The sequence below is a fragment of the Kiloniella majae genome, from assembly GCF_002118315.1.
In the GTDB taxonomy this organism is placed as follows: Bacteria; Pseudomonadota; Alphaproteobacteria; order Kiloniellales; family Kiloniellaceae; genus Kiloniella; species Kiloniella majae.
Genome location: NZ_MTSZ01000003.1, coordinates 461,374 through 519,044 on the forward strand (window position 1 = coordinate 461,374; position 57,671 = coordinate 519,044).

The 57,671-nt window shown below is 45.5% G+C and carries 52 protein-coding genes and 1 other RNA gene (2 of these 53 only partly in view); 32 read left to right on the top strand and 21 right to left on the bottom strand.

Features of this window, described 5'->3' with window-relative positions; all coding sequences use genetic code 11:
• Both BKB51_RS11735 and BKB51_RS11740 read right to left on the bottom strand, forming a co-directional pair.
• Positions 1-653: the 5' portion of an MFS transporter gene (locus BKB51_RS11735; protein WP_085901265.1), read on the bottom strand. Its footprint begins 541 nt before the window's first position; the window shows 653 of its 1,194 coding nt (coding positions 1-653); it begins with the start codon at positions 651-653; the stop codon falls past the left edge of the window.
• A complete protein-coding gene (locus BKB51_RS11740; protein WP_085901266.1) occupies positions 646-978 on the bottom strand; it encodes a Rap1a/Tai family immunity protein in 333 nt (110 codons plus the stop codon). The genes BKB51_RS11735 and BKB51_RS11740 overlap by 8 nt, the downstream gene beginning before the upstream one ends.
• A 232-nt stretch (positions 979-1,210) precedes the next feature.
• Between BKB51_RS11740 and BKB51_RS11745 the strand changes: the two genes are divergently transcribed.
• Entirely contained in the window at positions 1,211-4,726 is a 3,516-nt protein-coding gene (locus tag BKB51_RS11745) for an AsmA family protein (protein ID WP_085901267.1), read from the top strand.
• Positions 4,727-4,809: 83 nt separating this feature from the next.
• Here the strand turns inward: BKB51_RS11745 and BKB51_RS11750 are convergent, their stop codons facing one another.
• From BKB51_RS11750 to BKB51_RS11765, 4 genes are all read right to left on the bottom strand, one after another.
• Positions 4,810-5,085, bottom strand: a complete 276-nt coding sequence (locus BKB51_RS11750; RefSeq protein ID WP_085901268.1) for a ribbon-helix-helix domain-containing protein — start codon at positions 5,083-5,085, stop codon at positions 4,810-4,812.
• A 71-nt stretch (positions 5,086-5,156) separates the two neighbouring features.
• On the bottom strand, positions 5,157-6,563 hold the full coding sequence (fumC, locus tag BKB51_RS11755) for a class II fumarate hydratase (protein WP_085901269.1): 1,407 nt from the start codon (positions 6,561-6,563) through the stop codon (positions 5,157-5,159).
• A 210-nt stretch (positions 6,564-6,773) separates the two neighbouring features.
• Positions 6,774-7,136 (bottom strand): TfoX/Sxy family protein, encoded by a 363-nt coding sequence (locus tag BKB51_RS11760; RefSeq protein WP_085901270.1) that lies wholly within the window; start codon positions 7,134-7,136, stop codon positions 6,774-6,776.
• Positions 7,133-7,783, bottom strand: coding sequence for an alpha/beta family hydrolase (locus BKB51_RS11765; RefSeq protein WP_085901271.1), 651 nt, complete (start codon positions 7,781-7,783; stop codon positions 7,133-7,135). Before BKB51_RS11765 ends, BKB51_RS11760 begins: the two co-directional genes overlap by 4 nt.
• 63 nt (positions 7,784-7,846) lie before the next feature.
• Here BKB51_RS11765 and BKB51_RS11770 point away from each other — a divergent pair, with 63 nt between their 5' ends.
• On the top strand, positions 7,847-8,050 hold the full coding sequence (locus BKB51_RS11770; protein ID WP_085901272.1) for a hypothetical protein: 204 nt from the start codon (positions 7,847-7,849) through the stop codon (positions 8,048-8,050).
• A 186-nt stretch (positions 8,051-8,236) separates the two neighbouring features.
• Entirely contained in the window at positions 8,237-11,029 is a 2,793-nt protein-coding gene (locus tag BKB51_RS11775; RefSeq protein WP_085901273.1) for a bifunctional aconitate hydratase 2/2-methylisocitrate dehydratase, read from the top strand.
• A gap of 258 nt (positions 11,030-11,287) precedes the next feature.
• Here BKB51_RS11775 and BKB51_RS11780 read toward each other — a convergent pair whose 3' ends face one another.
• From BKB51_RS11780 to BKB51_RS11790, 3 genes are all read right to left on the bottom strand, one after another.
• Complete coding sequence (locus BKB51_RS11780) at positions 11,288-11,845, bottom strand: SspB family protein (RefSeq protein ID WP_085901274.1); 558 nt, start codon at positions 11,843-11,845, stop codon at positions 11,288-11,290.
• A gap of 105 nt (positions 11,846-11,950) precedes the next feature.
• Positions 11,951-12,313, bottom strand: a transfer-messenger RNA (tmRNA) gene (gene ssrA, locus BKB51_RS11785).
• A 71-nt stretch (positions 12,314-12,384) separates the two neighbouring features.
• Positions 12,385-13,101 carry a DUF3592 domain-containing protein gene (locus BKB51_RS11790; protein WP_085901275.1) on the bottom strand — a complete coding sequence of 239 codons (717 nt, stop codon included), beginning with the start codon at positions 13,099-13,101 and terminating at the stop codon, positions 12,385-12,387.
• A gap of 188 nt (positions 13,102-13,289) precedes the next feature.
• On the opposite strand from BKB51_RS11790, the gene BKB51_RS11795 reads away from it, so the two are divergent.
• The 3 genes from BKB51_RS11795 to BKB51_RS11805 all read left to right on the top strand — a co-directional run bounded on the left by BKB51_RS11795 (position 13,290) and on the right by BKB51_RS11805 (position 15,898).
• Positions 13,290-14,084 carry a thymidylate synthase gene (locus BKB51_RS11795; protein WP_085901276.1) on the top strand — a complete coding sequence of 265 codons (795 nt, stop codon included), beginning with the start codon at positions 13,290-13,292 and terminating at the stop codon, positions 14,082-14,084.
• A 68-nt stretch (positions 14,085-14,152) separates the two neighbouring features.
• The gene (locus tag BKB51_RS11800; protein WP_085901277.1) at positions 14,153-15,283 is read left to right on the top strand and encodes an alanine racemase; all 1,131 of its coding nucleotides are present in this window, start codon (positions 14,153-14,155) and stop codon (positions 15,281-15,283) included.
• Between the two features lie 42 nt (positions 15,284-15,325).
• A complete protein-coding gene (locus BKB51_RS11805; RefSeq protein WP_085901278.1) occupies positions 15,326-15,898 on the top strand; it encodes a rhomboid family intramembrane serine protease in 573 nt (190 codons plus the stop codon).
• Positions 15,899-15,943: 45 nt separating this feature from the next.
• Here BKB51_RS11805 and BKB51_RS11810 read toward each other — a convergent pair whose 3' ends face one another.
• The 5 genes from BKB51_RS11810 to BKB51_RS11830 form a co-directional block, all read right to left on the bottom strand.
• Positions 15,944-16,945, bottom strand: a complete 1,002-nt coding sequence (locus BKB51_RS11810) for a 4-hydroxyproline epimerase (protein WP_085901279.1) — start codon at positions 16,943-16,945, stop codon at positions 15,944-15,946.
• 84 nt (positions 16,946-17,029) lie between these two features.
• A complete protein-coding gene (locus BKB51_RS11815; protein ID WP_085901280.1) occupies positions 17,030-18,286 on the bottom strand; it encodes an NAD(P)/FAD-dependent oxidoreductase in 1,257 nt (418 codons plus the stop codon).
• Between the two features lie 36 nt (positions 18,287-18,322).
• Entirely contained in the window at positions 18,323-19,753 is a 1,431-nt protein-coding gene (locus tag BKB51_RS11820) for an aldehyde dehydrogenase family protein (RefSeq protein WP_085901281.1), read from the bottom strand.
• A gap of 317 nt (positions 19,754-20,070) precedes the next feature.
• Positions 20,071-21,078 (bottom strand): proline racemase family protein, encoded by a 1,008-nt coding sequence (locus BKB51_RS11825; protein ID WP_198946713.1) that lies wholly within the window; start codon positions 21,076-21,078, stop codon positions 20,071-20,073.
• 143 nt (positions 21,079-21,221) lie between these two features.
• The gene (locus BKB51_RS11830) at positions 21,222-21,905 is read right to left on the bottom strand and encodes a GntR family transcriptional regulator (RefSeq protein WP_085901282.1); all 684 of its coding nucleotides are present in this window, start codon (positions 21,903-21,905) and stop codon (positions 21,222-21,224) included.
• A 202-nt stretch (positions 21,906-22,107) separates the two neighbouring features.
• Between BKB51_RS11830 and BKB51_RS11835 the strand changes: the two genes are divergently transcribed.
• On the top strand, positions 22,108-22,611 hold the full coding sequence (locus BKB51_RS11835; RefSeq protein WP_085901283.1) for a dihydrofolate reductase: 504 nt from the start codon (positions 22,108-22,110) through the stop codon (positions 22,609-22,611).
• Positions 22,612-22,620: 9 nt separating this feature from the next.
• On the opposite strand, the gene BKB51_RS11840 is transcribed toward BKB51_RS11835, so the two are convergent.
• The gene (locus tag BKB51_RS11840; RefSeq protein ID WP_125911830.1) at positions 22,621-23,439 is read right to left on the bottom strand and encodes a DUF1194 domain-containing protein; all 819 of its coding nucleotides are present in this window, start codon (positions 23,437-23,439) and stop codon (positions 22,621-22,623) included.
• 139 nt (positions 23,440-23,578) lie between these two features.
• Complete coding sequence (gene apbC, locus BKB51_RS11845; protein WP_085901285.1) at positions 23,579-24,703, bottom strand: iron-sulfur cluster carrier protein ApbC; 1,125 nt, start codon at positions 24,701-24,703, stop codon at positions 23,579-23,581.
• A 277-nt stretch (positions 24,704-24,980) separates the two neighbouring features.
• Between apbC and hflK the strand changes: the two genes are divergently transcribed.
• From hflK to BKB51_RS11865, 4 genes are all read left to right on the top strand, one after another.
• Entirely contained in the window at positions 24,981-26,060 is a 1,080-nt protein-coding gene (gene hflK / locus BKB51_RS11850; RefSeq protein ID WP_085901286.1) for an FtsH protease activity modulator HflK, read from the top strand.
• 17 nt (positions 26,061-26,077) lie between these two features.
• On the top strand, positions 26,078-26,959 hold the full coding sequence (gene hflC, locus BKB51_RS11855) for a protease modulator HflC (RefSeq protein ID WP_085901287.1): 882 nt from the start codon (positions 26,078-26,080) through the stop codon (positions 26,957-26,959).
• A 102-nt stretch (positions 26,960-27,061) separates the two neighbouring features.
• On the top strand, positions 27,062-27,250 hold the full coding sequence (locus tag BKB51_RS11860) for a DUF2065 domain-containing protein (protein WP_085901288.1): 189 nt from the start codon (positions 27,062-27,064) through the stop codon (positions 27,248-27,250).
• Positions 27,251-27,430: 180 nt separating this feature from the next.
• Positions 27,431-28,969, top strand: coding sequence for a DegQ family serine endoprotease (locus tag BKB51_RS11865; RefSeq protein WP_085901289.1), 1,539 nt, complete (start codon positions 27,431-27,433; stop codon positions 28,967-28,969).
• Between the two features lie 71 nt (positions 28,970-29,040).
• On the opposite strand, the gene serB is transcribed toward BKB51_RS11865, so the two are convergent.
• Positions 29,041-29,934 carry a phosphoserine phosphatase SerB gene (gene serB, locus BKB51_RS11870; RefSeq protein ID WP_085901290.1) on the bottom strand — a complete coding sequence of 298 codons (894 nt, stop codon included), beginning with the start codon at positions 29,932-29,934 and terminating at the stop codon, positions 29,041-29,043.
• Between the two features lie 108 nt (positions 29,935-30,042).
• Here serB and miaA point away from each other — a divergent pair, with 108 nt between their 5' ends.
• From miaA to rodA, 9 genes are all read left to right on the top strand, one after another.
• Positions 30,043-30,993, top strand: a complete 951-nt coding sequence (miaA, locus tag BKB51_RS11875) for a tRNA (adenosine(37)-N6)-dimethylallyltransferase MiaA (protein ID WP_218044010.1) — start codon at positions 30,043-30,045, stop codon at positions 30,991-30,993.
• A gap of 134 nt (positions 30,994-31,127) precedes the next feature.
• Positions 31,128-32,891 (top strand): acetolactate synthase 3 large subunit, encoded by a 1,764-nt coding sequence (locus tag BKB51_RS11880; protein ID WP_085901292.1) that lies wholly within the window; start codon positions 31,128-31,130, stop codon positions 32,889-32,891.
• Positions 32,892-32,986: 95 nt separating this feature from the next.
• Positions 32,987-33,493 carry an acetolactate synthase small subunit gene (gene ilvN / locus BKB51_RS11885; protein ID WP_218044028.1) on the top strand — a complete coding sequence of 169 codons (507 nt, stop codon included), beginning with the start codon at positions 32,987-32,989 and terminating at the stop codon, positions 33,491-33,493.
• A 68-nt stretch (positions 33,494-33,561) separates the two neighbouring features.
• Positions 33,562-34,581: a ketol-acid reductoisomerase gene (ilvC, locus tag BKB51_RS11890; RefSeq protein WP_085901294.1), complete on the top strand. Its 1,020-nt coding sequence runs from the start codon at positions 33,562-33,564 to the stop codon at positions 34,579-34,581.
• 350 nt (positions 34,582-34,931) lie between these two features.
• A complete protein-coding gene (locus BKB51_RS11895; RefSeq protein WP_046509031.1) occupies positions 34,932-35,969 on the top strand; it encodes a rod shape-determining protein in 1,038 nt (345 codons plus the stop codon).
• 131 nt (positions 35,970-36,100) lie between these two features.
• On the top strand, positions 36,101-36,982 hold the full coding sequence (gene mreC, locus BKB51_RS11900; RefSeq protein ID WP_085901295.1) for a rod shape-determining protein MreC: 882 nt from the start codon (positions 36,101-36,103) through the stop codon (positions 36,980-36,982).
• Positions 36,979-37,491 carry a rod shape-determining protein MreD gene (gene mreD / locus BKB51_RS11905; protein ID WP_085901296.1) on the top strand — a complete coding sequence of 171 codons (513 nt, stop codon included), beginning with the start codon at positions 36,979-36,981 and terminating at the stop codon, positions 37,489-37,491. The genes mreC and mreD overlap by 4 nt, the downstream gene beginning before the upstream one ends.
• Before the next feature lie 10 nt (positions 37,492-37,501).
• A complete protein-coding gene (gene mrdA / locus BKB51_RS11910) occupies positions 37,502-39,400 on the top strand; it encodes a penicillin-binding protein 2 (RefSeq protein ID WP_085901297.1) in 1,899 nt (632 codons plus the stop codon).
• A 2-nt stretch (positions 39,401-39,402) separates the two neighbouring features.
• Entirely contained in the window at positions 39,403-40,560 is a 1,158-nt protein-coding gene (gene rodA, locus BKB51_RS11915; RefSeq protein ID WP_085901298.1) for a rod shape-determining protein RodA, read from the top strand.
• Between the two features lie 65 nt (positions 40,561-40,625).
• On the opposite strand, the gene BKB51_RS11920 is transcribed toward rodA, so the two are convergent.
• A complete protein-coding gene (locus BKB51_RS11920; RefSeq protein WP_085901299.1) occupies positions 40,626-41,912 on the bottom strand; it encodes a nucleotide sugar dehydrogenase in 1,287 nt (428 codons plus the stop codon).
• 206 nt (positions 41,913-42,118) lie between these two features.
• Between BKB51_RS11920 and BKB51_RS11925 the strand changes: the two genes are divergently transcribed.
• Together BKB51_RS11925 and BKB51_RS11930 are read left to right on the top strand one after the other, a co-directional pair.
• A complete protein-coding gene (locus BKB51_RS11925) occupies positions 42,119-42,571 on the top strand; it encodes a PAS domain-containing protein (protein ID WP_085901300.1) in 453 nt (150 codons plus the stop codon).
• A 14-nt stretch (positions 42,572-42,585) separates the two neighbouring features.
• Positions 42,586-43,008 carry a hypothetical protein gene (locus BKB51_RS11930; protein ID WP_085901301.1) on the top strand — a complete coding sequence of 141 codons (423 nt, stop codon included), beginning with the start codon at positions 42,586-42,588 and terminating at the stop codon, positions 43,006-43,008.
• 50 nt (positions 43,009-43,058) lie between these two features.
• On the opposite strand, the gene BKB51_RS11935 is transcribed toward BKB51_RS11930, so the two are convergent.
• Positions 43,059-43,616 (bottom strand): nitroreductase family protein, encoded by a 558-nt coding sequence (locus BKB51_RS11935; RefSeq protein WP_085901302.1) that lies wholly within the window; start codon positions 43,614-43,616, stop codon positions 43,059-43,061.
• A 196-nt stretch (positions 43,617-43,812) separates the two neighbouring features.
• On the opposite strand from BKB51_RS11935, the gene BKB51_RS11940 reads away from it, so the two are divergent.
• A complete protein-coding gene (locus BKB51_RS11940) occupies positions 43,813-44,019 on the top strand; it encodes a (2Fe-2S)-binding protein (RefSeq protein WP_047762170.1) in 207 nt (68 codons plus the stop codon).
• A gap of 330 nt (positions 44,020-44,349) precedes the next feature.
• A complete protein-coding gene (pepN, locus tag BKB51_RS11945; protein WP_085901303.1) occupies positions 44,350-47,004 on the top strand; it encodes an aminopeptidase N in 2,655 nt (884 codons plus the stop codon).
• A gap of 51 nt (positions 47,005-47,055) precedes the next feature.
• On the opposite strand, the gene bluB is transcribed toward pepN, so the two are convergent.
• Complete coding sequence (bluB, locus tag BKB51_RS11950) at positions 47,056-47,694, bottom strand: 5,6-dimethylbenzimidazole synthase (protein WP_085901304.1); 639 nt, start codon at positions 47,692-47,694, stop codon at positions 47,056-47,058.
• Positions 47,695-47,885: 191 nt separating this feature from the next.
• Between bluB and cobU the strand changes: the two genes are divergently transcribed.
• The 4 genes from cobU to cobO all read left to right on the top strand — a co-directional run bounded on the left by cobU (position 47,886) and on the right by cobO (position 54,045).
• A complete protein-coding gene (gene cobU, locus BKB51_RS11955) occupies positions 47,886-48,434 on the top strand; it encodes a bifunctional adenosylcobinamide kinase/adenosylcobinamide-phosphate guanylyltransferase (protein ID WP_085901305.1) in 549 nt (182 codons plus the stop codon).
• A gap of 25 nt (positions 48,435-48,459) precedes the next feature.
• Entirely contained in the window at positions 48,460-49,494 is a 1,035-nt protein-coding gene (gene cobW / locus BKB51_RS11960; RefSeq protein WP_085901306.1) for a cobalamin biosynthesis protein CobW, read from the top strand.
• Positions 49,495-49,609: 115 nt separating this feature from the next.
• Positions 49,610-53,347, top strand: a complete 3,738-nt coding sequence (cobN, locus tag BKB51_RS11965; protein ID WP_085901307.1) for a cobaltochelatase subunit CobN — start codon at positions 49,610-49,612, stop codon at positions 53,345-53,347.
• Between the two features lie 53 nt (positions 53,348-53,400).
• The gene (cobO, locus tag BKB51_RS11970; RefSeq protein WP_085901308.1) at positions 53,401-54,045 is read left to right on the top strand and encodes a cob(I)yrinic acid a,c-diamide adenosyltransferase; all 645 of its coding nucleotides are present in this window, start codon (positions 53,401-53,403) and stop codon (positions 54,043-54,045) included.
• A 53-nt stretch (positions 54,046-54,098) separates the two neighbouring features.
• On the opposite strand, the gene BKB51_RS11975 is transcribed toward cobO, so the two are convergent.
• Positions 54,099-55,001, bottom strand: coding sequence for a decaprenyl-phosphate phosphoribosyltransferase (locus BKB51_RS11975; RefSeq protein ID WP_198946714.1), 903 nt, complete (start codon positions 54,999-55,001; stop codon positions 54,099-54,101).
• Positions 55,002-55,027: 26 nt separating this feature from the next.
• Here BKB51_RS11975 and BKB51_RS11980 point away from each other — a divergent pair, with 26 nt between their 5' ends.
• The 4 genes from BKB51_RS11980 to BKB51_RS11995 form a co-directional block, all read left to right on the top strand.
• Positions 55,028-55,435 carry a GtrA family protein gene (locus BKB51_RS11980; RefSeq protein ID WP_085901309.1) on the top strand — a complete coding sequence of 136 codons (408 nt, stop codon included), beginning with the start codon at positions 55,028-55,030 and terminating at the stop codon, positions 55,433-55,435.
• Positions 55,429-56,745, top strand: coding sequence for an FAD-binding oxidoreductase (locus BKB51_RS11985; protein WP_085901310.1), 1,317 nt, complete (start codon positions 55,429-55,431; stop codon positions 56,743-56,745). Before BKB51_RS11980 ends, BKB51_RS11985 begins: the two co-directional genes overlap by 7 nt.
• Before the next feature lie 15 nt (positions 56,746-56,760).
• A complete protein-coding gene (locus tag BKB51_RS11990) occupies positions 56,761-57,498 on the top strand; it encodes an SDR family oxidoreductase (RefSeq protein WP_085901311.1) in 738 nt (245 codons plus the stop codon).
• Between the two features lie 109 nt (positions 57,499-57,607).
• On the top strand, positions 57,608-57,671 hold the 5' end (the start) of the coding sequence (locus BKB51_RS11995; RefSeq protein WP_085901312.1) for a flavin reductase family protein. 557 nt of this gene lie beyond the right edge of the window; the window shows 64 of its 621 coding nt (coding positions 1-64); it begins with the start codon at positions 57,608-57,610; the stop codon falls past the right edge of the window.

Genomic DNA, 57,671 nt, shown 5'->3' on the forward strand with positions numbered 1-57,671 from the left:
GCACAGTAAGCGGGAGCAATGAGTATAAAGGAGAAATAATTAAAGCTGCTTGGGGATTCTAAATCCATCTCCGGATCTTGTACGAACAATAACGGCATTGTTGCGACAAAACAAATACAGGCACCGGTTATAAAGGGCAGCCAGCTGTCTGTACCGGTTAGAATGAGAAGTAAAGGGCCGGAAGCAAAACCAAGACCTAGTGAAATATTGAACAGGGCAAGTATGCGACCCCGGTGTGATGAAATGGCAAGGTGATTGATCCAACTTTCACTGGCAATAAATATTCCGGCAACAGCCATTCCCATAACAAATCGGATGAGAACCCAAGCGATTGATGCAGGGAAGAGAAACAGGCAAACAAACATCAGTGTTTCGGCGAGCATGCAAATGATGACAAATTTTCTCATGCCAAGAAGCTTGATACAGGCCGGGACAAAAGGAGAGAAAAGAACAATCGCGATCCCCAGCATTGAGCCAATAAGACCAATAAAAGAGCCGCTGCTTCCGTCACGATCCAGGGATATCGTCATCAACGGAAGGGTAAATCCCATACTGATTCCAGCGATCGATACACAGGATATAACTGCGATCAAATCTTTGAGATTACTGGGGCGTATCGAAGGGTTCTGGCTTTCCTCTGAGATTTCACTCACACGGATATTTTTCTCTTAATGTTAAAACGATGCTTTCAAATGCGGGTTGGGTAGCTGTTTTTGTTGAAAGAGAGTGCCTGATGACATCAATGAATTGGCCCCGTTCAATATTTGAAGGGAAACAAAATGCCTCTGCGATCAATCCTTGTTCTCGCATTTCCAGCAAGCTTTCGACTGTGCCGGTAATATAGCCGTTACACAGACCGCCATACCATCGATCTTCGGAGCTGCATAATTGAGCAAGCTCTTTGTTGGAGAGTTGGTTCGTTGCAAAGCTAAGGCTGGGTGTGATTAGAAAGAAACAAATAAATAGAGTTTTAAGCAAAATGTCGTATCCGGTCTTAAATATGTTGAAAGAGGAGTTTATCATGGAATTGCACGCAATGGTTTATTTTTAACGTTAATACCAAGAGTTTATTGAATTTGATAAATTTAAAATAGGGGTATCTTTCGCAAATGATTGATTAAATACAAGCTTATGAGTAGGTTAATTCTTAACAATTATAGAGTGTGATTTTTTTCACACTAAACCATAAAACATCATAAAAGGTTGGATCGTGCGTAAATTTACGATTTCAATATCTATAATACTACTGCTTGTTATTGCTGGTGTGCTCTTCGGGCCGGGTTTTGTTGATTGGAACAAATATAAAAGCGATATAACGGAACAAGTTTACGCCTATACAGGCCGAACTTTGGATATTGAAGGTGATCTTAATCTTCGGATATTACCGGTCCCAAGTTTTTCTGCGTCGGATGTTCGTTTTGCGAATGATCCCAGATCCAGTAATAAAGCGATGGCGACGCTTGATGAGTTAGGGATCAAAATTGCAGTATTCCCTCTCTTGAGTGGGCGCTTGCGAGTTGACGAAGTTATTCTCAGAAAACCAACAATTTATGTTGAAAGGTTTTCTGATGGCTCGGGAAACTGGATGTTCTCACCAGAGGAGAAAAGCAAAAAGCAAGGTGCGAGCACCGCTGCTGGAACAGATGGTAGTTCAGGGACCCAAGAGAGTGATCATAACCAAACGGATAGTAGTTTTTTCTCTGGCGTAATTCTGGACCATTTCCGGATTGTTGATGGCACAATCCATTATGATGATGCCGAGGGGAATACCCATGAAACGTTTGAAGGCATTAATGTAGAGATCGCTGCAAAAAGCCTTAACGGCCCCTTTTCCTTGGGCGGTGATCTGCTCTTGCGGGGGCAGCGCACAGAAATTGAATGGGATCTAGGACAGTTTGCTGAAGAGGGGGCAACAGCGATTAATGCAGGTATTCGCCTGCCAGATTCTCAAGCAAAACTAAAGTTTAATGGCTCAGTCTCTCGCCATGTAAACAGTACTTCCTATCGCGGTAAATTTGAAGGCGACGGTGGTGACCTGGGATCTCTTGTTTCAGAGTTGCTTGAAGTTGACATGCAAACAAGCGCGGATAGTGATTTTGAATTATCTGCTGAGCTTGAAGGCAATTTGAATAGGCTTGCTGTAAGCGACATTATTGTGCGTGTTGGGTCGCAAAAAGTCACAGGTGGTGTAGATGTCGATTTTAAGGATGGTGTGGCTATCTCAATGAACTTGGCTAGCCCAAGAGTTAACCTCGACGATATTCTTGCTGTTCAAGACACTGTGCTGACGAATCAAAATGCGAAACAAAAAAAGAATAATTCCGGCCAAAATACCGCGACAATCGCAGATAAAAAAACAGGCACTGTGTCTAAACAGCAGTTAGGCTCATCGTGGCCAACCTTTTCTCCAGAGCTTTCTCTTCAGGCGCAATTAAGTGTTGATGATGTTATTTATAATCAACAGATTGTACGCGGTTTGGTTTTACAATCCCGTCTTCAAAATGGCTTGTTTGAGTTACAAAATTTAAGTGCCCAGCTTCCAAGCGGGAGTCAAATTGCTCTTGCCGCCAATTACCAAAATCAAACGGTAAATGGACAGTTGAATGCACGAACAGAGGATCTGCGTGGACTTCTGACGTGGCTTGAGATTGGTGTTCCTGATGTACCTAATGATAGATTACGGCGGCTGGATAGTAAGGTGCGCTTTAGTTTGACGCCGGATCAGGTTGTTTTAAACCCGGTTTCCGTGACTTTGGATGTTACACATTTGGACGGGGCGGCAACGATTGCTCTTCGGGATCGTCCCGGTATTGGCGCACGTGTTGTGATTGATCGGATTGATCTGGATGCCTATAAAATTGGGAAAATCTCGAACTCTTCTGCTGGAATAAGTGAAGGCACCATAACCTCTGAAAATTCTGCTGTAGTCGAAGATACTGATGGTAAGCAGCAAAAACAGGTGCTTGATTCAGATAATAAGCCAGATTCAGATAATAAGACTGGATCGATATTAACGCGCGCCGATGCAAACTTGGATATTACCCTTGGTGAAGCTGTGTATCAGGGGGTTCCTCTTCGCGGCGTGAAGCTGGATGCCACGCTTCAACAAGGCAACTTGCAAATCAGAAATGCTTCTTTGGATGACATTGAAGGATCTTCCCTAGCTTTGTCTGGCACGATAAAAGATTTTGAGGCTGTGACACCTACTTTTGATACGACAGTTATTGCCAAGGTCGTGGATCTACCAAAGCTTCTGACGCTAGCGGGGCAAGATAAAATTGATGGATTGTCTCAATTCGGATCTGTCGAAGTCAGCGGTAATATCAAGGGAACGAAAGAGAAGCTGTCTCTGGATCTTCTCGGGGCGGCAATGGGGGGCTCTTATCAGGCTAAAGGAGTGCTTCAACCGGGCGCAACGTCTTTATATCAAGGTTTGATGGCTATTGATCATCCTGATGCAGCTCAGTTGGTTAAGCGTATTAATCCAGAAACTTCGACAAATCCAAAATGGGGGCGCGTTTCTGTTAAGTCGATGGTAAAGATCGGGTCCGCATCGATAGAGCTTTTTGAACTTGATGGAACCATAGCTAACACACCTATTCAAGGGAGTGTTGTCGCAAGCCTTTCAGATCTAAAGCCGAAGGTGACGGCTAACCTGATGACTGGCAAGCTGGATCTAAATAGTCTTCTTCCTCAGTCTGCCCCCGGTGGTGCTTCTGGCGGAGCGAGTGGAGGGGGAAGTTCTGTTTCTGCGGGATTAAACAGACGCTGGTCTCAGGAAAATTTTGATCTCTCTGCTTTGTCCTCACTGAATGCAGAAATCTCGCTTATATCAGATGCTCTTCGGAATGATGCTATGAACATTGAAAATGTGCAGGCAAAAGCGACATTACAGGATGCTGTTTTGACCTTGTCTCAGTTCTCGGGTGTTGCCTATGGGGGAGGCGTAACAGCCGTTGGTACTGTTGATGGTCGGGATCAACTTCGTATTGATATGGACATAGATGCTCAGAATATCGATAGCGGAGCGTTACTTCGGGACGTGGCTGATTTCAAAAGAGTGTCCGGTCCGATTTCGGTACAGGGGAAGATAACAACGGCAGGTGGATCGGAAGCCGATCTTGTTCAGGGGCTAAATGGTAATGGCCAAATTTCTGGGGTCTTAACCGCAAAGGTTAAAACGAAAGAAGTTGTTGGCGGTGCTTTGCTTGGTGTTCTTGGTTCCAAACTAAAAGGAATTCAGGGCGTAGGTGATGCAACAACGACATTGCTGCAATCCTTCGCGGGGCATCCGGCCCAGTTAAAAGGAACCTATACTATTCATAACGGAGTACTGGTGACCAATGATCTTCGGGTTGATGGTAATCGAACATCGGTCTTTACCGCAGCAACAGTAGATTTTCCTGCTTGGTTGATTGAAAGTCAAAGTGACTTGTTTAAAGAGGGGGGAGACCCAACCAAACCTTACTTAACTGTTCATTTGAAAGGAGATTTGGATAAGCCTAATCCAAGAGTCAAAGGACAGTTCCTTCAATCAAACAAGTCCAACACGATCAATCAGCTTCTAGGTGGCGAAGTTCCAAGTTCAGATGTGTCTGAACCGCAATCAGAGGTAACGGGTGAACCTGCAGAACAAACAAGTGAGCCTGTTGTTGAAGATAAAAAATCCAAGAAGAAAAAAGCTAAAGAACTCTTGAAAGGCCTATTTAAAGAACTTGGTGGCTAAGTCTTAGTCTTCTTTTGAAGTGATTACTGGGTAAAGTAATAGAACATAAAAAAAATAGAGCGCTTCTCTGTTGGAAAGGCGCTCTATTTTTCTGGGGTCGGTTCAGAAGCCGTATCTTTGTTACTGTCTTCAAGCCGTTCTTTCAGATGATTGAGGACAAGAATTCGAAGCGCGCTTGAAAGGTTACTTGTTCTGGCTTCGTCGACTTGTTCAACAAACTGGTTGAGCGATAAGCCTTCGCGTTTTGCGAGCAGTTTTATTTCCTGCCAAAAGCCTTCTTCCAGACTAAAGCTGGTTCGGTGCCCGGATATGGTTACGGAACGTTTTTTGATTTCTTCTGATTTGAAGTCCAGAACCATGTCGTTCTCTTAATGCAACAAAAGAAGAATAAGGCGGGCAGATATGGATCTACCACCCGCCTTAAATCTACTTATGCTTTACGGGGGCCGACCATGTTTTCGGGGCGGACCTTTTCATCAAACTCTTCTGCTGTCAGCAGATCAAGAGCCACAGCGGCTTCTTTTAGTGTGCTGTTTTCCACATAGGCTTTTTTGGCAACTTTGGCTGCATTGTCATAACCAATATGGGGGTTTAGGGCCGTGACCAGCATCAGAGACTGTTGCATCAGTGTCGTGATGCGCTCTTCGTTTGCTTCAATACCATCAACACAGTTTTCACGGAATGAATCACAGGCATCACCAATTAGCTTGGCAGATTGCAGTAGGTTGTAAATCATCACAGGCTTGAAGACGTTCAGTTCAAAGTGTCCGTTAGATCCGGATACCGTTATTGTCGTGTGATTACCCATAACCTGTGCGCAAACCATTGTCATGGCTTCTGCCTGTGTTGGGTTTACTTTACCTGGCATGATCGATGAGCCGGGCTCATTTGCCGGCAACAGAAGTTCGCCCAATCCACAACGAGGACCTGATCCAAGCATGCGGATATCGTTGGCAATTTTCATCAATGAAGCTGCGAGGACATTCAATGCGCCTGATGCCTCAATAATGGCGTCGTGAGCAGCAAGTGCTTCAAACTTGTTTGGCGCAGTTGTGAAGGGCAGTTTTGTAATGTCTGAAACCTGCGCCGCAAACTTTTCAGCAAAGCCTTCGACAGAGTTCAAGCCAGTACCAACCGCTGTACCACCCTGAGCAAGTTCAGCAAGACGAGGAAGTGTATTTTTGATTCGGGCAATGCCATATTCGATTTGCTTGGCATAGCCGGAAAATTCCTGACCGAGGGTTAAGGGCGTTGCATCCATCAAGTGGGTGCGTCCAATTTTGATGATTTTTTCGTAAGTCTTTGCTTTGGCATCAAGAGAGGCATGCAGCCGTTCCAGTGAGGGAATAGTTTCTTCACTTAGCTGCCTGACACCCGCGATAGACATCGCAGAAGGGAAGGTGTCGTTTGATGATTGCCCCATGTTGCAATGATCGTTCGGGTGCACAGGGGACTTTCCGCCACGCTCACCAGTCAGCAGTTCATTTGCACGACCTGCGATGACTTCATTGGTGTTCATGTTGCTCTGTGTACCAGAGCCTGTTTGCCATACGACCAATGGGAAATGATCCGTTAACTTGCCGTCGATCACTTCTTGCGCAGCCTGACAGATTATTTCTCCCAGCTTTTTATCTAGCACACCCAGTTCAATATTTGTGCGGGCTGCAGCAAGTTTTTGCGTGCCGAGTGCCTTAATCAAAGCTGGTGGCATTTTTTCACCACCGATTTTGAAGTTTTGTAGTGAACGTTGAGTCTGTGCCCCCCAATAACGGTCTGCAGCGACTTCAATTTCGCCCATGGAATCTGTTTCAATACGGATCTTGCCTTGATCGGACATGCTGGTGGCTCCCTACTTTCTCTGGCAGCTGGTATGATAATTAGAGCGGTAACAGATTTACCTGTCATCAACTCAATTGTAATGTTGCGCCGCAGTATACACAGAATGCGTCATTGAAAAACAGGCTATCTACACTATTTATTCTCATACGCTGTTATTCGTTTATTCCGGTTGGTTTATTGTGGGCAAAGTATGCTGTCGCTGACTAGGTTATAGTTTTCTTTTTTTAGGTTTCTTCTTTGCGTGGGCACGTTTCGATGCTGCGATTGCGAGTTCTGCCCAGTGAATGAACTCTTCCGGATCTTCCTGAGCTATTTCAGGAACAAGCCAGTATGACATTTTTATTGGTTTGTTTTTGCCTTCATAAGTAAAGGGTTCGCTGCCGGCTTTGATGAAAAGGTTTTCGCTCTTTTTGTCTGCTTTTAAATAGATATTACCAAAGGCCTCAAGAGCAAACATGATGTCTTCAAAATAAAGACCATGCCCACCAAACATTGGTTTAACCCTGATTTCCCCCAATGGAAGGCAGAGGTTTATTGTTTCTTTGACACAGCTAGGTAAAGTTTTGCTCATGAGTTTGTCTCGTTGATAAATTCGTTTATAGAACCAATAGCCTCTGACCAATTCTGCTCATCTGTTCGGCCTGATTTTTTACGCGGAGTTAGGTTATGATTCCCATTTTCTGACCAGTAGATTCTTATTTTATCCGATAAATCATAATGCTCAACCTCATCTGGTTTTCCAAATGGATCACGTGTGCCCTGGATGATGAGGCAGGGTGTTTGGGTATTTTCAAGATGTGCGGTTCTGGTGTTTTCTGGTTTGTCAGGGGGGTGAAAAGGATAGCCGAGGCAGATGGTGCCAGTAACGCTCATTTCATCGGCAATCATACTCGCCATGCGCCCTCCAAGAGATTTCCCCATAATATAGAGCGGACGTTGAGGGTGTTGATCTATTACCTGTTGCCAGAATTCCAAGAGTTTCGGCGCTCTGTCCGGAGGGCGTTTTTTTCCGGTAGCTCTGCGTTCTGCCATAAAGGGAAATTCAAATCTGATAATGTAGTGACCGGAGCGCCCCAGTTTTTCAGCAAAGTAGTTCATAAAATCGGTGTCCATAGGAGCGCCGGAACCATGAGCAAAAAGAATGGTGGTTCTATCCGTATCAGAGACCTCTTCTTGGTCGTTTTCTGGGCCGTTATGTAGAAAATGGATGCTTGTCATGATGCTTTCGTGTATATTTAGAACAGGTTATGACTTTTTATGCACAGATCTACGGTATAGAGCATGAGTGATATTCGCCAGAAAGATTTATCTGACAAGTCTGTTCAAGACATGAATTCTGAAGAGAAGAAAGAAATGCGTCGGCGGTTTGAGGAGTTTGCCAGTCAGGTCGGTCAGAATAATGACTCTATTCTTGCAACACCTGAAAAGCCGAAGAAAGTGGTGAAGTGGGACCCCAAAACCATGGGGCGTGCTGAGAAAAAATAAGCCACATAAAGGTATTGTATCGTTACGATAGAGGCTGGGGTATGCTCACCACACTAACGTAGAACTTATTGCAACGCGGCCTCAATTTGCTATACCACGACATACAAAGAGCATCTCGGGATCACGTTAGTCCCTTCTAAAATCCGATGCTCAATAATTTATCTAACGTCATACGTCGGGATAACCATGAGCCTGTATACAGCCTACCTAAAAGAGATTGAAACGCGCAAAGAACAGGGATTAAACCCTAAACCTATAGAAGATGATGCGCTGACAAGAGAAGTCATTTCTCAAATCAAAGATACTAAGAATCAACATAGAGAAGAGTCTCTGAAGTATTTCATCTATAACACCTTGCCTGGTACAACCAGTGCAGCTGGTGAAAAGGCGAAGTTTCTAAAAGAGATCATTCTTGGTGAAGCGGTTGTTGAAGAAATCTCTATGTCCTTTGCTTTTGAGTTACTTTCACATATGAAGGGTGGCCCTTCGATTGAGGTTCTTCTTGATCTTGCTCTTGGTGATGATCAAGCGATTGGAAAACAAGCGGCTGATGTACTGAAAACTCAATTTTTCCTCTATGACGCTGATATGGCGCGCTTGAAAACAGCCTTTGAGGCTGGAAATTCAGTGGCCCGCGATGTACTCGAAAGCTATGCCAAGGCAGAGTTCTTTACCAAGCTTCCTGATGTAGAAGAAGAAATCAAAGTTGTTACCTACATCGCAGCCGAAGGCGATATTTCCACTGACCTATTGTCGCCGGGAAATCAGGCGCATTCTCGCTCTGATCGTGAACTACATGGCAAGTGCTTTATCTCCAAAGAAGCACAGGACGAAATTCAGGAACTGCAAAGACAGCATCCAGATAAGCGCGTGATGCTGATCGCTGAAAAAGGCACCATGGGTGTTGGGTCTTCTCGGATGTCCGGGGTGAATAACGTGGCCTTGTGGACTGGTAAACAGGCAAGTCCTTATGTTCCATTTGTTAATTTTGCACCGATTGTTGCGGGGACGAATGGTATTTCACCGATCTTTCTGACTACAGTTGGCGTAACCGGTGGTATAGGCATTGACCTCAAGAACTGGGTGAAAAAGCTGGACTCTGAAGGCCAAGCAATTCTGAATAACGATGGTAATCCAATCCTGGAACAGAAATATTCTGTAGAAACAGGTACTGTTCTCACCATTAACACTAAAGATAAAAAGCTTTTCAATAATGCTGGTGATGAAGAGCTTGCGGATGTGGCGTCTTCTTTTAGCCCGCAAAAAGTTGAGTTCATGAAGGCGGGTGGTTCTTATGCCATCGTGTTTGGTAAAAAGCTTCAAACCTTTGCCGCAGAAACTCTTGGAATTGAGTTGAAGTCTGCCTTTGCTCCTTCAAGAGAAATTCAACATGAAGGTCAGGGACTGACGGCTGTTGAAAAAATCTTCAATGCAAATGCTGTTGGTGTCCGTCCAGGTGCCATTTTGCATGCAGGTTCAGACGTTCGTGTGAAGGTTAATATTGTCGGTTCTCAGGACACGACAGGGTTGATGACGTCGCAAGAGCTTGAAGCCATGGCTGCCACAGTTCTATCCCCGACAATTGATGGGGCCTATCAGTCAGGTTGTCATACTGCGTCTGTGTGGGATTTTAAAGCACAGGAAAACACGCCTAAACTGATGGCTTTCATGCACAAGTTTGGTCTCATCACCGCACGTGACCCTAAAGATGTCTATCATTCGATGACAGATGTGATCCACAAAGTCTTGAATGACATTACAGTGGATGACTGGGCAATTATTATTGGTGGTGATTCGCATACACGTATGTCCAAGGGGGTTGCCTTTGGCGCTGACTCAGGCACTGTTGCGTTGGCTTTAGCGACAGGTGAGGCAACCATGCCGATCCCAGAGTCTGTTAAAGTAACATTCAAAGGAACCATGGCTGATCACATGGACTTCCGTGATGTGGTCCACGCGACGCAGGCGCAGATGCTCAAGCAGTTCGGCGATAACGTCTTCCAAGGGCGCATTATCGAGGTGCATATTGGAACCTTGCTGGCTGATCAGGCCTTCACCTTCACAGACTGGACGGCTGAGATGAAAGCCAAGGCATCCATCTGTATCTCTGAAGACGAGACCTTGGTTGAATCACTTGAGATTGCGAAATCACGCATTCAAATCATGATCAACAAGGGCATGGAGAACGATAACAAAATGCTCCATGGCCTTATCGCTATTGCTGAAAAGCGTATTGCCGAGATTAAGTCAGGTGAGAAGCCTGCTCTTACACCGGATGATAATGCCAAGTATTTTGCCGAAGTCGTTGTTGATCTGGACGAAATAAACGAACCGATGATCGCTGATCCTGATGTAAATAATGCGGATGTTTCCAAGCGTTACACTCACGATACAATCAGGCCGATTTCTTATTATCAGGCAGAGAAGAAGGTAGATCTTGGTTTTGTTGGTTCCTGTATGGTCCACAAAGGTGATGTGAAAATTGTGGCTCAGATGCTCCGTAATCTCGAAAAGGAAAACGGTAGCGTTGAGTTTAAGGCACCTCTGGTTGTTGCAGCCCCAACCTATAACATCATTGATGAGTTGAAGGAAGAAGGCGACTGGACTGTCTTACAGAAGTATTCTGGTTTTGAATTTAACGATGCGGCTCCGAAAGTTGAGGCTCGTACAGAATACGAGAACATTCTTTATCTTGAGAGACCGGGATGTAGTCTTTGCATGGGTAACCAGGAAAAGGCAGCCAAAGGGGATACGGTTCTCGCCACTTCTACACGCCTGTTCGAAGGGCGGGTGGTTGAAGATTCCAAAGATAAAAAAGGAGAGTCTCTACTGGCTTCTACACCAGTTGTTGTACTTTCTGCGATCCTTGGGCGAACACCAACAATGGAAGAGTATAGAGCTTCGGTAAAAGGTATTGATCTGACCAAATTTGCCCCGCCATTGCAAAAGCCGGGTAATACAAAGTCAGCCCATTTCTGATATCATTTGATACAATTTCTCTAATGTCTTGTGCGGGGGCAGTCTTTTATGGCTGTCCCCGTAATTGATTCCAATATTTGATTTGTGGATTATTATTGGTTGCAAGGGGGATGTTTCAAGGAATTGGCCATGCTTTTTGGCAAGTCGGAACTTGTTATTTTATGCGTTGAAGCATGCAAAGAATTGTCCCGCTCAATTATAAACAGGCAGAGTTTTGATGTTGAATTTTGACGCGCTTGGGTATTGGGTGAAGAAGAATTACTTCTTTCTAAAGGTGTCCAAGGTGACGATGTTATCGCCGGATTCACGTTGTTTCTCTTTGATTTTCTGCTCTTCCGGGCTGGCATCAGCATTGGCAGCTGTGTCGCTGTTTTCAAAGGCATCTTCTTCAAAGTCTTCCAGAAGATCTTCTAGTTCTTCTTCCAAGTCTTCGCTATCACCATTTGTGATATCAAATTGCAGGCCGAACCGAACGGATGGATCGGCAAAGGCAACGATAGCTGAATAGGGAATACTCATGCGTTCTGGAACATCAGAGAAACTGAGCGTTACGCTGAAGCCATCTTTCCCAACTTCAAGATCCCAGAATTGGTATTGAAGGATGATGGTCATCTCACCGGGGTAACGCGCTTTCAGATGATCAGGGATGCTGACATCTTCCTGGGCCGTTTTAAAGGTGATGTAGAAATGATGATCGCCGGGCAGACCGTGTTCTGCTGCGTATTCGAGAGATTCCCGAACTACGTTCAAGAGAGCTTTTTCGACCATATGGTCGTAGCGAAGTTCGCTTTCTGAAATCTCGTTGTTTCCCGACATACTTCTATATTACCCGGCCGCTGCTTATCTGAACGTTTTATCGCCCTGATTAATTCTATACCTCTATCTGCTACTCTAACACAAAGCCAGAGTCCAGACATGAAAAGTGGGGGCTTCTGTTGCCAGGTGCCCCCGAACCCCGCCTAGGCTTGTGAAAGCCTAGGGCTTAAAAGCGGTTGCTCAGACTGCAATTAAGCAGCGAGAGCTACCCCACGAGAATTGTCATTTGCAATTACTCAAAACGGCCCGATAACGGCGGAACCATGCCGGGCACCGAACAAATCTTTACCACGCGTGTCGATCCTATTTCGCCCCCATAATTCACATTCATAAGAATGTAAGGAATGGTGGAGGCGCCGGGTACCGCCCCCGGGTCCACAACGCTTATTCCATAAGCCCGTTTAGCACCATAGACGGCCGAAGCCGACACCTTGAATATAGTAACTATCTGTACGACTTCACAAGGGCTGATGTCTAAAAAGAGTATTTTTCTTACTCAAATGGGCTGACTGGTTCCTATTCATAGGAAAAACAGAGAGTTATTCCACTGTTTTGGGCAGGAAGGAAAGATCAACGAAATATTTTTCCGGATCTGACTGATCAACTAAAACAGTAACCGTATCTCGTTGTATATGATCGGTTGGATTAAACCAGATATTGTCACTTTTGAAGAGGTGTAGCGTGCCACTTACCGGGTCTTGCCATTGCGCGGTAATCTGGAAAGGATATCTGCCGTTAACTCTTACGCTCGTGTTTTCTGTAATAGAATCTATTCTAGCGGTAACGTGAGATCCGTGGCGTAACAGATAGTTCTTCAGCTTTTCCTTTTTGTAAAAATAGACTGATAAGCCAATTCCGAAGGCCGAGAAAATAAAGCCTATTACGCCTAATATCAGCGGGCCAAGCCAAAGTGAGAGCGTGCCATCAATCTTGGCATCTTGCGGGTTTTCTGGATTATAAAGAACGGATACCTTCTCTCCTCTGTTGTAAGCTGGTGGGTTTGATCCGGTACTTGATTGAAAAGTTACTTCTTCACCTGTTGCTGTCTGGAAGATAACTTCAGGACGGTATACATAAGAATTGCTTGTTGATGAGCTTGAAGAAGACCGTGACTGTATCAAGTCAATGACTGTTCCCTGTGCGGAATGGGCATTGTCGACAAAATTATGAGTTGTGTAGGACCAGATACCCATAACAGACAGGGTAATCAGGCCCACACTCATGAAAATATATTTGAGTATTTTGATTGTTTTCATTCGGAATGCTTCTTCATTGACGTGCCGGAGTGGCGTTTTTGTAACCTAGGTGGCATTGCTAAATTATGAGAGATTGGCTTTTTTTGCAAAAGGACATCTTCTGAACTGATGACTAAATCCTGACACGTGATATGATCACGCAAACAAATCTCGGATTCTTCTCACCCTAACTTTTTGAAGGAAAATTAATGCGTCAGTATCTCGATCTCATGAAGGATGTCCTGGAAAATGGAACAGATAAAGGAGATCGTACAGGCACAGGCACTAGAAGTGTTTTCGGGCGACAGATCCGCTTTGATCTGTCTCAAGGGTTCCCTTTGATGACGACAAAAAAACTTCACCTTAAGTCGGTCGTTCACGAGTTGCTTTGGTTCTTGTCCGGGGATACGAATATTAAATACCTTAAGGAAAACGGGGTGCGGATTTGGGATGAATGGGCTGATGAAAATGGCGATCTTGGTCCTGTCTATGGGCATCAGTGGCGTTCATGGCCCACCCCTGATGGCACAACAGTAGATCAGATCACGAGTTTGATGGCGCAAATCAAGAGAAACCCTGATTCCCGACGGCATATTGTTTCTGCCTGGAATGTGGCCGAGGTGGACAATATGGCCTTGCCGCCGTGCCATAGTCTGTTTCAGTTCTATGTTGCCGAAGGTCGGTTATCTTGCCAACTTTATCAAAGATCTGCGGATATTTTTCTGGGCGTTCCCTTTAATATCGCGTCCTATGCGCTTCTGACCTATATGATTGCACAGCAAGCGGATCTGGAACCGGGTGATTTTGTCCATACCTTTGGAGATGCCCATATCTATTCCAATCATTTTGAGCAGGTGAAAACTCAATTACAACGTGAACCGCTCAAATTGCCGAGCCTGAGAATCAAAAGAAAACCCGACAGTATCTTTGATTATACCTTTGATGATTTTGATATTCTGGATTACGAAGCGCATCCACATATCGCGGGCAAAGTATCCGTTTAAATCGATATAGGTGTACAGATCGGTTCGTTTTATCATTAAGTAACAGACTTCTTTACGGGAAGAACACCATGCCTTTCGATACTCTGAATACGCCGACGCTTTTGCTCGACAAAGATGTGTTTGAAGAAAACTGCCGAGTAATGCAAGAGCGCGCCCAAGAGGCAGGTGTAAGGCTACGCCCGCATATGAAAACGGCAAAAGCATTAGAAGCTTATCACTGCGCAACAAAAGATGGTTTTGATGGCATTACTGTTTCTACCTTGGCAGAAGCTGATTTCTTTGCCAGTGGAGGTGTAACAGACATCCTTTACGCTGTGGGGATTGTCCCATCAAAGTTGTCACAAGCGCAGAGGATACAAGACAAAGGCGTTAAGCTGACGTTGATCTCCGATAATCCTGATGCCATTTCCCTTTTGGATGATGAGGCCAAAAAGCTCGGGACAACTTTTCCGATCTTGATTGAGATCGATAGCGGAGGGCGGCGCGGGGGCGTACTTACTGATTCTCAAGAACTTTTGGATTTGGCAAAAGCCATTACATATTCCCGGTGCTTGAGTTTGGAAGGGGTTATGACACATGCAGGCCATTCTTATCACTTCTCTACACCAGAAGAGATTGCTGAAGTAGCTGAGCAGGAGAGACGTGCTGTCGTCAGTGCTTCAGAACGCCTGTTGGATGCAGGATTTCCTTGCCCTGTTGTCAGCGCGGGGTCAACACCGACAGCGGTTTTTGCCAAAAGCTACGAAGGACTGACAGAAATCAGGCCGGGCGTTTATATGTTTGGCGATGTTGATCAGATGTTCATTGGGGCCTGCAAGCAAAACGAGATTGCAGCCACGGTTCTGACCTCTGTCATTGGGCACAATAAAACAGCAAACCGGCTTTTGATTGACGCTGGTGGCTTGGCTTTATCGAAAGATATCAGCGCCAGCGAATTCTCGTCTCATACAGGTTACGGGCTCGTTTGTGGGGTGGATGGCGACGTGATTGAAGAGCTGTATGTCGAATCTGTTCATCAGGAACACGGCCTTATTGCATCGGTATCCGGTGATCTGCCTTATGAGAAATTTCCTGTTGGAAGCCGTCTTCGGATCTTACCTATTCATACTTGTATGACCTGTGCAGGGTTTTCTCATTATGAAGTGCATAGCGCCGAAGGAGAGCTTTTGGGGAAATGGGAACGGATTAATCGTTGGTAATGTGCAGATGGTTTTTATGAAACTGGGCCTCATGAAACTGGGATGAGTTTTCTGAATCGTTTTCGGGATGTCTTTATTTTTGTAGGTAGTCTCTGGGCTGTTTTTGCCTTGAACTGGGTATTGTCTGGTGCCCTTTACCAATATGGTCTTGTGCCTCGGCACATGGAAACACTACCGGGTATTCTCGTCTCACCTTTTTTACATGGGGATTATGTTCACCTGATATCAAATTCAGTTCCGCTTTTGATTTTGGGCTGTTTGGTATCGCTCGAAAGGTCCGGCGAAAGACGAGGCCAGTTTCGTTCTGTTTGTCTGGCACTTATTCTTTTCTCTGGCGGGTTGGTGTGGTGCTTTGGCCGTACTGCTCTTCACATCGGGGCAAGTGGCGTAGTCTATGGATTGCTCGGGTATTTGTTGGGATCGGCCTGGTGGCGTCGCGATTTCCGATCAATCATCATCGCGGTATTTGTTCTCGCGCTATACAGTGGATTGATCTCTGGACTTTTTATCCCGATGAGAGGTGTCTCATTCGAAGCACATCTGTTTGGCTTCTTGTCGGGCGGGTTGATTGCCTACATTTCCTGTAGAACAAAAAAAACACCCAGATATTCTTGATAAGATATATCCGTGTGGCTTCTTCGTTGCTCGTTAGAAAGAGTATTACGTCAGTAAAAAGCCCTTTGCGTAGGGATCGCGATCATCAATGAAGATGTTGTTTAGACCGTGGATACGGGCCCAACCCTCTATGGATGGGATAATGGCGTCGTAATCACCGACTGTAGCACGATCTTCAACGCGGCCTTTGAACAGGCTGCCGATGATACTCTCATGTACAAAGTCGCTACCGATGTCGAGTTTTCCCCGGGCAGCTAACTGTGCCATCCGGGCAGAGGTCCCTGTACCACAAGGAGAACGATCGATGCCCTTGTCGCCATAAAAAACAGCATTCCGGGCGTGGGCGTCTGGGTGCACGGGTGTTCCCGTCCATTGTAGATGTGAGCAGCCGCGAATACGGTCATCTTCGGGGTGAACAAAAGCGTATTTTTCATTGATCAAATTACGGATCATGGGGCTTAGGCGCTGGATATCGCCCGGCGTGATATCGTTTAGATCCTGGTAGTTTTCCTGTTGTTCTATGATTGCGTAGAAATTACCGCCATAGGCAACGTCAAACGTCAGGTTGCCAAAGTCAGGCACATCAACGTTAAGGTTGGTTGAATGAAGGAAAGAGGCAACGTTGCGAATACGCACGGAATCAACGTAATCACCGTTCTTTTTGTACTCTGCAATCACCAGACCTGCAGGGGTGTCGAGGCGTAAAACACCTTCTTCTTTTGGCGTAACCAAACCGCGCTCAATCATGACCGTCACAGTACCGATTGTACCATGCCCACACATTGGCAAGCAGCCACTGGTTTCAATGAAAAGAATACCGATGTCACAATCTTCACGGGTTGGGGGATAAAGAATACTGCCGGACATGATGTCGTGTCCGCGTGGCTCAAACATTAATCCTGTTCTGATCCAGTCATATTCGGCAAGAAAATGTGCGCGCCGCTCTAGCATGGAATCTCCTTGAAGAAGAGGGCCGCCGCCTGCAACAACCCTGACCGGGTTTCCGCAAGTATGTGCATCAACACAGAAAAAAGTATGGTTTGCCACGTATGTTTATCCTTATGGAAGCTTTCTGCCCAACCGGGGCTTTATTGTTTGAGGCTTTGTTATCGTTGGTAAAATTGTGATGATTTAATTAAAACGGTTAATACTAAAGGGATTGAGATCAAAACTTGCTGACCGACCAGACACCATATCAGCAACCGTTCGCCCTGTGACGGCGCCCCCTGTGATACCAAGATGCCCGTGGCCAAAGGCGTAATGGACATTTGTATGTTGGCTTGATTGACTGATGACGGGAACACTGTCGGGTGTTGACGGGCGACGTCCCATCCACTTCGTTCCACCAGCACCGTTCAGATTGGGCATATAGTTTTGGGCAAGGGTCAGAAGTGCGTCACACCGTTTGTAATTGGGCTCGGCTTCTATCCCCGCAAATTCGACAGCCCCACCGATCCGGAGGCCAATATTCATAGGTGTTGCGACAAACTTGTCCTCTGCAAAAAGGACCATGTTGTTTAGGTCAATTCCGGGGGTCGGCAGTGTTGTGTTATAGCCTCGTTCGGTATCCAGCGGAAAGCTGTCGCCAAGTTTTTTAGCCAGACGTGCCGACCAGGCACCGGCACAAATCACCAGCTGATCAAACGCGATATTTTGCCCGCTCTTGGTTATTGCTGATGAGGGGCGATTGTCCTGATGTTCAATGTGTTCTATTTCATCGGTGATATAAGTACCGCCATTACGGGTAAACTGTTCCGCAAGACCTTTGATTAAATCTGCCGGATTGGCAAAGTGTCCCCAGTGTGGGGTGTAGACGCCACATTTCGCCAGTTCTCCCAACTGAGGTTCGCGTTCCAGAATTTCTGATCGGGAAAGGTTGTGTGCCTCAATACCGTTTCTGCGTGTCAGATCCCAGTAATAGGAGTCTTTTTCTCTTCCCTTTTCGCTTTTGTAAACGGTCAGTGATCCTTCTGTTTTCAAAAGCGATTGTAATCCAGCTTCGCCAAGAAGGGGAGCGTAGTCATCAAAAGCGGTCTTCAGATAGGCGCTCATAGCCGAAGCTGTTTTTTCTACCTGTTGATGGCTACTGGATTTTAGGAATAGATACAGCCAAGGGAGGAACTTTGGTAGATAGGTCAGGCGAAGGGATAAAGGCCCCAAAGGGTCCAGTAACCAGCCGGGCACATCTTTCCAAAGCCCGGGAAGAGCAAAGGGAACGATTTCTGTTGCGGCAATTGCACCTGCATTGCCACAAGAAGCACCATCACCGAGCGGGTCGCGTTCAACAATCGTAACAGAATGGCCGTCTTTTAAAAGATAGCTTGCACTGCAAAGACCAATGATACCCGATCCAACAACGAGTATGTTTTTTTTTGTTCCCGCGCTCATCCATAATCTCCAAAGGCTGAGTCGTTTTTCGTTACCCTATGGCAGCGTATAGGCAGTTTTTACTGTTGTGAAGAACTCAGCTGCATAACTACCCTGTTCTCTGCTGCCATAGCTTGATCCTTTGGTGCCTCCAAATGGAACGTGGTAATCAACGCCTGCTGTGGGAAGGTTCACCATGGCCATCCCTGCTTTGGCATTTCGTTTGAAGTGTGATGCGTATTTCAGGGATGTTGTGCAGATACCGGATGACAAACCGAACTCTGTGTCATTGGCAACAGCAAGAGCTTGATCATAATCAGCAACGCGAATAACAGAGGCAACAGGTCCGAAGACTTCTTCACGATTGATGCGCATTGAATTACCCGTTTCTGTGAAGAGAGCAGGGGACAGATAGAAACCTTTGGTCGCACGTTCCAGAAGCTCACCGCCATAGGCTAGCTTTGCGCCTTCGTCCTGACCAATACGGATGTAATCCAGATCCTGTTTTAGCTGGCTTTCATCAACAACCGGGCCGATATGAACACCATCAGACAGCGCATTGTCGATTTTGAGTTGTTCAAGTCTGGCGATTACTTTAGCGACGAATTCGTCGTGAACACCTTCTGTTACGATCAGACGGGAAGATGCTGTACAACGTTGACCCGTTGAGAAATATGCGCCTTGAACAGCTGTTTCGACCGCAATATCAAGATCGGCGTCATCAAGAACAACCAGAGGGTTCTTACCACCCATTTCGAGCTGGAATTTGGCCATGCGTCCGGCACAGGTAGCGGCAACATGACGGCCAGTTGCAACTGATCCGGTGAAGCTGACGCCATTAATTTTCGGGTTGGTCAGAATTTCTTCGCCAACAACTGACCCGCGTCCCATGACAAGGTTGAAGACACCTTCGGGTAGGCCAGAGCGTGAGATGATGTCAGCCAGTGCCCAACCGCAACCAGGAACAAGGTCGGCAGGTTTGAAAACGATGGCGTTACCATAACAAATAGCAGGGGCAATCTTCCATGCAGGAATAGCAATCGGGAAGTTCCATGGGGTAATAATACCAACAACACCCAAAGCTTCTCTGACAACTTCGACTTCTACGCCGGGACGAACTGAAGCAAGTTTGTCGCCTTTGAGGCGTAGTGCTTCGCCCGCAAAAAACTTGAAGATTTGGCCTGCACGTGCAGTCTCGCCGATACCCTCAGCAAGGGTTTTTCCTTCTTCGCGTGAAAGAAGTTCACCTAGTTCTGCTTTTCTTGTCAGAAGTTCTGTGCCGATTGTATCCAGTACATCAAAGCGTTGTTGTGGTGTTGACTGTGACCAGCTTTTTGCTGCGACATCTGCGACATCAATTGCTTCGCGGGTTTGCGCTGCGTCAGCTTGGGTGTAAACGCCAACAATTTCAGATGTGTTTGATGGATTGATGTTATCACGGGCTGCTGAACCCTCAACAAACTGTCCGTTAATGTAATTCTGTTTCAAGACTTATACTCCCTTGGTGTTGGGGATGATGAACATCATCTATCTGTTTGATCGGTTATTTTCGATTTAGTCGACTGGCGATCATTCTAAATCAATAACCCGTTTTTTTCGGGCTTGGGTATTGGTTTTAAAATCCGTAGAACTGCCTTTACGTTGACTTGCCATTATGGTGGCAAGAGGTCTTGGATTTCGTGAGTTTTTTGTCTTACCTGATTAAGCGTTGAGGTTATTATATGTATTCATTGGATATTGTATACAATATTTTAGCATTAAGAAGAGATTCTAATTATTTCTTGTTTCTATCATATTGATTTTTATTATTTTAATAGAAATCCACGGCCAATTTTATCGTCTTCTTCTACCGTGAAGGTCGATTCACCTGTATAGTTTGCTTTTCCTTTAACGCGAACGCGAACCGCCTGATGAGGTCCGTAGCTGAGAAGCTCTTCTGCTGTTGCATCGAACAGGCTTTTGGTAACACTTTCAAATTGGCGGGTTTGTCCAATTTCGATTTGATTTTTGGTAATTTGCACTGCTATACGCGCGGTTACACCTGAACCCGTCGGGCTTCGATCAACCTGTCGATCTGCAAAGACACAGATATTGGCGGTTGGTGTTGTTGTGAAAGCATCTTCCCCGTCGGTTAAAATTGTACCATAGAGGAATGCGAGATCGTCAGATTCCGGGTGTGCTAATTCGACAGATGCTCTTACAACGGAACTGATTGCATCAGCAGCATCAACGAGATCTCTTGTCGGGGTGTTATGTATATCTAATCCCAGTTGTTGTGCAGAGACCAATGCATAAAAAGCACCCCCATATCCGATATCGAATGTGACAGTGTTGTATCCCGGAACATCAATACTCTGATCTGTAAGGAAGGCGAAAGCTGGAACGGAGCGAAAAGAAACTGCATCGCTTTTGCCTTTTTTTACATCGACATCAGCAACGACAAGACCACAGGGGCATTCAATCTTGACTGTCGTGGTTGGTTCCATGGCTTCAACAATGCCTTGATCTATGGCATATCGCCCAAGAGCAATAACAGCATGCCCACACATGGTGCTGTAACCTTCGTTATGCAAAAAGAGCACACCAAGATCGGCTTCCGGGTGAGATGGTTCGACCAAAAGAGCGCCATACATATCATAGTGTCCGCGTGGCTCGAACATAAGAAGGTGTCTCAGGTGGTCAAGGTGATCTCTGACGTAGCGACGCTTTTCTAGAATGCTTGCCCCTTTTATCTCAGGGTATCCATCTGTAATAATTCGCAGTGGTTCCCCACCCGTGTGCATCTCTACAGTTTTAATTTTAACGTCAGTCATCGCATTCGGCCTGAAAATGATGTTTGCATACTTTATACAATAAAAATATTCCAAGAAAAAAGCAGCAATTTTTGGAGCCGCTTTTTTCTTCGAATTAATTCAATGTAAAACTAGATGGCTGCTTTGTTACAAACCGGTAAGGGTTAACCAGCAGATTGCTCATCGAGAAATTCAATCAGATTCTCACAGCCTGCTTCAATATGGCGATCCAGTAGATCAGCAGCAGACTTAACATCACCGGCTTTACAGAATTTCAAGAGGTCCCAGTGGTCATCACGTGCTTTGGCGCGTGCGCCCGCACTGTGGAGCTGTATCCGAAGGTAGCGATCAATATTATTGTGCAGATTTTGCACAATCGCCAAGGTTTTCGGACGTTCTGCTGCGATATAAAGGATATGATGAAATTCTGCGTTTAGCTCTCCCCATAAGGATACTTCGCCATTTTCAAGCGCCACATCATAACGATTGAGGATATTTTCAGCGTCCTGAATAAGTTCTGGTGGCATTCTGGGAATTGCGCGAGAGATCAAATCGCCTTCCAGCAAACGTCTAATGTCAAAAAGTTCGCGAATTTCTTCGCGGGATAAAGCCGAGACGACGGCACCCTTGTGAGCATAGAAGGTAACAAGGCCTTCTGCTTCCAGTTGTCTCAAGGCTTCACGAACGGGAATTCTGCTGACGTTAAAGCGTGACGCAATGGCATCCTGCCTTAGTTGGGCGCCTTCTTTTTGCTGTCCTGAAAGTATTTCTTCTCTGAGAGCTTCCGCCACCGCTTCGGTGATCGTTTGGCGTTTAAAACCGCCTGATTTATTATTGATGTCGGCCATTCGGTTTTGGGCTTCCGTTTTTATAATTGCTTAATTATGATGCCTTCATTGCCAATGACGGCTGGGCTGCATAATAGGATATTTTATCCGCCTTTGACCAGCAGCTTTCATAGATAATCTGAAATCAAGGTTAATTGACGCGATCCTCTGGCCATGGTTTTAATATTTTCCTCTACTGAATACGATTGAAAAGAGTGAGTTGATGACGACTGTTTCCCTGATTGTAGCCCATGGAAAAAACCGAGCAATCGGGAAAGACAACGTTATGCCATGGCACATTCCTGGTGATTTGAAGTTTTTCAAAGCGCAAACAATGGGCAAGCCAGTTATCATGGGGCGTAAAACCTTTCAATCAATAGGTCGCCCCTTGCCTGGTCGCCTTAACATTGTGATTACCCGTGACGAAAATTTTAAAGCAGAAGGCGTGAGGTTGAGCTCAAGTTTGGAAGATGCTCTGAAATTGGCCCGTGAGGAGGTTCAGCGTTTAGGTGGTGATGAATTAATGATTATCGGGGGGGCGCAAATTTATACGCAATCCATTGATCTTGCCGATCGTCTCTATATCACAGAAGTTGATCTTGAGCCTGAAGCGGATGCTTTTTTTCCAGAAACAAAAGTAGAGCAATGGTCTGAAGTTTCCCGCGAAGCACATGCGCCAGACGGCAGTACACCCGGGTATGCATTTGTTATCTCTAATCGGGTGTAATCATGTAGGTTAGTATGCTTTGTTTCTTTTGTCGGAATTTTGAGACTTGTTGGATGCGATCTCTGACGTGCCTTTGATTTCGCGTTTGAGCTTTTCTTTTAAAATTTCGCTGAAAGCTTCAAAGCCGAGAACTTCAATCAGGAAAGCATTTTCGCCGCCAATAACATTCTTAAGGTAATAGGCCCCGAGCCATGCCGATGGTGCCCCAAGGCCATTTGGGTTTGGTCGGAAAGATAAAACGGGCAATCCATTGATTGTAATACCCTGATTAATAGCATCATTTCTGGCTAGCTGGACATGCCGCCCGTCGCTGTTTGGGCCGTCACCGGAAATATCAATGACGGATCGTGGGGCAATGAAATCATTGTGGTTAATCTCAAAGCTGGCGATATCGATCATTTTACTGATGGATGTTGACGGGGCCGAGCTTATCGGACGGCTTGTAAGCTTTTCCGAGAAGATCTCTGCACTTTTTTTGCTGTCGAGAATAGACCATTCAACGACTTTGATTTGATGTTGCTCTCCGGCCCATTCGATATAGGTCACGGCAATGCGCCCCAAAGGCCCCGAGCGAATACTGTCGATCACATCTGGGTCTTTCAATGCTTCAATATAACCCCTGCGTTGAAGGTTTGCTTCGTATTCATCAACACTGTGGGAAACATCAACGGCCAAGACTAATTCGAGATCGACGGGTTCCAGCTCTGTTGCGTAGGTGGTTTTGATGCAGAGATAGCAGTCCAAAAACAATCCCAGCATCAATCCCGGAAATAATCGGGGAGTGATAGCAAGAATGCGTTTGGAAAACTTTACGATTTCCCTCGTCACGGAAGCACCAAGATCATTTATCTATTTTGAGAGCCTCTCATAAAAAGGAAAATTCTCAAAATGATGGAAAAAAGCCCCGCGAAAATCTCACAGGGCTTTTTTGTCTAAGGTTAAGTTTATTTCTAGCTAAGAGGTTGCATCATTCCATCGATATAGCAGGTGCTTTTCGCTCTGCGTTGGACAGACTTGCCCAGACTTTAGTCGCGATTTCTGCGTAACGCTTGGCATGTTCGCCATCTGGTGAGGAAATCACGATAGGTTCCCCTTCATCAGATGTCATTCTTATATCTATGTGCAGTGGCATTTCACCAAGGAAAGGTGTTTCCATTTTTTCTGCTTCGGCACGGGCGCCATGCTCCCCAAAGATGTGGGCTTCGTGACCACACTCTGGACAGATGTAAACGCTCATGTTTTCGATAATACCCAGAACAGGGACATCAACCTTGCGGAACATGTTTAGACCTTTACGTGCATCGAGCAAGGCAATGTCCTGTGGCGTAGAAACAATGACAGCCCCGTTTAAGGGAACCTGTTGTGCCATGGTCAACTGCGCGTCGCCTGTGCCGGGCGGCATATCTACGATCAGGAGGTCCAGTTCGCCCCAAACAACATCACGTAACATTTGGGTTAGAGCACTTTGAACCATAGGGCCACGCCAGATCATGGGGGTGTCTTCTGCTACCAGAAAGCCGACGGACATGCACTTGATGCCGTGTCTTTCCATTGGTAACAGGGTTTTACCGTCTGGTGAGGACGGTTTCCCGGTGATCCCCATCATACGGGGTTGGGATGGACCATAGATATCTGCATCCATCAGGCCGATTTTTAAACCTTGCTTGGCAAGTGATAATGCAAGGTTGATAGCCGTTGTTGACTTGCCGACACCACCCTTGCCACTGGCAACAGCAATAATATGCTTGATACCTTTTAGCTCGATCTTGTTGCCTGGCCCAGGAGAAGGAGGGGGTGATTTTGGCTGTTGAGAAGGTGCTTGGGGTTTCGTTTCGCCCGGAGCATTGTCGGCAGTAAGAATCGCACTGACCGATAAAACGCCATCAAGCGCATGAACGGCTTTTTCGGCTATTTTACGCAAAGATTCCATTTCTGCAGCTTGCGCAGGATCAATTTCGATCGAAAACCCGACATTGCCTTCTTTTATGATAAGGCCAGAAATCATGCCAAGGCTGACAATATCCTTTTTACTCTGAGGTTCTACAATCGTTCTCAAAGTATCGAGAATTTGTTGTTCTGTAACCTTACTCATCCCTGAATTTCCCCTGAATTTCCCTTGAATTCGCACTTGAATTTTCCGCAACTTGTACAATATGTGCAGGTACTCTTTGTTGGTCTCTTGCACGTTGATTAAAGTGTTATGCCTTGATTATATGGTAGGGTCCACGACAAAGATAAGGGGGAATTGACGCACCCTCTGCTGAAAATATTTAGTTTTCTGTTGCACTGGGCTTGAAAAACAGGTGCATTTAGTGACAGATTCAAGCAAATTCGTTTGCATTCTTAATTGATTAACACAGGGAAAATAGATGCCTTGGGAAAATAAAGGTTCTGGCGGCGGCGGCCCGTGGGGCGGTGGCAATAGCGGCGGTGGCGGTGGAGGACAGCGACCACCTGATATCGAAGACATGATTCGCAAGAGTCAGGACCGGGTTAAAGAAATGATCCCAGGTGGTGGTGGATTCAGCGGTAAAGGCTTTGTCTTTATTCTCGCTGTTGTCCTGCTCCTATGGCTTGCATCCGGTTTCTATCGTGTCCAGCCTAACCAACAGGGGGTTGTTCTCCAGTTCGGTAAATGGGTGAATACAACAGAAGCGGGTTTGAATTGGCATTATCCATATCCAATTCAAACAGTCCTCACACCCGAAGTAACAACAATTCATCAGATCGATATTGGGTTCCGCGGAAACAATACAGGTAGTCGTTCGCAAAGCAGAGCTGTTGCTGAAGAGAGTCTGATGCTGACCGGGGATCAGAATATCATTGATATTCACCTGACCCTTCAGTGGAAAATTTCAGACCCTGGACAGTTCCTGTTTAATATTCGTGAACCAGAAGCAACGGTTAAGATTGCTGCTGAATCAGCGCTACGTGAAGTTATCGGGCGTACAGATATTCAACCTGCTCTGACCGAAGCGCGTGATGATATTCAAACGCAGACCCGGATTCTTCTTCAGTCGATCCTTGATGGGTATGAAGCTGGTATCCTGATTACTGAAGTTCAGCTTCAGAACGTTCAGCCTCCAGCGGCTGTGATTGATGCCTTTGATGACGTACAGCGTTCTTTACAGGATAAAGATCGCGCACGTAATGAAGCCGAGAAATATCGTAATGATATTATCCCGCGTGCACGTGGTGAAGCGCAAAGACAAATTCAGGAAGCTGAAGCCTATAAAGAACGTCTTGTGAATGAGGCGACTGGTGAAGCGGATCGTTTCCTTTCTGTTTACCGCGAATACAAACAAAATCCAGAAGTGACCAAGCGACGTATGTATCTTGAAACGATGCAGAAAGTTCTCAAAGAAACCGATAAGGTTATTTTGGGATCAGATCAGGATGGTGTTGTGCCATACCTGCCGCTTGATCAGCTTCGTAAAAATAGCCAATAAGATCGGGAGTTAGTATTATGAATAATAAAATTACTCTCATTGTTGGAGTTGTCGTTGTTGCTGTTGCGTTCCTTACCAGCAGCATGCTTTTCACTGTGGACCAACGCGAACAGGTGATGGTTCTACAGTTTGGTAACCCGATTAAAACGGTTTCTGAGCCTGGCCTAGAATGGAAATTACCATGGCAGGATGTTCAGAGATACGAGAAGCGTGTTCTGAACCTTGATCCGCCAGAAGAGCGTATGATCCTTTCCGATCAGAAGCCTTTGTTGGTTGACGCATTTGCGCGGTATAAAATCGATGACCCGCTACAGTTCTTTAAAACAGTACGGTCAGAAGATGTTGCTCGTACACGGTTGGGAACAATTGTTAATGCCGGTCTGCGTGGTGAACTTGGTAAAGCAACATTGAGTTCAGTGTTATCACCAGAGCGTGATGTATTCATGGCGCGTGTTTTGAAACATGTGAATGAGCAAGCTAGACGTTTTGGTATCGATGTGCTGGATCTTCGTATTCGTCGCGCTGATCTGCCGGTTGAAACCAGTCAAGCTGTGTTCGCCCGTATGAAAACCGAACGTGAAAGAGAAGCGGCAGAGTTCCGTGCGCAAGGTTTTGAGTTGGCGCAGCGGATTAAATCAAGTGCTGATCGTGAGGTGACGGTTCTAACGGCGGAAGCCAAAAAAGAATCTGAAATTCTTCGTGGTCAGGGTGATGCGGCTCTTACAAAGATCTTGAACGATGCCTATGGACAAGATCCAGAGTTCTTCAAATTCTATCGTTCGATGCAGGCCTACGAAGAGGCGTTAGCCACCAAAGGGACCTATATGGTGATTTCACCAGACAGTGATTTCTTTGAATTCTTCTCTGGCGTGAATGCACCAGATAAATCAGCTGAATAAGTTGATTTAATGATTATGAAAGCGGCGGTATCTTTCGGGATATCGCCGCTTTTTTGTGGTAGATAACTTAACAAGTTTTGATGAATAAACAGTGATGTAGAGATGACTGAATTTTTAACGGCTTTAGCGATGGTTCTTGTCATTGAAGGGATTTTTCTATCGCTTTTTCCGCATCGACTACGGCAATTGCTAGAGCTTTTGAACGAGATGTCACCGAGTGCATTGCGTGCAGGCGGGCTTAGTTGTGCGGTTGTTGGCGTTTTTTTGATCTGGATTATCAGATCTGTCTAAAAAGTGTTTCGATGGAGTTGGAGATCAAAGAGGTAATAAAGGGCGAAATGTCACGTGGAAGTCACAATTACGCCCATTTCCTACGACATCGTCAAAGGCAACATAGCTTGAATCTAACTGGTTTAAGCATAAGTATTCGTTACTCGCTAAATGCGACAAGAATAGTTGGAGAAATCTCGAATGATAAAAAGAGCGGATAATACAGGTAACCGTGCTGTGGCGGTGGCGAAGTCCGTAACCGCCAATCAAAATTCACAAAGTTCCCAGAATATACAAAAATGGCTTGTTGGCGTGACCGTTGCTATTGCGATGCTTTCTATGGCTGCGGCGGCGAAGGCCCGTTCAGCGCCGGATAGCTTTGCAGATCTGGCTGAAGAGTTATTGCCGTCGGTTGTGAATATTATTACGACGCAAACCATTGAGCCAAGTGAACAGACCGAGGGGGAGCAGCAGATCCCTCAGGGTGAAAACTTTGAAGAATTTTTCCGGGACTTCTTTGAACGAAGAGGTGGGCGTGGCCCACAGCAACCGCGCCGTGGCGGTGCACAGGGGTCCGGATTTATCATCGATTCAGACGGCCTGATTGTCACGAACCATCATGTGATTGATGGTGCAGATGAAGTGGCTGTTCGTTTGCAGGACGGAACTGTTCTTGATGCTGAGATTATTGGGACAGACCAAAAAACAGATTTGGCTTTGTTAAAGGTCGATACAAAAATTGACCTTCCAGAAACCAAATGGGGTGATTCGAACAAATCCCGGATTGGTGACTGGGTTCTTGCTATTGGTAACCCTTTTGGTCTTGGTGGATCAGTGTCTGCGGGCATCATTTCTGCTCACTCACGTGATATCCGGTCTGGTCCTTATGATAACTTTATCCAGACTGATGCTGCGATCAACCGGGGTAACTCTGGCGGGCCGCTCTTTAATATGGATGGCGAAGTTATTGGTGTTAACTCTGCAATCTATTCCCCGTCAGGTGGTTCAGTTGGTATCGGCTTTTCCATACCTTCGACTATGGCGAAAAATATCATTGAACAACTTGAATCACACGGTGAAGTCAGACGTGGTTGGCTTGGTGTGCACATTCAGACTGTAACAGAAGAACTGGCCGAAGGTCTGCGTCTGGACGAAGCAAGTGGGGCACTGGTTGCCTCTGTTGCCGAAGGTGGTCCAGCTGAGAAAGCTGGTATCAAACAGGGCGATGTTATTCTTGAGTTTAATGGTCGCAAAGTTCCTGAAATGCGCAAGCTTCCTCTGATGGTCGCGGAAACACCGATTGGCCGTGAAGTTGACGTTGTGGTTTGGCGTAAAGGAAAACGTAAAACGGTTCAGGTTGATCTTGGCCAGCTAGATGATGATGTCGTTGCGGCTGTTGCGCCTTCTCAGTCCAAGAAGAAAAACGAGCGCAAAACTAGCAAGGTAGATGACCTTGGTCTTTATCTTGGTAAACTTGATGGAGAAACCAGGCAGCGCTTTAAATTGAACGACAGTGTAAATGGTGTGGTGATCACTGATGTCGTTCCTAATAGTAGCGCAGCCGAGAAGAGCTTGCGCCCAGGTGATGTTATTGTCGAAGTGGATCAGGAAGAAGTATCTGATCCAGGACAGGTGGCATCACTTGTGGGAAAAGCCAAAGACGCCGGCTTCAGGGTTGTTACTCTGTTGGTGTTTAAACAGGGTGAATATTCCTGGGTTGCAATCAAACTTGATTCGTAACCAGAATACTTTTCTCTTGTGAAAAGGGCGTCCCTTTTATTGGGGACGCCCTTTTTAATTGGGGGGGGCGTTTAAGCGAAGTCTTCTTTGCTATAGCCTTGATAATAGAGCAGGGCGAGGTGATCGGTGTGCTTGACCTGATACTCTACAGTGTCCTGTACAATAGGTTTTGCGTGATAGCCAACACCCATGCCAACGGCTGACAACATGGCGAGATCATTGGCACCGTCGCCGACAGCGCAAACATCTTTCAGGGTGAACCCCAGTTTCCGAATAAGATCTTCGGTTGCTTCCAGTTTGGCTTCTCTTCCGAGAATAGGCTCTGTCACTGTGCCGTTCAGTTTACCGTTTTCAATGTTAAGCGTGTTAGCCCGGTCTTCATTGAATTGGCAAAGATCTCTAATTTGAGCTGTGAAAAAGGTAAACCCGCCAGAGACCAGTGCCGTATAGGCACCGTGTTTCCGCATGGTTTTGACAAGAGTGTCTGCGCCCGGGTTTAATTCCATCAAATCAGATATTTCGGTGAGCTCGCTTTCAGGAATATCTTTTAAGAGAGCAACTCGTTCTCTGAGAGATTCTTCAAAATTTAACTCTCCATGCATGGATCGTTCGGTAATTTTGGCTATCTGGTCACCGATTCCATGACGAACGGCTAGCTCATCAATCATTTCCTGACCGATGATGGTCGATTCCATGTCTGCGACAAGCAGCTTCTTGCGGCGATTTGCTGTTTCCTGAACGGCAAAATCAAAAGGACTGCCCAGTACTTCCTGTGCTATCAGGTCCTTGGCTTCTTTAATCCCCAGGTCCGAAAAGAAAATATCGCAAGCTTCCCCGTCTGAGAGCCAATCCTGTTCTTCTAATGATGCGCCATGTTCTGTCAGGCATGTGGAAATTGACTGAACAGTTGCATGATCAAGCAGTGAACTGTTCGGGCGGGCAACAAGGGTGGCAACAAAACGCATTGGGACATGACCTCGGGTCTGATTGTTAGTTCTGATTTGTTTTTGTGGCTCTTCAGATCAGGTTATAGTAGGAACCAGATAGACCTTGTTAAAGCAGAGAAGTCAGACGTGATCAACGATAAGCCTAAAGTAATTGTCATAACGGGACCGACCGCCAGTGGGAAATCAGCTCTTGGTGTCGATGCGGCGCTGGCGCTGGATGGTGAAATCATCAATGCGGACTCTATGCAAATATACAAAGAGCTTGATGTCATCACTGCGCGTCCGGACAAAGCATCTTTAGAAAAAGTTCCCCACCATTTATATGGCACAATCCCCGGTTCTAACAGGTGTTCTGTCGAGCAATGGCGAACTCTGGCTATTGAGGAAATTGATCGTGTCCACGGGCGTGGCAAGATGCCAATTCTTGTTGGTGGGACAGGAATGTATATTCGGGCGCTGGAAAAAGGGATTGCAGAGGTTCCTGATATTCCAGAGGCTATTCGCGAAAAAGGGCGAGCTCTTTTGGCGCAAATCGGTGGAGAGGCTTTTAAAGCGGAACTTTCACTGCTTGACCCTGAAATGGGAGAGAAACTGAACCCGGGTGATAGTCAGAGATTGGCGCGGGCCTGGGAGGTAGTTTCTTATACCGGGAAGTCGCTTTTGCATTGGCAAAGGGAAGCTGAAGGGAAGGTACCGGATTATGATTTTATCCGCTTTGCCTTGGTGCCGCCCCGGGAAGATCTTTACGATAACTGTAACAAACGATTTGAGATTATGCTGGATCAGGGCGGGTTAAAAGAAGTGGAAGACTTGCTCGCTTTATCTCTTGATCCTTCGCTGCCGATTATGAAGGCTTTGGGCGTGCCGGAACTTGCCGAATATATCCAGGGAAAGGCGAGTCTGGAGAGTGCAATTTCGCGTGCGCAGCAAAATACCCGCCGCTATGCAAAAAGGCAGATGACATGGATCAGAACACAATATAATGACGCTAAAATCGTAAATGAGAAATATTCGGAAAGATTATTGGGTGATTTTTTTAATTTTATTCGCCAAAGCGGCTTGACCCCTTCTTGCTAAGAGGCTAGTTTTCGCGCTCGCAACCAAAAAGAAAGGCTAGAGAATCTTGGCCTTTTGCTCCTTTTCTTGTTACAGGCTTTGGAGCTAGGATTGCACATCATTGAAAAGCCAGTTGTTTGAGAGGAATGAAACCAATGGCGACCGAACAGTTTACCGGCGCGGAAATAGTGATCAAAGCCCTGAAAGATCAGGGTGTGGACACCGTGTTTGGCTATCCTGGCGGTGCAGTGCTACCGATTTATGATGCTATCTTCAAACAGAACGACATTAAGCATGTTCTCGTTCGTCAAGAAGGTGGTGCGGTGCACGCAGCGGAAGGATATGCACGATCTACTGGTAAAGTTGGTGTCGTCCTTGTCACATCTGGTCCCGGTGCAACAAATGCTGTGACCGGTTTGACCGATGCTCTTTTGGATTCAATTCCTTTGATCTGTCTTACAGGTCAGGTTCCAACGCACCTTATTGGTAACGATGCGTTTCAGGAGGCTGATACAACGGGTATTACGCGTCCCTGTACAAAGCATAACTATCTGGTTCGTGATATCGAGAGCTTGTCTCGTACAATGCACGAAGCTTTTTATGTGGCGCAAAACGGACGTCCCGGTCCTGTTGTTATTGATCTGCCAAAAGATGTACAGCAAGGCAAAATCGATACGTATCTTGCACCGGAAGATGTGAAACACAGAAGCTATCGCCCGCAAGTTAATGGTGAAGTTGATCACATTAACGAAGCTGTTGAACTAATCGCGAACGCTAAGCGACCAGTTTTTTATGTTGGTGGCGGGGTGATTAACTCTGGATCGTCTGCTTCCACGGTTTTGACTGAGCTTGTTCGTTTAACGGGCGCACCTTGTACAACGACGTTGATGGGACTTGGTGCTTATCCGGGAACAGATAAACAGTTTCTTGGTATGCTTGGTATGCATGGTACCTACGAAGCCAATCTTGCCATGTATAACTGCGATGTCATGATCAATGTTGGCGCACGGTTTGATGACCGGATTACCGGTGTTATCGATGAATTCTCACCGGATTCCAAAAAGATTCACATTGATATTGATGCCAGCTCTATCAACAAGAATGTCATGGTTGATATTCCGATTGTTGGCGATGCCGGACGTGTTGTTGAAGAGATACTTCGGATATGGAAAGAGAAGAAACATTCTCTTGATGCCAAATCGCTAAAAGCATGGTGGTCTCGTATTGATGAGTGGCGCGCGAAAGACTGTCTTGGCTATGTTCAGGATGGACCGATCATCAAGCCTCAGCACGCGATTAAGCGTCTTTATGAACTAACCAAAGATCGTAAGCCTTATATTACGACAGAGGTTGGTCAGCATCAGATGTGGGCTGCACAGTACTTTCATTTTGATGAACCCAAAAAGTGGATGACCTCTGGGGGCTTGGGCACAATGGGCTATGGTCTGCCAGCTGCGGTTGGAGCTCAGCTTGCGCACCGTGAAGATCTGGTGATTGATATTTCCGGAGAAGCTTCCTTCATGATGAACATGCAAGAGTTGGGAACAATTGCCCAGTACAGGCTGCCTGTTAAGATCTTTGTGGTGAATAACCAATGGATGGGAATGGTGCGTCAGTGGCAACAGTTGCTTCATGGTAATCGCCATTCTGAAAGTTACTCTGATGCATTGCCTGATTTTGTCAAACTGGCTGAATCCTTCGGGCTCAAAGGGATGCGTTGTGAAAAAGCGGAAGACCTGGATCAAATGCTTCAGGAAATGATTGATTCCCCTGAGCCGGTTATCTTTGACTGTCAGGTCGCAAAAGAAGAAAACTGTTATCCGATGATTCCATCAGGTGCGGCGCATTACGAAATGTTGCTTGGTCCTGAAGATACTGCTGCGAAGCCAATTTCTGAAGAGGGAATGGTTCTCGTCTGATCGCGGATTGATTTGTTGTTCGCATTGCTTTGTTAAAAGTGTGCGAAATGAATTGTGACAAAAACTATTAGTAGGATATGCGTCCCATGGCGCCGATGGATACAAATATTGAAAGCCGTACGATAGCGGTTCTTGTTGATAACGAACCTGGTGTTCTTGCCAGAGTTATTGGCCTGTTTTCAGGCCGTGGATATAACATTGAAAGCTTGACTGTGACCGAGGTCGATGTCGCGCACGGTCTTTCTAGAATTACAGTCGTAACATCTGGTACTGCCCAGATCTTGGAACAAATTAAAGCCCAGTTAGGGCGTCTTGTTCCTGTTCACCGCGTCCGTGATTTGACAAAGGAAGGGACTTCTGTTGAAAGAGAACTTGCTTTGATCAAGGTTGCAGGTGCTGGTGAGAAGCGTGTTGAGGCTTTGCGGATTGCGGATATTTTCCGTGCCCGTGTTGTTGATTCCAGCCATGATCACTTTGTTTTTGAAATGACAGGCAAAAGTGACAAGCTGGATGTCTTTGTTGATCTAATGCAGCCCTTAGGATTGATTGATGTCAGTCGGACAGGTGTTGTAGCCATTTCCCGCGGGGCAAAGGCGCTCTAGGCGATACAACCCACGAGATTTTCTATTTGATATAGCTATGAATAGCTACAGTAAGGAAGGAATAAGCGATGCGTGTCTATTATGACCGTGATGCGGATGTAAATCTGATTAAAGGTAAGAAGGTTGTAATCGTTGGTTACGGTAGCCAGGGCCATGCCCATGCTAACAACCTGAAAGACAGTGGTGTTAAAGATGTGCGTGTCGCACTTCGTCCAAGCTCTAGCTCAGTTGCAAAAGCTGAAGCCGCTGGTTTCGAAGTTATGGCACCAGCTGATGCAGCTGCCTGGGCAGATGTTGTGATGATCCTGACCCCAGATGAAAATCAGGCTTCTCTATACAATGCTGATCTTGCTGCGAACCTCAAAGAAGGTGCTGCAATTGTTTTTGCACACGGTTTGAATGTTCACTTTAAACTGATTGAGCCACGTGCAGATCTAGATGTATTCATGATCGCGCCTAAAGGCCCAGGTCACACCGTACGTAGTGAATACCTTAAAGGTGGTGGTGTTCCATGCTTGATCGCTGTTCATCAGAATGCTTCTGGTAACGCACAGGAAATTGCCCTTTCTTATGCTTCTGCTATTGGTGGCGGTCGTTCCGGTGTTATTGAGACGACTTTCCGTGAAGAATGTGAAACTGATCTCTTTGGTGAGCAGGTTGTTCTGTGTGGTGGTCTTTGTGACTTGATCAAAGCAGGTTTTGAAACGCTGACCGAAGCTGGTTATGCACCTGAAATGGCTTACTTTGAGTGCTTGCACGAAGTGAAGTTGATTGTGGATCTAATGTATGAAGGTGGCATGGCAAACATGCGTTATTCCATCTCTAATACAGCGGAATTTGGTGACTATGTAACTGGCCCACGTATTATTACTGATGAAACAAAAGCTGAAATGAAGCGTGTTCTTGCTGACATTCAGTCTGGCCGTTTTGTTCAGAAATTTGTTTTGGATTACCAAGCTGGTCAGCCTGAACTGAAAGCAACACGTGGTTTGAATGCCGAGCATCCAATCGAAGAAGTTGGCTCTCGCCTTCGTGCGATGATGCCTTGGATTGGTGCGAACAAGCTTGTTGACAAAGAAAAGAACTAATTTTTCTTTGAGCTTTAAAGAAAAGGCGGGTTTATCCCGCCTTTTTTTATGTTTGATGTGGTTTGTTAACCATCTTTAAAGCTCTTTCTTTGCACGATGTATCCGTGGGGGAATAAACGTAAATTCCGGGTGATAACAAGGAAATCGCGAAAGAGTAAACAAACTGCGATTTTCGGCCTTTCACAAAATGTGAAAAGTGTTATTGTACCCGACCATCGGGACATTCTGTTTCGGGGGGAATTTTGTGACTTTCTCCAAACATTACGGGGCTATGCCTTGCAAAGTGTGCTTTGCAGGAGTATCCCTCGCATAATTGTGTATGACGTTTGAAATTTAGGGATAGCTAATTCATGGTCTCTTTGTTTGGCATGTTTTCTACCGATATGGCCATTGACCTCGGTACCGCCAACACCTTGGTATATGTGAAGGGACGGGGCATTGTCCTCAACGAACCTTCTGTGGTTGCAATCGGTGAGAAAAAAGGCAAGAAACAAGTTCTTGCTGTTGGTGATGAAGCCAAGTTAATGCTTGGTCGTACGCCAGGTAACATCCAAGCTATCAGACCGTTGCGTGATGGTGTTATTGCTGACTTTGATGTCGCAGAAGAAATGATCAAACACTTTATTCACAAAGTGCATGGCCGCCGCTCATTCGCCCGTCCAAGAATTGTTGTTTGTGTTCCTTTTGGATCTACTGCGGTTGAGCGTCGTGCTATTCAGGAATCAGCTGAATCTGCTGGCGCACGCGAAGTTCATCTTGTCGAGGAGCCAATGGCTGCTGCGATTGGCGCCGGACTTCCTGTGACTGAGCCAACCGGTTCTATGGTTGTTGATATTGGTGGTGGTACAACAGAAGTTGCTGTGCTTTCCCTTGGTGGAATTGTTTATTCCAGATCTGTCCGCGTTGGTGGTGACAAGATGGATGAAGCGATTATCGCTTATATCCGTCGTAACCATAACCTTCTTGTAGGTGAAGCATCTGCTGAACGTATCAAGAAGGAAATTGGATCAGCTTGCCCACCTGAAGATGGTGAAGGCATGACAATGGAAATCAAGGGCCGTGATCTTATGAACGGCGTTCCTAAAGAGCTGATTATCTCTGAGCGCCAGATTGCCGAAGCTCTTGCCGAGCCTGTTGGTGGTATTGTTGAGGCTGTTAAGGTTGCTCTGGAGCATACAGCACCAGAGCTTGCTGCTGATATCGTTGATAAGGGTATTGTCTTGACTGGCGGCGGCGGATTGCTGCGTAACCTTGATTATGTTCTCCGAGCTTCAACTGGCTTACCTGTATCCATTGCAGATGACCCTCTTAGCTGTGTTGCTATGGGAACCGGTCGTTGCCTGGAAGACTGGAAAACACTTCAGCACGTTCTCATTCAGATGTATTAACGTCAAATTTGAAATTATTTTGTATTTCTATCAATTTAAAAGTTATTTTTTAACTTTTTGGTGTATAGTATATAGAATATTTTCAAAGGTTTGTGACGATTATCTCATGTTAAATATAACAGGAGCAGAACTTGAATAAGAGGATTGGAGCCATCAGTCATGTGACAACGCCTGTTCAGGCGTGGCTTCACGGTTCTGCTTATGCTGTTTTGATTGTTGTTGCTATCGCATTGATAATTTTGGCGAAAACTGGAAATGTTGGTGTTGAACGTGTGCGTACAGCCGTTGTGGATGGCGTGTCTCCCTTGATGGAAATCGCCAATCGTCCTGTCGTTATGATAAGCGATACGATTGAAACCGCTCAAAACTATGTGGCTCTAAAATCTGAAAATGAAGAACTGCGACGCCAGAATGAAAATCTGCGTCGTTGGCAAATTACAGCTGCCAAGCTGCAAGGCGAGAATGCTTCTCTGCGGGGAATGTTAAATCTTGCGCCGACACGAGCGCCAAATGTAACAACAGCAATGGTGGTTGCTGATCAGGGCGGTTCTTTCGTACGTTCTGTTGTTGTTAATGCCGGTAGTTTGGATGGCATAACAAAAGGTCAAGCCGCAATGACTGGTTTGGGGTTGGCCGGTCGTGTAGCCGAGGTTGGCCGCCATTCTTCTCGTGTCATTCTTTTAACTGATCTGAGTAGTCGTATCCCTGTTTTTGTTGGCGCTTCTAGATCCAGAGCGATCTTGGCAGGAGATAATTCCCCCTCACCATCCTTACTTTATCTTGACGAAGGGACAAATGTGAAGGTTGGGGATGCGATCTATACATCGGGCCAAGGTGGTGGTTTTGTCGCGGGGCTGCCTGTCGGAGTTGTACATTCTTTGACAGATGCTGCAATCAAAGTACGTCCTTATGCTGACTGGGGGCACCTCGAGTTCTTGCGCCTAGAAGACTATGGCCTGAAGCAAAACCTGGATATCCTCTACTCGGATAGCGGGGCCGAGAGACAAAAGTGAACCCGACCTTTTGGCAACGTATTGATGGACTAGCCCGTTCTGCCTGTCCTTTTACGATTACGCTTTTACTTACAATACTTTTTCTTGTTCCCTTACGTATCCCGAATTTGGCAGAGGTTGTTCCCTCTATCCTTTTGATTTCTGTTTTTTATTGGACATTATATCGTCCTGATTTGATGCCAATATGGGCCGTTTTCGGATTGGCTTTTATCCATGATCTTCTGTCAGGTATTTTACTGGGTGTTGGTCCTTTAATTTTACTGTTGTTCTGTTTGGCCTTAAATGGTCAACGTAAGTTTCTTGTTGGTGCTTCTTTTTCTGCCCTTTGGATTAATTTTTTTATTCTCTCCAGCTTGGCTTTTCTGTTTAAGTGGGTCTTAATATATTTATTGGAACCGGGTATTCCTGATTACAGACCAGTGATTTTTCAAAACCTGACGACTGTTGCCGTATACCCCGCTTTTTCATGGATTTTTGCTTTGATTCAGCGAACGTTACTCAAGGATTAGGATTAAGTTTATGCCGATGGTTCACGAAGACCAGGACCGTCATAAAGGTTTTACCCGCAGAATATTGATGCTTTCTTGTGGAAAGGCCGCATTGTTGTCTGCGCTTGTTGGCCGTATGTATTATCTACAGGTTATCGAGGCTGAGAAGTATAAAACCTTGGCAGAAGATAACCGTGTTAATCTACGATTGCTTCCACCAAGACGTGGCAACATTCTTGATCGCTTCGGTGTTGAAGTCGCAAATAATCAGCAAAATTTCCGGGTCGTTGTTGTAAAGGAGCAAACGCCAGATCTTATGGCGACCCTGGACGCGTTGGCGAAACTGATCAAACTTTCTGAGCATGACTACAAACGTATCCTGAGAGATGTAAAACGCAAACGAGGCTTTGTCCCCGTTACTGTTAAGGATAATTTGAGCTGGGATCAGGTCAGTAGTATCGAAGTAAATTCAGCTGATCTGCCAGGAGCGAGTATCGAAGTCGGTGAAACCCGTTTTTATCCTTATGGGGCTAATATGTCTCATATTCTGGGGTACGTAGCAGCCGTTTCTGAAAAAGAACTGACGGGGGATCCTTTACTGGAGCTGCCAGGCTTTCGGATTGGTAAAAGTGGCATAGAGAAGTATCACGATAGTGATATGCGCGGACAGGCCGGGACCAGTGAGTTTGAGGTGAATGCTTATGGCCGTGTAATTCGTGAACTTGCCAGAAATGAAGGCGGTAGCGGTCGTGAGATGATTCTGACGGTTGATGCCGGCTTGCAAACATTTGTCCAACAAAGGCTTATGAGTGAGCTATCTGCAGCAAGTGTTGTGATCGATATTCAGAACGGGGATGTCCTCGCAATGGGCTCTGTGCCTGGGTACGACCCAAGCGCCTTTAATCTGGGTCTTAGCAATAAACAGTGGAATAGCTTGATTACTAACCCCTATACACCGCTTACGAATAAGGCAATTGCAGGTACTTATGCCCCGGGATCAACCTTTAAGATGGTTGTGGCCCTGGCAGCAATGAAGGAGGGCATTGGTGCTTTAAGCCACACAGCCTATTGCCCTGGTTTTATGAAGCTAGGAAATGCGCGGTTCCATTGTTGGAAGCGTGGGGGACACGGTACAGTCAATATGATCGAAGGATTGCAACATTCCTGCGATATCTATTTTTATGATGTCGCGCGACGTATTGGGGTCGATAAAATTGCTGAAATGGCAAACAAATTCGGCCTGGGCGAGAAAGTCGATATTGATTTACCTGGTGAACGCTCAGGTGTTATCCCGACCAAAGCTTGGAAAGAAGCCAATATAGGCGAGCCATGGCAAGGGGGGGAAACTCTTGTTACGTCAATTGGACAGGGCTTTGTCCTCGCCACGCCACTCCAGTTGGGTGTTATGGTGGCTCGGATAGCTGCGGGCGGTAAAAAGGTGATACCTCGTCTTGCTAGAGGGTATAGAGAAGGTGAAAAAACAGTTGCCTATGCTGTTCCCGAATTCGAGGATCTGGGGATCCCCCAAGAGCATATGAAGATGATTTATCAGGGCATGGATGCTGTCTCGAATAATCCTCGCGGTACAGCATATAAATATCGTATCAAAGAAGAAGGCTGGGAGTTGGCCGGTAAGACAGGAACAGCGCAAGTGCGCAGAATTACCCTTGCCGAAAGACAAGCTGGAATTTTCAAGAATGAAGATTTGCCATGGCGACGAAGAGATCACGGCTTGTTTGTAGCCTATGCCCCTGTTGATAACCCTCGTTATGCCTGCGCTGTTATTGTGGAACATGGCGGCGGCTCTAAAAGTGCAGCGCCAATTGCTCGTGATATCTTGCTGGAAACACAAAGAAGAGATCCTGCGCGTACGCCTGCTTTGCCCCTAGAGCAAAGTGCTGAAGTGATAAATTTGGCTGGAGAGTCGTAAATATGGGTCAACAGCCTCATTACCTTGGGCGGCACAATCCGGAAATTACCCTTGGGCAAAAGCTCTGGCAGTTAAACTGGGGAATGATTATCCTCATTTGCATGATCGCCTCAATTGGCTTGGGGATGCTTTATTCTGCTGCAAATGCAAGCTTTGACCCTTGGGCATCGAGACAGGCAATTCGTTTTGCTGTCGGTTTTGTCATGATGATTATCGTAGCTCTGGTGGACATACGATTTTGGTTCCGTGTTAGCTACCTGTTCTATTTTGGAGCCTTGGTTCTCTTGGTGGGGGTCGAGGTCATGGGCAGTGTCGGAATGGGGGCTCAGCGGTGGATTGATCTGAAGTTTATTCAGTTACAACCATCAGAGTTGATGAAAGTTTCCATTGTTTTTGCTTTGGCTCGATACTTTCATGGTGTTTCGCAAGAAGATATCGGGCGAATTACTTTTTTGATCATTCCATTGGTCATGGTTCTTGCGCCTTCTGTACTGGTGCTGCGACAACCTGATTTGGGAACAACTGGTATGTTGATTATGGCATCCGGGGCTGTTTTCTTTTGTGCCGGTGTGCGGCTTTGGAAATTTGCTGTGGTTGTTGTGTCCGGCCTTGCTGCAATCCCTATTGGTTGGCAATTCTTGCATACCTATCAAAAGAACCGTGTTTTGATCTTTTTAAACCCTGAGCAAGATCCCTTGGGTACAGGGTATCATATTCATCAATCCAAAATTGCCTTTGGATCTGGTGGCGTATTTGGAAAAGGGTTTTTACAGGGGTCTCAGAGCCATTTGAATTTCTTACCCGAAAAGCAAACAGATTTTATTTTCACGATGCTTGCCGAAGAGTTTGGTATGGTTGGCGGGCTTGTACTTTTGGGGCTCTATATTCTTTTGATGGTTTATGGTTTGGCAATTTCTTTGCGCTCAAGAAATCAGTTTGGCCGATTATTGGCTATTGGTTTGACTTTTAACCTTTTTCTCTATGTTTTTATTAATATAGCTATGATTATGGGGTTGGTACCTGTTGTTGGCGTTCCATTGCCGCTTATCTCATACGGTGGAACTGTGATGTTGACGGTTATGGTAGGTCTTGGTCTTGTGATGTCAGTGTGGCTTCATAGAGACATCAAGATTTCCCGCCATGGTGTGCACGATGAATAACGTGATGTCTCTATGCTGTACTTACTGAATGCTGATATAGTTGGCGTTTCTATTAAGGCCCCTGTTTAGAGACACCAGTATCCATAGCCGTTATCGAAATTACGATCTCGCCACATTCCTTTCATATCAGCAATTAGACCGTTTGGCTTGATGATCTGTTGGATATTGATGTTTGTTAGTTCTTTATAGCCACTATGGGGCACAGCACCAACTACACAGTCATACGGTACATCGGTTTCAAGAGATGGTTTCAGATCTATATCAAAAAACTGTTTTGCTTCGAGAGGGTCAGCCATGGAATCGTGAACATCTACTTCATGTCCCAGTTCTTTTAAATCATGAATAATATCAGTTATTTTGGTATTTCTTAGATCCGGTACGTCTTCTTTAAAAGTTAACCCTAGGATAAGAGTGCGAGGCTGGCGTAAATTTGGATCTCTTGCCAGTATTGTGTTGTGAATAGCGTTACTTACGGCCTTGCTCATGGCTTCGTTGGTTGTACGGCCTGATAATATAACTTTTGGATCATGTCCTGTAGCAACTGCACAGTGCGCAAGGTAGTAGGGATCCACACCAATACAGTGACCTCCTACAAGCCCAGGTTGGAAGTTCAAGAAATTCCATTTTGTGCCTGCAGCTTCTAAGACATCGTAGACTGAGATACCTAACTTCTGGAAGATAACGGCAATTTCATTTACGAATGCAATGTTGATATCTCGTTGCGCATTCTCAATTACTTTTGCAGCTTCGGCTGTTTTAATATTTTTGGCTAAAAATATTTTGTCACCATTCATTGTGCCATAAATGTTTTTAAGTATTTGAGCTACTTCAGGAGTCTGCCCTGCAACAATTTTTGTGATATTATCGACGGTATGTTCTTTGTCCCCAGGGTTTATGCGTTCGGGGGAATAGCCAAGGAAGAAGTCCTTTCCACATTCCAACCCGGAGCATTGGGCGAGAATAGGGCCGCATATATCTTCTGTTACGCCGGGATAAACGGTACTTTCATAAACAACGATATCACCTTTTTTTAAAAAACGGCCAACTGTTTCAGATGCCATTTTTACAGGGGTGAGATCTGGTGTATTATTGTTATCTACAGGTGTTGGAACAGTAACAATGTGAACGTTGTGACCATTAAGCTCTGCTGTATCGCTTGTCAGATGTAGAGTAGAATTCCGTAAATCAGACGTTTCTATTTCACCTGTACGATCAAAACCTTCTGAAAGTTCGGTGATACGGCTTTGGTTTATATCGAAACCAGTGACTTTATAGTGCTTTGCTAAATGAACTGCCAGCGGAAGACCGACATAGCCTAAGCCAATAATACTTATTGTTGGATTTTCTGTCATAATACCAGCTTGAATAAGTCAAAATGAATCTTTGTTCGTTGTAAGTGATCGACGATATCTAGGCAATATTAATTCTACCAGGAAGGTGATCACAGAATTAGACTTAGATCAAATAAAGGTAAAAATAGATGTTTGACCATTTGTTTACCATTTTGATGTTACTAAAAAATGGTACGAATTTGTCATGAAATCAAAAGGTTGTCTTAATGGCAGAATATAAAGGTATCGAACGACGTCTCGTTTTTCGCCTGCTTGATTACTGGGAGAAGAAAAAAGACGGCCGGAAAATGCCAAGCTTGGATGATATTAAAGCATCCGAGCTCGGAGACGACTGGGATTGGTGTTTTTTAATTTTGCTGGGGGATGAAGATGAAAGCGCAACCTTTCATCATATAGGATCTTTGATTTGGCCTGCTGATCGGGCACCTCTGATGGGGAAAGAGGTGAGTGCTAGTCCTGATAATAGTCTTGTTCAACAAGCAACACGTTTTATGCCAAGGGTAATGGAATTAGGAGTTCCTGTAAGCATTGGGGGAGAGTGTGAAGATGGTGGGGATAAGCTCCTTTATCGCAGTACGTTAATGCCTTTATCGTCGGATGATGAGTTTGTTGATGCACTCTTTGGCGGTGCAAATTGCCGAAAAGTCACGAACAAATAAGGGTTTTAGCCAGGATGTCTCAGGCTGTTTCTTTCGAAGTTGATACTTATCAGAATAATCGCTGGGTGCTTGAATGTGTTCTTGATGATAAGGACATGGCGCTATCTACAGCAAAAAGACTGTATGATTCCAAACGTTTTTCTGCGGTGAGAGTTGTACAGGAAACGTTTAATGAAGATAGTAATTCCAGCCGAGAACGGGTGATTTTTGAAACCACAGTTGCTGATCGGGATAACCGCGCAGCTAAGCAACAGACGGCAGCGGTTAAAGTAGATCGTTCAGAGCGAAAATCCCTTAAAAAACGTCCTCGTCAAAACACTAAACCTGCTACCAAAACAGTAAAGAAAAGTGGCCCAAGCCTGTGGGTGTTATTGTTATGGCTTGTTGCTATACTCGCGGGTGGTGCAACTCTGCTCTATTACTTACAGAGTCTATGAGAAAGAATATTTGGCAGGGCTTTTGATTTAGCCCTACCATTGTCATTCCATCATTTCCAATAAATTGTAAAATCTTCTGGATTTGGGCGTTTACGCTCTTTTACTTCTCTCTCTACACTGCCGACATATAAGAAGCCGATAATGTCCATATTGTCTTCAAGACCTAGTCCAGCTTTGACATTAGGGTCATAAGCAGCATTTCCGGTTAACCAAATCGCTCCGTAATTCCGTTCATGGGCCGCAAGCATGATGTTCTGAGCTGCTGCGCCAGCGGAAAGAACGCGTTCGTTCTTTGGCACGCCCGGCTTTTCGTCTGTCATGACCGAGCAGACGACGATGACAAGCGGTGCGAGTTTGGGACGGCTGCCTTCTTTTTCCAGCTGTTCTGCTGTGGCATCAGGATTTCGTTTTTTGAGCGATTCTACAAAAAGCTCAGAAAGCTTGTTTCTTGCCTCTCCTTCGATGATGACAAAACGCCATGGGCGTAACCAGCCATGATCCGGCGCAGTAACAGCAGCACGGAGCATATAGTTGATGTCTTCTTTACTTGGGGCGGGGTCTACCATCCATTGGGTAACAATAGATTTACGAGATAAAAGAAATGACAAGATAATCTCCTAATAAGCTTTATTCATCTCATAAATGATAATTGGCAAACTTACACCCTCTTTTTGATCTTGGAGGACTGAAGAAGGTGAGGGGTCATTTAAATCTGATTATCATGATTAATCTATTTGCAATCAATTCTCATTTACACTATACATTGGTCGTGGATGAAAATCATTCTCAATGGCGAGAGAGAAAATGTACGTTTGCATATGTAACGGTTTTACAGAAAAAGATGTGAAGAATGTAGTCGGTCTCGGCGCTTCTTCTGTAGCAGGCGTATACAAGGCGATGGATTGTTCTCCACAGTGTGGAAAATGCGGCTGCGATATCAAAGATATGCTTGATGAAGAGAAATCACTTAATGCACAGTTCGCAAAGATGAGGCACCTCGCAGCCGAATAGGCCTCCCTCATTGCTGTAATTTCCCTTTACTGTAATTCCCATAATTTTCGGCCATGTTTTCAGGGTAATGAAACCGCTTTGAACTATGTTCAAGTTAGGTTTAGGCAGGTGCTTTGATGCGATTTTAAATTAGCTTGAAGATTGTGAAAACTCATGCTTTGAGCATTTTGTAATCCTCAATTTAATTATAACCGATATGATCCCCAAGAACAGATTTGATATTTAACAACTGGAAATAGTAGTTTTATCATTGCTGTTTCTGTTTTTGCCTAATAGTGTTAGGTAAGAAGTTATATTGTATAAATTAAAGCTGTTCTTTGGTGAGGAATTATGAAAAAGGCACAAGTGAAAGCCACGCAGTTAAAGGATTATACGGCGCCGGCTTTCTTGGTAGATCATGTTGACTTAACTTTTTTCCTCAAGCCCGAAGCAACCAAGGTTCATTCTAAATTAAAGATCAGGCAAAATTCCAGACAAAATTCCAGTGGAAAACAAGCTCTGATTTTGGATGGTGACGAATTACGTCTGGATTCTATCGCCATTGATGGGAAAGTGTTGAGAGAGCACGAGTATGTGCTCGGCGAATTTTCTCTTTCTATTCCTGACTTCCCTACAGAAGCTGTCCTGGAGATTGTGACCTGTATTGATCCTGTTCAGAACACCAGACTAGAAGGTCTTTATCTGTCGGGTGGGAACTTCTGTACGCAATGTGAGGCCGAAGGTTTTCGCCGGATAACTTATTATCCTGATCGTCCGGATGTTATGGCGACATACACGGTGACTGTTCATGCGGATCGGAATAGCTACCCGATCTTGCTGTCGAACGGTAATCTAGTTGATCAGGGGGGCGGGGATGACGGCAGTCACTGGGCCCGATGGGATGATCCTTTCCCGAAACCGAGTTACCTGTTTGCCTTGGTTGCTGGCGATTTGGCTTGTCATGAAGACAGCTTTAAAACCTGCTCAGGTCAAGATGTAACCCTTAAAATTTTTGTTGAACATGGAAACGAAGATAAATGTGCCTATGCCATGGACTCTCTTATTCGTTCGATGAAATGGGATGAAGAACGTTTTGGGTTGGAATATGATCTGAATATCTTCAACATTGTCGCTGTTAGCGACTTTAATATGGGCGCTATGGAGAATAAGAGCCTTAATATCTTTAACTCCAAATGTATTCTCGCAAGTCCGGGTACGGCGACAGATTTTGAATTTGAACGTATAGAAGCGATCGTTGCGCACGAATATTTTCACAACTGGACGGGCAACAGAGTAACGTGTCGGGACTGGTTTCAGTTAAGTCTAAAAGAAGGTTTAACTGTTTATCGAGATCAGGAATTCAGTGCGGATATGCGCTCTGCACCTGTAAAACGCATTCAGGATGTGCGAACATTACGTGCTCGACAGTTTCCCGAAGATGCCGGACCTCTTTCGCATCCGATCAGACCTGAATCCTATATTGAAATCAATAATTTCTACACATCTACCGTCTACGAAAAGGGTGGGGAAGTGATCAGGATGATGGCGGAACTTCTCGGGAAGGACGGCTTCCGTAAGGGGTTGGATCTCTATTTTGAACGACACGATAACCAAGCTGTAACCTGTGACGACTTTGTTGCGGCTATGGAAGATGCCAATGGTGCTGACCTTAACCATTTCCGTCTTTGGTATAGTCAGGCGGGAACACCGGAAGTTGAAGCCAATTGGTCCTACGACGAGAAACAGAGAACCTTTATTCTGACACTTGATCAATTCACTGCGCCGACACCGGGGCAAGATGTGAAGCAACCGTTGCTCATACCCTTTACAGTAGGTCTTCTTGGGCAGAAGGGTGACGAACTTCCTCTAAAGCTTGAGGGAGAGAATGTCGTAAGTCAGACAACAAAGCGAACGCTACGATTTGACCAGGCTCATCAAACATTTATCTTTGTTGATGTGAATGAGCCACCAATTCCATCATTGAATAGACATTTTTCAGCACCAATAAAATTATCGACCAAATATACAACTGAAAATCTCGCGTTCTTGATGGGACATGATAGAGACGCTTTCAGCAGATGGGATGCAGCTCAAACATATGCTTCGAGACTGATCCTTAGCATGGTGAAGTCTATCCAGGATGGTGGCGTTGCTGAATTTGATCGCCAATATGCAGATGTTTTGGCATTGAATATCGCGGACAAGTCGCTTGATCCTGCATTTTTGGCGCAAATTCTTACTTTGCCATCCATTGATTATGTCACAGAACAAATGGAAGTCGCTGATTTTATTGCCGTAGAAAAGGCTAGATCAGTATTTAAGGCAGGCATTGCAAAGGCTTTGTTCGGCGAGTTCAAACAACTGTATTTAGCGGACAAAAAAATATCAGCCTATAGCCCGGATTCTGTTTCTGCCGGACGTCGTGCTCTTAGCAATACGGCACTTGGCTATTTGTCGGTTATTGAAAATGACCCCGAGTGTTTGAGGCTTGTTGTCGAGCAATTTGAAACCGCTGACAATATGACAGATCGAATGGGGGCTTTGTCATTACTGGCTGACATTCCGGGGCAAGAAAGAGAAAAGGCTCTTAGAGAGTTTGAAAAGCGCTATGCGGATAACGCTTTGGTCATGGATAAATGGTTTGCTGTTCAGGCTACATCCACAATTCCAAACGCATTGGAGGAAGTGAAAAAGCTTCTATCCCACTCAGCCTTCTCTTATAAGAATCCAAATAAAGTCAGGGCTCTTATTGGGGCATTTTCGGGGGCAAATCCGGCGCGGTTCCATGCTGAAAATGGTGAAGGGTATCGTTTCTTGGCCGACAGTATTATTCATTTGAATGGAATTAATCCACAAGTCGCTTCAAAGATCCTGGCACCTTTGGGAAGCTGGCGTCGGATGAATGCGACACATCAGAAAATGATGAAGATTGAATTGCAGAGAATTCTGGACACAGAGAATCTCTCTAATGATGTCTATGAGATCGCATCCAAATCTCTTTCGTAGATTAAATAATATTGTGGTTAGTAAAAAATGCCTGCTTTAGCGGGTATTTTTTTACTTGATCAGAAGCTTACGACAATCACCTAAGCGATCCTGCCAACCCAGCGTCACCAGTTCGGGAGTATCTTTTTCTTCGGTTGGATAACCAATACAGCAATAGGCTACGAGCGCCCATTCGTCGGGTACTTCCAGTGTTTGCTTCACGGCACCCGGATCGATGATAGAGACCCACCCCAAGCCTATACCCTTAGCGCGTGCTGCTAGCCAGAGGGTGTGAACGGATAGTACGGCAGAGTAGCGTAACATTTCAGGCATGGACTGGTGCCCTAGGCCATGGCCCTGTTCAGTTTCTTCGTGCGCAAAAACCGCGAGCTGTATTGGGGCGCGATCCATGCCCGATAACTTAAGGTTGGCGTATAACTGCGCTTTTTCTCCGTTATAACCTTCAAGAGCTTGTGCATTTGCACGTTCAAAATTTTCTTTGATTTCTTTTTTTGTTGTTTCGCTTTCGACCAATACATAGCGCCAGGGCTGGCTGTTTCCCACCGATGGGGCAAGACATGCGAGATCCAATAATTCGTCAAGAGTGCCATCGGGCAGAGGGTCTGTCTTGAATTGGCGTACGTCACGGCGCCATTCCAACAATTCGGTTAATTTGTTGCAAAAATTATCGTTGAAATCTGGTTTGTTCATTACACTTGAAGCCAATCGTCGCTACTTGTTGCTTATAGAAAATGCATCGAATGGTCGGAACTGTCGATGGTTTTATTCATATTAACCGTTTTTGATATTTGCCTTGCAACAACATTATGTCCAAGAGAAAAGGTTAGGTGAGAATTTGATGAAAGCGGTACGTCGCCTGCGAAGATAGAGAGTCCAATGTGATGGCAGAAAAAAATACTGCGCTTGTTCATTCGTTAATCCTGGGTGGGGCTCGTTCTGGTAAAAGCAGCTATGCCGAACAGTTGGTGGAGCGGCAGAAGGGAGACTGTCTTTATGTCGCAACTGCGAGGGTCTGGGATGATGAAATGTCTGATCGGATTGATGAGCATAAAGAACGGCGCGGCGCGCGTTGGACAACCTTTGAAGAGCCGTTGGATCTAGTGCAATGCCTGAAACGGATTCAGCGACCTGATGCTACAATTCTTGTTGATTGTCTAACCCTGTGGGTAACAAACCTGATGATGGAGGGGCGTAATCCTGACGTAGAAGGTGCACAATTGGTCGCGTCTTTGGCCGAGTTGCCTTGTCCTGTTGTGTTAGTTTCAAACGAAGTCGGTTTAGGAATTGTCCCTATGGACAAGATGTCCAGAGATTTCAGAGATTATGCAGGGCGTTTACATCAACGGCTTGCTGCAGTAGTTCCTTCCGTAACATTTATGGTGTCAGGATTGCCAATGCAGGTTAAACCGCCTGCGGTAGGGTCTGACTAAATTTTAAAAAGCAGGATTTTGACGTATGTCTCAAGCAGCAAAAATTCCAGCCACTGTTATTACAGGTTTTCTGGGCGCTGGAAAAACTTCGACAATACAGCATCTTTTGAAGACTGCTGGTGGTAAAAGAATTGCGCTTATTATTAATGAATTTGGTGACCTTGGTGTTGACAGCGATATTGTAAAGGGCTGTGGCATCGAAGGATGTAATGACGATGATGTTCTGGAACTCGCCAACGGGTGTATCTGTTGTACTGTTGCGGACGATTTCATTCCGACGATTGAAAAGCTGTTAAATCGCGAAACGCCTCCTGATCACATTATCATTGAAACATCTGGTTTGGCTTTGCCCAAGCCATTGGTGAAAGCTTTTAACTGGCCGGAAATCCGTACCCGTGTAACCGTTGATGGTGTTATTACGTTGGTTGATGGCCGCGCTGTTGCCGATGGTCTGTTTGCAACAAACCCGGAGGCAATTGCACAGCAGCGTGAAGCAGATGAAAACCTTGATCACGAAAGCCCCTTGGAAGAGCTTTTCGAAGAACAGCTTGCGTGCGCCGATATGGTTGTTGTCAACAAGCTGGATCTGCTTAATGAAGGTGACATGGATACAGTCCTAGCGGCAATACGGAAAGAAATTCGTCCGGAAGTAAAGATCGTGAAAATATCTCATGGAGAGATTAACGCATCTGTTCTGCTTGGGCTGGAAGCTGCTGCCGAAGATGATCTGGATTCCCGCCCTTCACATCATGATGACGGGCACGAACATGATCACGATGATTTCGAAAGTTTTGCTGTTGAGTTGGGCGAGATAGCAAACCCGGAAGCTTTGATTGAAAAGCTGCTTCCGATTGTCGCTGAACACGATATTCTTCGTGTGAAGGGTTTCGCTGCAGTTGCCGATAAAGATATGCGCCTTGTGATCCAGGGTGTCGGTAGCCGCTTCCAACATTATTTTGATCAGGAATGGTCAGAGGGTGTTGAGCGTCGTTCCCGTCTTGTGATTATTGGTGATCACGATATGGACGAACCTGCTATTCGTGCTGCGATCGCGGCCTAAATAATATAACACCGGGGACGAGCATGACTCTTCCGGTCCCGGTGTTACATAACTATCAATCCGAAACTTAGCGATAAGTCAGGATTACAAAAACCCGAACCAAGAGAAATACTCTATGCATCTGTTACAAGCCCAACCCGGGGCAATCGCTGATGGATCCGAAGCAATCGACCTGGGGCAAACACCGGGAGATATTGTTATTGTATCTGCGGCAGATACCGAACTGGCCAGCTTGGTTCAGGCCAGACAAGTAATTGGTGATGCATATCCGTCTCTGCGTTTGGCAAACTTGATGCAGTTATCCCACAATATGTCAGTCGACTTGTATGTTGATGATATTATCGCCAATGCGAAGGTCGTTGTCGCACGGATACTTGGTGGGGCTGGCTATTGGCCTTATGGGGTAGAGCAACTCAGGGCAATTTGTAAGCAAAAGAATATTCCACTGGTGTTGTTACCCGGTGATGATCAACCAGATGCAGAGCTTGCTGCTCACTCTACTGTATCGCGTGATGTTTATCATCGGGTGTGGCAATACTTCATTCATGGTGGGCCAGATAATTCCCGAAATCTGTTATGCTATCTTGCGGGGTTAATTGATCTTGATTTTGAGTGGGTTGAGCCTAAACCTCTTTTGCGATCCGGTATCTATTGGCCGGGAAGTGATAATCCTGAATTGGGTGATCTGCGTAATGATTGGATAGCGGGCGCACCAGTTGCTGCGATTGTTTTTTATCGTGCGCTTTTGCAGGCAGCCAACTTGGCGCCGGTTGATGCTTTAATCAAATCGCTACAAGAAAAAGGCATTAATCCTTTACCCGTTTATTGCGCCTCGCTGAAAGAGCCGATTTCAGCAGGGATCGTCAGTACACTGTTAAATGATGCAGATACTGGACTTATTCTGAATGCAACGGGCTTTGCGATTTCAACGCCCGGGGCGGACAGAAAGGAAACGCCTTTTGATGTCGTTGATGCACCTATTTTGCAGGTTATTTTTTCTGGTGGGAACGAGGCAGGGTGGCGAGATGGTTTAAGCGGTCTTTCTGCACGGGACATCGCAATGAATGTTGCGTTGCCAGAGGTCGATGGACGTATCCTTTCCCGCGCTGTTTCATTTAAATCTGAAGCCCGCTACGACGAGGCAACTCAAAGCTCTGTTGTCAGTTATCAGGAAGTAGCAGACCGGATTGATTTTGTCGCTGATTTGGCGGCTGCATGGTTACAGCTCAGGAACAAAGAAATTTCTGAACGCAAAGTTGCGGTGATTATGGCGAATTACCCTAATAGGGATGGGCGCATGGGGAATGGTGTCGGCCTCGATACGCCTGCTGGCACAATACAGCTTTTACAGGCAATGTTTGATGCTGGTTATAGCGTCACTGATATTCCTGTGGATGGGAATGCTTTGGTCGAGCGCATGGCAGAGGGACCAACCAATGCTGCCGTTGATGGGCGCGTCATACGATCAAAGATTTCGTTAAGTGCTTACAAACGGTTCTGGGATGGGCTGTCTGTTAAGGTCAAATCAGCGATTGAGGATAGATGGGGCGCTTTTGAAAATGATCCCTTTTTTATGCCGGATGCTGATGCTTTTGCAGTCTCTGCGTTTCATTGCGGCAAGATCATTATCGGCCTTCAACCCGCGCGTGGATATAATATTAATCCGGTAGAAACCTATCATGATCCCGATCTGGTTCCGCCGCATGGATATCTGGCTTTTTATGCGTGGTTACGACAGGAAGAAAAAGTCGATGCCATTATTCATATGGGCAAGCATGGGAATATGGAATGGTTGCCGGGAAAATCATTGGCACTTTCAGAGGAATGCTTCCCGGAAGCTGTTTTTGGTCCAACACCGCATCTTTATCCCTTTATCGTGAATGACCCGGGTGAGGGCACTCAGGCTAAGCGTCGTGCCCAAGCCGTGATTATTGATCATCTGACACCCCCGTTAACGCGGGCTGAATCCTATGGTCCCTTGGCTGATCTCGAACAACTTTGTGATGAATATTACGAAGCGGCAGGGGTGGATCCTCGGCGTTTGAAAGTGTTGAGAGACGAAATTTTGAAGATCACGCAGCGGATCGGTTTGGACAAGGACTGCGGTATTGAACAAACCGATGATGAAGATGCTGCGCTTTCAAAACTGGATAACTATCTTTGCGAATTGAAAGAAATGCAAATCCGGGATGGTCTGCATATCTTTGGTCTTGCCCCGGAAGGACGCCTTCTAGACGATTTGCTGATTGCTTTGACGCGTTTACCACGTGGTGAAGGGAAAGAGGGTGATGCCTCTTTGATCCGATCTTTGGCAAAAGATTTGAGCTTTCCAATTGAATTCGATCCCTTGGATTGCCGTTTCGGTGATCCCTGGTCTGGACCAAAACCTGATATTCTTGACGCAGAGGGTAGTTGGCGTACCAATGGAGATACTGTCGAACGTCTCGAAATTTTGGCGCAAAAACTGGTATCCGGAGAGGCGCAAGCATTAGATGAATGGGAGAATACACGCCCGGTTCTTGATGAAATCAAAAGCACGATTGGGCCTATTGTAGAATCTTGTGGTGCAGAAGAGATTAAGGGGACTTTGCGTGGTCTTAATGGACAATTTGTCGAGCCTGGTCCTTCTGGTGCGCCGACACGAGGGCGGCCGGATGTGCTGCCAACAGGACGGAATTTTTATTCTGTAGATTCCCGCGTTGTGCCAACCCCCGCAGCTTGGCATTTGGGCTGGAAATCAGCAAATCTGATGATTGAACGCTATCGTCAAGAAAACGGATTCTGGCCAAAACGAATGGCGCTTTCGGCTTGGGGAACGTCAAACATGCGGACAGGCGGGGATGACATTGCGCAAGGTCTGGCCCTTATGGGGGTTCAGCCAAAATGGGAGCCAACATCAAGACGGGTTGTGGGGTTTGAGATTCTACCTTTGTCTGTTCTCGATCGCCCCCGTGTTGATGTGACACTGCGAGTTTCTGGTTTCTTTCGTGACGCTTTTCCTGCACAGATTGATCTGTTTGATTCAGCCTGTCGCGCAGTAGCTGCCTTGGATGAAGAAACCGAGAAAATGAATCCTTTGGCTGCAAGAGTATCAGCTGAATCAGCGGATCTTATTGCTAAAGGGTTAGATGAAAAGACAGCGACTAAACGCGCTGGCTATCGTGTTTTTGGCTCTAAGCCTGGGGCTTATGGCGCTGGATTACAGGCGCTGATTGATGAACGCGGTTGGGAAACTGAAGCTGATCTTGCCAAAGCCTATATAGGGTGGGGCGGTTATGCCTATGGTAGTGGTGGCGCAGGGGAAGCCGAACATGGCTTGTTTGAAAGTCGCTTGAGAGATGTGGAAGCGGTTATTCATAATCAGGATAATCGAGAGCACGACTTACTGGATTCCGATGATTATTACCAGTTTGAGGGGGGCATAACTGCGGCTATTAGGCACCTTTCTGGGGAACAGCCAACTGTTTATCACAATGATCACTCTCGTCCTGAAAGCCCGCAGATCAGAACACTTCAGGAAGAAATCGGTCGGGTAGTCAGGGCGCGGGTCGTGAATCCAAAATGGATAGATGGTGTCAGACGTCATGGCTACAAGGGGGCTTTTGAAATGGCGGCGACCGTTGATTATCTTTTTGCCTTTGCAGCAACAGCGAAAGTAGTCGAAGATCATCATTTTGATGCTGTTTTTGATGCTTATTTGGATGATGCTGAGGTCCGTGAATTCTTGGAGCAAAATAACCCTGCGGCGTTGCGTGAAATGGCCGAACGGATGATCGAAGCACAGGACAGGAACTTATGGAAAGCGCGGTCCAATTCTGCGCGTGCTCTTTTGGAAAACATCGTTGCCAGTTAAATAAACTGGTTTGTGAATCGTATAATTAGAGAAGATATTGGGGAGAAGATTAAATGAGTGATACGGAAGATAAACAGAGCGCGGAAGATTTTGAGCGTGCTAACGAAAAATCAAAAAAACGCAAAGCCGCCCGGGACAAAATGCTATCGAACAAGGTCAACGAAAAAGGGTTGATCATTGTTCATACGGGTAAAGGTAAGGGTAAATCCACGGCCGCATTTGGCCTGGCGACACGTGCCGTTGGCAATGGCATGAAAATCGGTGTTGTGCAGTTTGTAAAAGGAAAGTGGGAAACAGGCGAAAAATACGTTCTGGAAAAATTCCCTGATCAAGTCGAGATGTATGCGCTTGGCGAAGGTTTTACCTGGGACACGCAAGATAGAGAACGTGATATTGCTGCTGCTGAAAAAGCATGGGCAAAATCCAAAGAAATGATTGATGCCTGTCGCGGCGATAATCCGAAATACGACATGATTGTTTTGGACGAACTGAACATAACACTTCGTTATGATCATCTGGTTCTAGAGGAAGTGATTGATTTCCTCGAAAACAAACCAGAAGATTTACACGTTGTCATTACTGGACGGAATGCCAAGGAAGAGATGATCGAAATCGCAGATCTGGTCACTGAAATGACCTTGGTTAAACACCCCTTTAGAGACCAAAATATCAAAGCCCAACGCGGTATTGAGTTTTAATCGGCTTTTTGGTGTTTTTGATGATAAAAAGAGGCCCTTATCGAGGCCTCTTTTTATATTGATAAAGGTGCTTGCCCAGAGATAACGATGTAGGCCGAAGCGGCAACCCATATGGCAATCGTGATCATCAGTTGTGGATCGGAAAAGAGTGCTTCTGTAGGAGATTCCCCTGCATTTGTCATCTCCACAATGTACCAATATCTGTAAATACCAAACAGGACAATCGGGATTGTAATTGCGAGCTCTGGGCGTGTGGTAACAACGAAAAGACTATAGAAAACCAGTGCACCTGTTGCTGCCATTTCTGCAAAACGATTGACGAGAGATATTGAATAAGCCCCAAGGACTTCTCTGCCTGATGTGCCTCTATCTTGCAATTCTTGCCGCCTTTTAATTGAAGCGAGAAAGAGGGCCAGGCAAAGTGTTGTGACAAACATCCATGCTGAGACCGGTACATTCAAAACGGTTGCACCCGCAAAGACGCGTAAAACAAAACCAATTGCAATGGTGAAGATATCCAGAACAGGTTGATGTTTTAGGTAAAAGCTATACCCAATATTGAGAAGGACATAGCCGAAGAGAACAAATGTTGCTTCAGGAAAAAAGAAATACCCGACAATTAAAATACCATAGAGGCAGATCAGTAGAATAAAAGCCTGTGGAACGGAAAGCGCTCCCGAAGCCAAAGGACGTGTTTGTGATTTCTTAGGATGTTTTCGATCATTATCTATGTCTTTAATATCGTTGAGGACATAGACCGCAGATGATGCAATGCAGAATAAAAAAGTTATAATAAGTGTTTTTGTTATAGCCTCGTGGCTAGAGAATAACCCTGTAAACAATAGAGGTGCCAAAACAAAGCCGTTCTTAACCCAGTGCTTGGGGCGCATTAGCTTTGCAATGCTTAACCCGATAAAGGGGTGACTTTTGCTTTGTTCTTGGTTCTTATTATTCATATCTAACTTTTAAACCGAAGTCCTTCATGACCCTTTTGTTGAGCTATAGTCTCTTTGCTGTTTTTGCGACAATCGCGAATATTGTTTCTCAGGATCTATTTCTGAGATTTTATTCCGGCCCTTTTGCTCTTGTTTTGTCCATAGGGGTAGGGACGGGAGTTGGTCTTGTTACTAAGTATTTGCTAGATAAAAGGTATATATTTCGTTACCGAACGAGTGGTATGGGACATGAAAGCAAAATTTTTATGCTTTATACGGTGATGGGTATCTTTACGACAGCGGTGTTCTGGGCTTTTGAATTTGGGTTTCATTTTATTTTTGATGATAAAATGATGCGTTATCTCGGTGGTGTAATTGGCCTTGGGATTGGATACTGGATTAAATACCAACTGGATAAGAGGTACGTATTTATCTCGAAGGAAGCAAAATGCTAATCAGTGGCTGGGGGCAATATCCATACGCTGAGGCAGAAATCCTTAGCCCCGTGTCTAGTATTGAGCTTCAGCAAGATTTTAAAGATGGAAAGACCACGGTCTGTGTGGCCCGGGGCTTAGGGCGTAGTTATGGGGATAGTTCTCTTTCTTCAACTGTTATATCCACAAGATATTTAAATCGCTTTCATTGTTTTGACGAAACAGCAGGTGTTCTAACCTGTGATGCCGGTGTTAGCCTTGATGACCTTCTGGGTGTCTTTGTACCCAAGGATTGGTTTCCGGTTGTTACGCCGGGAACAAGGTTTGTCACAGTTGGTGGAGCAATTGCCAGTGATGTACACGGAAAGAACCATCACAATGTGGGGACTTTTTGCGATCATGTTCTATCTTTTCGAATTTTGATTGCCAACGGAGATATCCTCAACTGTTCACCATCTGAAAACAGAGATTTATTTCTGGCAAGCTGTGGCGGAATGGGACTAACAGGTCTCATTCTCGATGCGACATTCAAGTTAAAAAAAATTGAGAGTAGCTTTGTTGAAGAAACCACCTACAAGGCAGCTAATTTGAAAGAGTGCCTGGCGCTTTTCGATGAACACAATTCGGCGATCTATTCGGTTGCCTGGATTGATTGTTTAAAACAGGGAAAGGAACTCGGACGGTCTTTATTAATGCTGGGAAGGCATAGTGACAAAGGTGGATACATTGATCTGAAAAAAACAGTACCTTCCATTCCTTTTAATATGCCGGGTTTTTGTTTGAACAAATTCTCAGTGGGAGTCTTTAATAGTCTTTATTACGGGAGAGTGCGTGAAAAAATTCAGGAACGTCAGGTTCATTATAGTCCCTATTTTTATCCTTTGGATGGCATAGAAAACTGGACGCGGCTTTATGGCGCAAAAGGTTTTGTACAATATCAGTTTGTAATTCCAAAAGAGGCAGGCCTAGAGGGAATGACGTGTGTCCTGGATAAGATAGCTCAATCGGGAGCGGGATCTTTTCTCTCGGTTTTGAAGGTTTTTGGCAAAGGAAATGATAACTTTCTTTCTTTTCCTTTTGAAGGTTACACGCTGGCATTGGACTTCAAAGTCAGTACGCGAACCTTTGAATTGTTGGACCAACTGGATGCAATTGTTCATGACTATGGCGGAAGGATCTATCTGACAAAAGATGCCCGTATGAGTGAGCGGGTATTCAAGAAGGGGTATCCTGAATGGGAAGCCTTTCAAACGGTTAGAGAAAAGTATGGTGTACTTGGAATTTTTTCTTCTTTGCAGTCGAGACGTTTGGGGTTGGATGTCGAGCACTAGGATATTGAGGCATATATGAAAAAAGTACTTATAATCGGGGCAACGTCAGCGATTGCAGAAGCAACAGCAAGGCTTTTTGCGAAACGTGGTGATCAACTGTTTTTATTTGCCCGGGATCAGGAAAAACTTGCAACCATTGCCAATGATCTAAAGATTCGGGGTGCTCAGGATGTTTACACAGGCGTGTATGATGCTTCAATACAGCAAGACAATGAGAACAACTTTGAAGAAGCCATAAAGCAGCTTGGTGGTTTAGATGTTCTTTTTGTCGCTCATGGTATTCTACCAGACCAAAAGGCTTGTGAAGTCTCTATCGATGACACAGTGAAGGCCTTTGATATCAATGCGACCAGTGTCTTTGCAATACTGACGCATTTTGCCAATGTTTTCGAAACTCAAAAAAAGGGATCAATTGCTGTTATCTCTTCTGTTGCAGGAGATCGGGGGCGGCAATCCAATTATGTTTATGGTGCTGCAAAAGGCGCTGTCACTATCTTCTTGCAGGGTTTACGGCATCGTCTTGCCAAATCTGGTGTTCAGGTTTTGGCGATTAAGCCGGGTTTTGTTGATACACCGATGACAGCTACTTTTGACAAGGGGGCGTTATGGGCGCAACCCGAACAGATTGCTAAGCTGATTGTTAGGTCTTTGGATCGGAAAAAGTCAGTTATTTATACACCCTGGTTCTGGGGAGTCATCATGTTGATTATACGCTCTGTTCCTGATTGGATTTTTCATAAAACCCGTCTTTAGATTTTGTGATTTTAAATTTTATGGACTTTAGATTTTTATAGGAACGTCCTAAGCTCCGATACTTTCTTTGTTGCAGTTTTTAATCGCTGCTATTTATTCGGAGACATAGATGTTTTTTGTTCCCGGCAAACATAAAGACCATGGTTTGCCTTACAACCCTTTTAAAGCTTGTG

What these genes read in the sequence shown, in the direction of transcription:
- BKB51_RS11750 (WP_085901268.1), bottom strand. Translation starts at nt 5,085, where the DNA reads ATGGTTCTGGACTTCAAATCAGAAGAAATCAAAAAACGTTCCGTAACC.
- fumC (WP_085901269.1), bottom strand. Translation starts at nt 6,563, where the DNA reads ATGTCCGATCAAGGCAAGATCCGTATTGAAACAGATTCCATGGGCGAA.
- BKB51_RS11760 (WP_085901270.1), bottom strand. Translation starts at nt 7,136, where the DNA reads ATGAGCAAAACTTTACCTAGCTGTGTCAAAGAAACAATAAACCTCTGC.
- BKB51_RS11765 (WP_085901271.1), bottom strand. Translation starts at nt 7,783, where the DNA reads ATGACAAGCATCCATTTTCTACATAACGGCCCAGAAAACGACCAAGAA.
- BKB51_RS11770 (WP_085901272.1), top strand. Translation starts at nt 7,847, where the DNA reads ATGAGTGATATTCGCCAGAAAGATTTATCTGACAAGTCTGTTCAAGAC.
- BKB51_RS11775 (WP_085901273.1), top strand. Translation starts at nt 8,237, where the DNA reads ATGAGCCTGTATACAGCCTACCTAAAAGAGATTGAAACGCGCAAAGAA.
- BKB51_RS11780 (WP_085901274.1), bottom strand. Translation starts at nt 11,845, where the DNA reads ATGTCGGGAAACAACGAGATTTCAGAAAGCGAACTTCGCTACGACCAT.
- BKB51_RS11790 (WP_085901275.1), bottom strand. Translation starts at nt 13,101, where the DNA reads ATGAAAACAATCAAAATACTCAAATATATTTTCATGAGTGTGGGCCTG.
- BKB51_RS11795 (WP_085901276.1), top strand. Translation starts at nt 13,290, where the DNA reads ATGCGTCAGTATCTCGATCTCATGAAGGATGTCCTGGAAAATGGAACA.
- BKB51_RS11800 (WP_085901277.1), top strand. Translation starts at nt 14,153, where the DNA reads ATGCCTTTCGATACTCTGAATACGCCGACGCTTTTGCTCGACAAAGAT.
- BKB51_RS11805 (WP_085901278.1), top strand. Translation starts at nt 15,326, where the DNA reads ATGAGTTTTCTGAATCGTTTTCGGGATGTCTTTATTTTTGTAGGTAGT.
- BKB51_RS11815 (WP_085901280.1), bottom strand. Translation starts at nt 18,286, where the DNA reads ATGAGCGCGGGAACAAAAAAAAACATACTCGTTGTTGGATCGGGTATC.
- BKB51_RS11825 (WP_198946713.1), bottom strand. Translation starts at nt 21,078, where the DNA reads ATGACTGACGTTAAAATTAAAACTGTAGAGATGCACACGGGTGGGGAA.
- BKB51_RS11830 (WP_085901282.1), bottom strand. Translation starts at nt 21,905, where the DNA reads ATGGCCGACATCAATAATAAATCAGGCGGTTTTAAACGCCAAACGATC.
- BKB51_RS11835 (WP_085901283.1), top strand. Translation starts at nt 22,108, where the DNA reads ATGACGACTGTTTCCCTGATTGTAGCCCATGGAAAAAACCGAGCAATC.
- apbC (WP_085901285.1), bottom strand. Translation starts at nt 24,703, where the DNA reads ATGAGTAAGGTTACAGAACAACAAATTCTCGATACTTTGAGAACGATT.
- hflK (WP_085901286.1), top strand. Translation starts at nt 24,981, where the DNA reads ATGCCTTGGGAAAATAAAGGTTCTGGCGGCGGCGGCCCGTGGGGCGGT.
- hflC (WP_085901287.1), top strand. Translation starts at nt 26,078, where the DNA reads ATGAATAATAAAATTACTCTCATTGTTGGAGTTGTCGTTGTTGCTGTT.
- BKB51_RS11860 (WP_085901288.1), top strand. Translation starts at nt 27,062, where the DNA reads ATGACTGAATTTTTAACGGCTTTAGCGATGGTTCTTGTCATTGAAGGG.
- BKB51_RS11865 (WP_085901289.1), top strand. Translation starts at nt 27,431, where the DNA reads ATGATAAAAAGAGCGGATAATACAGGTAACCGTGCTGTGGCGGTGGCG.
- serB (WP_085901290.1), bottom strand. Translation starts at nt 29,934, where the DNA reads ATGCGTTTTGTTGCCACCCTTGTTGCCCGCCCGAACAGTTCACTGCTT.
- BKB51_RS11880 (WP_085901292.1), top strand. Translation starts at nt 31,128, where the DNA reads ATGGCGACCGAACAGTTTACCGGCGCGGAAATAGTGATCAAAGCCCTG.
- ilvN (WP_218044028.1), top strand. Translation starts at nt 32,987, where the DNA reads ATGGATACAAATATTGAAAGCCGTACGATAGCGGTTCTTGTTGATAAC.
- ilvC (WP_085901294.1), top strand. Translation starts at nt 33,562, where the DNA reads ATGCGTGTCTATTATGACCGTGATGCGGATGTAAATCTGATTAAAGGT.
- BKB51_RS11895 (WP_046509031.1), top strand. Translation starts at nt 34,932, where the DNA reads ATGGTCTCTTTGTTTGGCATGTTTTCTACCGATATGGCCATTGACCTC.
- mrdA (WP_085901297.1), top strand. Translation starts at nt 37,502, where the DNA reads ATGCCGATGGTTCACGAAGACCAGGACCGTCATAAAGGTTTTACCCGC.
- rodA (WP_085901298.1), top strand. Translation starts at nt 39,403, where the DNA reads ATGGGTCAACAGCCTCATTACCTTGGGCGGCACAATCCGGAAATTACC.
- BKB51_RS11920 (WP_085901299.1), bottom strand. Translation starts at nt 41,912, where the DNA reads ATGACAGAAAATCCAACAATAAGTATTATTGGCTTAGGCTATGTCGGT.
- BKB51_RS11925 (WP_085901300.1), top strand. Translation starts at nt 42,119, where the DNA reads ATGGCAGAATATAAAGGTATCGAACGACGTCTCGTTTTTCGCCTGCTT.
- BKB51_RS11930 (WP_085901301.1), top strand. Translation starts at nt 42,586, where the DNA reads ATGTCTCAGGCTGTTTCTTTCGAAGTTGATACTTATCAGAATAATCGC.
- BKB51_RS11940 (WP_047762170.1), top strand. Translation starts at nt 43,813, where the DNA reads ATGTACGTTTGCATATGTAACGGTTTTACAGAAAAAGATGTGAAGAAT.
- pepN (WP_085901303.1), top strand. Translation starts at nt 44,350, where the DNA reads ATGAAAAAGGCACAAGTGAAAGCCACGCAGTTAAAGGATTATACGGCG.
- bluB (WP_085901304.1), bottom strand. Translation starts at nt 47,694, where the DNA reads ATGAACAAACCAGATTTCAACGATAATTTTTGCAACAAATTAACCGAA.
- cobU (WP_085901305.1), top strand. Translation starts at nt 47,886, where the DNA reads ATGGCAGAAAAAAATACTGCGCTTGTTCATTCGTTAATCCTGGGTGGG.
- cobW (WP_085901306.1), top strand. Translation starts at nt 48,460, where the DNA reads ATGTCTCAAGCAGCAAAAATTCCAGCCACTGTTATTACAGGTTTTCTG.
- cobN (WP_085901307.1), top strand. Translation starts at nt 49,610, where the DNA reads ATGCATCTGTTACAAGCCCAACCCGGGGCAATCGCTGATGGATCCGAA.
- cobO (WP_085901308.1), top strand. Translation starts at nt 53,401, where the DNA reads ATGAGTGATACGGAAGATAAACAGAGCGCGGAAGATTTTGAGCGTGCT.
- BKB51_RS11975 (WP_198946714.1), bottom strand. Translation starts at nt 55,001, where the DNA reads ATGAATAATAAGAACCAAGAACAAAGCAAAAGTCACCCCTTTATCGGG.
- BKB51_RS11980 (WP_085901309.1), top strand. Translation starts at nt 55,028, where the DNA reads ATGACCCTTTTGTTGAGCTATAGTCTCTTTGCTGTTTTTGCGACAATC.
- BKB51_RS11985 (WP_085901310.1), top strand. Translation starts at nt 55,429, where the DNA reads ATGCTAATCAGTGGCTGGGGGCAATATCCATACGCTGAGGCAGAAATC.
- BKB51_RS11990 (WP_085901311.1), top strand. Translation starts at nt 56,761, where the DNA reads ATGAAAAAAGTACTTATAATCGGGGCAACGTCAGCGATTGCAGAAGCA.